At 68.9% G+C, this 57235-nt stretch carries 50 protein-coding genes (1 of these 50 cut by a window edge); 29 read left to right on the forward strand and 21 right to left on the reverse strand.

Going from position 1 to position 57235, the window contains the following annotated elements:
- Positions 1 to 149: 149 nt before the first annotated feature.
- Positions 150 to 2627: a DUF222 domain-containing protein gene (locus tag ABZS29_RS37715; RefSeq protein WP_355469747.1), complete on the forward strand. Its 2478-nt coding sequence runs from the start codon at positions 150 to 152 to the stop codon at positions 2625 to 2627.
- A 1001-nt stretch (positions 2628 to 3628) separates the two neighbouring features.
- On the opposite strand, the gene ABZS29_RS37720 is transcribed toward ABZS29_RS37715, so the two are convergent.
- Positions 3629 to 5440 (reverse strand): DEDD exonuclease domain-containing protein, encoded by a 1812-nt coding sequence (locus ABZS29_RS37720; RefSeq protein WP_355469749.1) that lies wholly within the window; start codon positions 5438 to 5440, stop codon positions 3629 to 3631.
- A gap of 177 nt (positions 5441 to 5617) precedes the next feature.
- Between ABZS29_RS37720 and ABZS29_RS37725 the strand changes: the two genes are divergently transcribed.
- From ABZS29_RS37725 to ABZS29_RS37755, 7 genes are all read left to right on the forward strand, one after another.
- Positions 5618 to 6925, forward strand: a complete 1308-nt coding sequence (locus ABZS29_RS37725) for an NYN domain-containing protein (protein WP_355469751.1) — start codon at positions 5618 to 5620, stop codon at positions 6923 to 6925.
- A gap of 171 nt (positions 6926 to 7096) precedes the next feature.
- On the forward strand, positions 7097 to 7294 hold the full coding sequence (locus ABZS29_RS37730; protein ID WP_355469753.1) for a hypothetical protein: 198 nt from the start codon (positions 7097 to 7099) through the stop codon (positions 7292 to 7294).
- A 218-nt stretch (positions 7295 to 7512) separates the two neighbouring features.
- Positions 7513 to 8565 carry an NlpC/P60 family protein gene (locus tag ABZS29_RS37735; protein WP_355469755.1) on the forward strand — a complete coding sequence of 351 codons (1053 nt, stop codon included), beginning with the start codon at positions 7513 to 7515 and terminating at the stop codon, positions 8563 to 8565.
- A gap of 98 nt (positions 8566 to 8663) precedes the next feature.
- A complete protein-coding gene (locus tag ABZS29_RS37740; protein ID WP_355469757.1) occupies positions 8664 to 10091 on the forward strand; it encodes a hypothetical protein in 1428 nt (475 codons plus the stop codon).
- Entirely contained in the window at positions 10084 to 11286 is a 1203-nt protein-coding gene (locus ABZS29_RS37745) for a M48 family metallopeptidase (protein ID WP_355469759.1), read from the forward strand. The genes ABZS29_RS37740 and ABZS29_RS37745 overlap by 8 nt, the downstream gene beginning before the upstream one ends.
- Entirely contained in the window at positions 11283 to 12452 is a 1170-nt protein-coding gene (locus tag ABZS29_RS37750) for a glycosyltransferase family 4 protein (RefSeq protein ID WP_355469761.1), read from the forward strand. Before ABZS29_RS37745 ends, ABZS29_RS37750 begins: the two co-directional genes overlap by 4 nt.
- A gap of 194 nt (positions 12453 to 12646) precedes the next feature.
- Entirely contained in the window at positions 12647 to 13816 is a 1170-nt protein-coding gene (locus ABZS29_RS37755) for an alanine--tRNA ligase-related protein (RefSeq protein WP_355469763.1), read from the forward strand.
- On the opposite strand, the gene ABZS29_RS37760 is transcribed toward ABZS29_RS37755, so the two are convergent.
- From ABZS29_RS37760 to ABZS29_RS37770, 3 genes are read right to left on the reverse strand one after another with little or no spacing between them, the layout of a single operon-like run.
- A complete protein-coding gene (locus ABZS29_RS37760) occupies positions 13809 to 14771 on the reverse strand; it encodes an EamA family transporter (protein WP_355469765.1) in 963 nt (320 codons plus the stop codon). The genes ABZS29_RS37755 and ABZS29_RS37760 overlap by 8 nt on opposite strands.
- A gap of 45 nt (positions 14772 to 14816) precedes the next feature.
- Positions 14817 to 15461 (reverse strand): hypothetical protein, encoded by a 645-nt coding sequence (locus tag ABZS29_RS37765; RefSeq protein WP_355469767.1) that lies wholly within the window; start codon positions 15459 to 15461, stop codon positions 14817 to 14819.
- Positions 15458 to 16441: a DUF5937 family protein gene (locus ABZS29_RS37770; protein ID WP_355469769.1), complete on the reverse strand. Its 984-nt coding sequence runs from the start codon at positions 16439 to 16441 to the stop codon at positions 15458 to 15460. The genes ABZS29_RS37765 and ABZS29_RS37770 overlap by 4 nt, the downstream gene beginning before the upstream one ends.
- Before the next feature lie 54 nt (positions 16442 to 16495).
- Between ABZS29_RS37770 and ABZS29_RS37775 the strand changes: the two genes are divergently transcribed.
- On the forward strand, positions 16496 to 17656 hold the full coding sequence (locus ABZS29_RS37775; protein ID WP_355469771.1) for an MFS transporter: 1161 nt from the start codon (positions 16496 to 16498) through the stop codon (positions 17654 to 17656).
- Here ABZS29_RS37775 and ABZS29_RS37780 read toward each other — a convergent pair.
- The 3 genes from ABZS29_RS37780 to ABZS29_RS37790 form a co-directional block, all read right to left on the reverse strand.
- Complete coding sequence (locus ABZS29_RS37780; protein ID WP_355469773.1) at positions 17611 to 18063, reverse strand: ricin-type beta-trefoil lectin domain protein; 453 nt, start codon at positions 18061 to 18063, stop codon at positions 17611 to 17613. The two genes, ABZS29_RS37775 and ABZS29_RS37780, sit on opposite strands and share 46 nt — an antisense overlap.
- A 67-nt stretch (positions 18064 to 18130) precedes the next feature.
- Positions 18131 to 19120 (reverse strand): LacI family DNA-binding transcriptional regulator, encoded by a 990-nt coding sequence (locus tag ABZS29_RS37785; RefSeq protein ID WP_355469775.1) that lies wholly within the window; start codon positions 19118 to 19120, stop codon positions 18131 to 18133.
- An 8-nt stretch (positions 19121 to 19128) separates the two neighbouring features.
- Positions 19129 to 20856 carry a glycoside hydrolase family 36 protein gene (locus ABZS29_RS37790; protein WP_355469777.1) on the reverse strand — a complete coding sequence of 576 codons (1728 nt, stop codon included), beginning with the start codon at positions 20854 to 20856 and terminating at the stop codon, positions 19129 to 19131.
- 124 nt (positions 20857 to 20980) lie between these two features.
- On the opposite strand from ABZS29_RS37790, the gene ABZS29_RS37795 reads away from it, so the two are divergent.
- Genes ABZS29_RS37795 through ABZS29_RS37810 form a run of 4 tightly spaced genes read left to right on the forward strand, consistent with a single transcriptional unit; the run spans position 20981 to position 25291 of the window.
- Positions 20981 to 22192 (forward strand): hypothetical protein, encoded by a 1212-nt coding sequence (locus ABZS29_RS37795; RefSeq protein WP_355469779.1) that lies wholly within the window; start codon positions 20981 to 20983, stop codon positions 22190 to 22192.
- The gene (locus ABZS29_RS37800; RefSeq protein WP_355469781.1) at positions 22189 to 23433 is read left to right on the forward strand and encodes an extracellular solute-binding protein; all 1245 of its coding nucleotides are present in this window, start codon (positions 22189 to 22191) and stop codon (positions 23431 to 23433) included. Before ABZS29_RS37795 ends, ABZS29_RS37800 begins: the two co-directional genes overlap by 4 nt.
- Positions 23430 to 24467: a sugar ABC transporter permease gene (locus ABZS29_RS37805; RefSeq protein ID WP_355469783.1), complete on the forward strand. Its 1038-nt coding sequence runs from the start codon at positions 23430 to 23432 to the stop codon at positions 24465 to 24467. Before ABZS29_RS37800 ends, ABZS29_RS37805 begins: the two co-directional genes overlap by 4 nt.
- Positions 24464 to 25291 carry a carbohydrate ABC transporter permease gene (locus ABZS29_RS37810; protein ID WP_355469785.1) on the forward strand — a complete coding sequence of 276 codons (828 nt, stop codon included), beginning with the start codon at positions 24464 to 24466 and terminating at the stop codon, positions 25289 to 25291. The genes ABZS29_RS37805 and ABZS29_RS37810 overlap by 4 nt, the downstream gene beginning before the upstream one ends.
- A 1-nt stretch (position 25292) precedes the next feature.
- Here the strand turns inward: ABZS29_RS37810 and ABZS29_RS37815 are convergent, their stop codons facing one another.
- From ABZS29_RS37815 to ABZS29_RS37835, 5 genes are read right to left on the reverse strand one after another with little or no spacing between them, the layout of a single operon-like run.
- Positions 25293 to 25916 (reverse strand): response regulator transcription factor, encoded by a 624-nt coding sequence (locus ABZS29_RS37815; RefSeq protein ID WP_355469787.1) that lies wholly within the window; start codon positions 25914 to 25916, stop codon positions 25293 to 25295.
- Positions 25917 to 25927: 11 nt separating this feature from the next.
- The gene (locus ABZS29_RS37820; RefSeq protein ID WP_355469789.1) at positions 25928 to 27181 is read right to left on the reverse strand and encodes a sensor histidine kinase; all 1254 of its coding nucleotides are present in this window, start codon (positions 27179 to 27181) and stop codon (positions 25928 to 25930) included.
- A 10-nt stretch (positions 27182 to 27191) separates the two neighbouring features.
- A complete protein-coding gene (locus ABZS29_RS37825; RefSeq protein ID WP_355469791.1) occupies positions 27192 to 27938 on the reverse strand; it encodes an ABC transporter permease in 747 nt (248 codons plus the stop codon).
- Positions 27935 to 28840, reverse strand: coding sequence for an ABC transporter ATP-binding protein (locus ABZS29_RS37830; RefSeq protein WP_355469793.1), 906 nt, complete (start codon positions 28838 to 28840; stop codon positions 27935 to 27937). The genes ABZS29_RS37825 and ABZS29_RS37830 overlap by 4 nt, the downstream gene beginning before the upstream one ends.
- Positions 28841 to 28897: 57 nt before the next feature.
- Entirely contained in the window at positions 28898 to 29872 is a 975-nt protein-coding gene (locus tag ABZS29_RS37835) for a saccharopine dehydrogenase (RefSeq protein ID WP_355469795.1), read from the reverse strand.
- A gap of 71 nt (positions 29873 to 29943) precedes the next feature.
- Here ABZS29_RS37835 and ABZS29_RS37840 point away from each other — a divergent pair, with 71 nt between their 5' ends.
- Positions 29944 to 30486 carry a TetR family transcriptional regulator gene (locus tag ABZS29_RS37840; RefSeq protein WP_355469797.1) on the forward strand — a complete coding sequence of 181 codons (543 nt, stop codon included), beginning with the start codon at positions 29944 to 29946 and terminating at the stop codon, positions 30484 to 30486.
- A 1-nt stretch (position 30487) separates the two neighbouring features.
- On the opposite strand, the gene ABZS29_RS37845 is transcribed toward ABZS29_RS37840, so the two are convergent.
- Positions 30488 to 32281: an AMP-dependent synthetase/ligase gene (locus ABZS29_RS37845; protein ID WP_355469799.1), complete on the reverse strand. Its 1794-nt coding sequence runs from the start codon at positions 32279 to 32281 to the stop codon at positions 30488 to 30490.
- Between the two features lie 106 nt (positions 32282 to 32387).
- Between ABZS29_RS37845 and ABZS29_RS37850 the strand changes: the two genes are divergently transcribed.
- The 8 genes from ABZS29_RS37850 to ABZS29_RS37885 all read left to right on the forward strand — a co-directional run bounded on the left by ABZS29_RS37850 (position 32388) and on the right by ABZS29_RS37885 (position 41232).
- Complete coding sequence (locus ABZS29_RS37850) at positions 32388 to 33296, forward strand: SRPBCC family protein (protein WP_355469800.1); 909 nt, start codon at positions 32388 to 32390, stop codon at positions 33294 to 33296.
- Positions 33297 to 33302: 6 nt separating this feature from the next.
- Positions 33303 to 34589, forward strand: coding sequence for an ArsA family ATPase (locus ABZS29_RS37855; protein WP_355469802.1), 1287 nt, complete (start codon positions 33303 to 33305; stop codon positions 34587 to 34589).
- A complete protein-coding gene (locus ABZS29_RS37860; RefSeq protein WP_355469804.1) occupies positions 34586 to 34984 on the forward strand; it encodes a hypothetical protein in 399 nt (132 codons plus the stop codon). The genes ABZS29_RS37855 and ABZS29_RS37860 overlap by 4 nt, the downstream gene beginning before the upstream one ends.
- Entirely contained in the window at positions 34975 to 35934 is a 960-nt protein-coding gene (locus tag ABZS29_RS37865; protein ID WP_355469806.1) for an ROK family glucokinase, read from the forward strand. Before ABZS29_RS37860 ends, ABZS29_RS37865 begins: the two co-directional genes overlap by 10 nt.
- Before the next feature lie 70 nt (positions 35935 to 36004).
- Complete coding sequence (locus ABZS29_RS37870) at positions 36005 to 37135, forward strand: ROK family glucokinase (RefSeq protein WP_355469808.1); 1131 nt, start codon at positions 36005 to 36007, stop codon at positions 37133 to 37135.
- Entirely contained in the window at positions 37132 to 37827 is a 696-nt protein-coding gene (locus ABZS29_RS37875) for an endonuclease/exonuclease/phosphatase family protein (RefSeq protein WP_355469810.1), read from the forward strand. The genes ABZS29_RS37870 and ABZS29_RS37875 overlap by 4 nt, the downstream gene beginning before the upstream one ends.
- 17 nt (positions 37828 to 37844) lie before the next feature.
- Positions 37845 to 40139 (forward strand): glycoside hydrolase family 95 protein, encoded by a 2295-nt coding sequence (locus ABZS29_RS37880; protein ID WP_355469811.1) that lies wholly within the window; start codon positions 37845 to 37847, stop codon positions 40137 to 40139.
- A 28-nt stretch (positions 40140 to 40167) separates the two neighbouring features.
- Positions 40168 to 41232 carry a hypothetical protein gene (locus ABZS29_RS37885; protein WP_355469813.1) on the forward strand — a complete coding sequence of 355 codons (1065 nt, stop codon included), beginning with the start codon at positions 40168 to 40170 and terminating at the stop codon, positions 41230 to 41232.
- Here ABZS29_RS37885 and ABZS29_RS37890 read toward each other — a convergent pair.
- Genes ABZS29_RS37890 through ABZS29_RS37905 form a run of 4 tightly spaced genes read right to left on the reverse strand, consistent with a single transcriptional unit; the run spans position 41229 to position 44727 of the window.
- Entirely contained in the window at positions 41229 to 41981 is a 753-nt protein-coding gene (locus tag ABZS29_RS37890) for an enoyl-CoA hydratase-related protein (RefSeq protein ID WP_355469815.1), read from the reverse strand. The genes ABZS29_RS37885 and ABZS29_RS37890 overlap by 4 nt on opposite strands.
- On the reverse strand, positions 41978 to 43231 hold the full coding sequence (locus tag ABZS29_RS37895; RefSeq protein ID WP_355469817.1) for a TIGR00300 family protein: 1254 nt from the start codon (positions 43229 to 43231) through the stop codon (positions 41978 to 41980). Before ABZS29_RS37895 ends, ABZS29_RS37890 begins: the two co-directional genes overlap by 4 nt.
- Positions 43232 to 43289: 58 nt before the next feature.
- Positions 43290 to 43946, reverse strand: coding sequence for a hypothetical protein (locus tag ABZS29_RS37900; protein WP_355469819.1), 657 nt, complete (start codon positions 43944 to 43946; stop codon positions 43290 to 43292).
- Complete coding sequence (locus ABZS29_RS37905) at positions 43939 to 44727, reverse strand: alpha/beta fold hydrolase (RefSeq protein WP_355469821.1); 789 nt, start codon at positions 44725 to 44727, stop codon at positions 43939 to 43941. Before ABZS29_RS37905 ends, ABZS29_RS37900 begins: the two co-directional genes overlap by 8 nt.
- A 267-nt stretch (positions 44728 to 44994) precedes the next feature.
- On the opposite strand from ABZS29_RS37905, the gene ABZS29_RS37910 reads away from it, so the two are divergent.
- Positions 44995 to 45759 carry a lysophospholipid acyltransferase family protein gene (locus tag ABZS29_RS37910; protein ID WP_355469823.1) on the forward strand — a complete coding sequence of 255 codons (765 nt, stop codon included), beginning with the start codon at positions 44995 to 44997 and terminating at the stop codon, positions 45757 to 45759.
- Here the strand turns inward: ABZS29_RS37910 and ABZS29_RS37915 are convergent.
- Positions 45726 to 46649, reverse strand: a complete 924-nt coding sequence (locus ABZS29_RS37915; RefSeq protein ID WP_355469825.1) for a LysR family transcriptional regulator — start codon at positions 46647 to 46649, stop codon at positions 45726 to 45728. The genes ABZS29_RS37910 and ABZS29_RS37915 overlap by 34 nt on opposite strands.
- Positions 46650 to 46716: 67 nt before the next feature.
- On the opposite strand from ABZS29_RS37915, the gene ABZS29_RS37920 reads away from it, so the two are divergent.
- From ABZS29_RS37920 to ABZS29_RS37935, 4 genes are read left to right on the forward strand one after another with little or no spacing between them, the layout of a single operon-like run.
- On the forward strand, positions 46717 to 47496 hold the full coding sequence (locus ABZS29_RS37920; RefSeq protein ID WP_355469826.1) for an inositol monophosphatase family protein: 780 nt from the start codon (positions 46717 to 46719) through the stop codon (positions 47494 to 47496).
- Positions 47493 to 48089, forward strand: a complete 597-nt coding sequence (locus tag ABZS29_RS37925) for an NAD(P)-binding oxidoreductase (RefSeq protein ID WP_355469828.1) — start codon at positions 47493 to 47495, stop codon at positions 48087 to 48089. The genes ABZS29_RS37920 and ABZS29_RS37925 overlap by 4 nt, the downstream gene beginning before the upstream one ends.
- Positions 48090 to 48131: 42 nt before the next feature.
- The gene (locus ABZS29_RS37930; protein ID WP_355469830.1) at positions 48132 to 49505 is read left to right on the forward strand and encodes a class II 3-deoxy-7-phosphoheptulonate synthase; all 1374 of its coding nucleotides are present in this window, start codon (positions 48132 to 48134) and stop codon (positions 49503 to 49505) included.
- Positions 49502 to 50527: a GntG family PLP-dependent aldolase gene (locus ABZS29_RS37935; protein ID WP_355469832.1), complete on the forward strand. Its 1026-nt coding sequence runs from the start codon at positions 49502 to 49504 to the stop codon at positions 50525 to 50527. Before ABZS29_RS37930 ends, ABZS29_RS37935 begins: the two co-directional genes overlap by 4 nt.
- On the opposite strand, the gene ABZS29_RS37940 is transcribed toward ABZS29_RS37935, so the two are convergent.
- Positions 50471 to 51049 (reverse strand): hypothetical protein, encoded by a 579-nt coding sequence (locus ABZS29_RS37940; protein ID WP_355469834.1) that lies wholly within the window; start codon positions 51047 to 51049, stop codon positions 50471 to 50473. The genes ABZS29_RS37935 and ABZS29_RS37940 overlap by 57 nt on opposite strands.
- Before the next feature lie 85 nt (positions 51050 to 51134).
- Between ABZS29_RS37940 and ABZS29_RS37945 the strand changes: the two genes are divergently transcribed.
- Together ABZS29_RS37945 and ABZS29_RS37950 are read left to right on the forward strand one after the other, a co-directional pair.
- Positions 51135 to 51566 carry an NADPH-dependent FMN reductase gene (locus tag ABZS29_RS37945; protein WP_355469985.1) on the forward strand — a complete coding sequence of 144 codons (432 nt, stop codon included), beginning with the start codon at positions 51135 to 51137 and terminating at the stop codon, positions 51564 to 51566.
- A gap of 37 nt (positions 51567 to 51603) precedes the next feature.
- Positions 51604 to 52581, forward strand: a complete 978-nt coding sequence (locus ABZS29_RS37950; RefSeq protein WP_355469836.1) for a ribose-phosphate pyrophosphokinase — start codon at positions 51604 to 51606, stop codon at positions 52579 to 52581.
- On the opposite strand, the gene ABZS29_RS37955 is transcribed toward ABZS29_RS37950, so the two are convergent.
- Both ABZS29_RS37955 and ABZS29_RS37960 read right to left on the reverse strand, forming a co-directional pair.
- Positions 52578 to 55175, reverse strand: coding sequence for a glycoside hydrolase family 97 catalytic domain-containing protein (locus ABZS29_RS37955; protein WP_355469838.1), 2598 nt, complete (start codon positions 55173 to 55175; stop codon positions 52578 to 52580). The two genes, ABZS29_RS37950 and ABZS29_RS37955, sit on opposite strands and share 4 nt — an antisense overlap.
- A gap of 116 nt (positions 55176 to 55291) precedes the next feature.
- A protein-coding gene (locus tag ABZS29_RS37960) for a DPP IV N-terminal domain-containing protein (RefSeq protein ID WP_355469840.1) crosses the window boundary here: on the reverse strand, positions 55292 to 57235 show its 3' portion. The gene runs 1221 nt beyond the window's last position; only the last 1944 of its 3165 coding nucleotides appear in the window; the start codon falls outside the window, past its right edge; it ends in the stop codon at positions 55292 to 55294.

A 57235-nucleotide genomic window follows, 5' to 3' on the forward strand; every position in this document is an offset into this window, starting at 1 on the left:
GCCCAGCCACACCACGAACGTCACCGATGTCCTGAGACATCAACTGTCACCGATGTCCTGATACAGAACTGTCACCCATGTCCTGAGACATGACACCACCGTGAACCCGTCGATTTGGCGCATTCGAACACATGTTCTAATATGTGTCCATGACGATTCACTCGGCCTGCGCCCCCAGCGAGCAGTTGCTCGCCGGGAGTTCCGCGCGCCGAGCGACCGGCCGGTTGGCCCTCGTCGCCCCGCCGGATGACCGGCCACGAGGCACCTTCTTCCCACCTGACGACCCGTTCGAGCCGCCCGACGACGCCTACGACTTACTTGACGTCGGCGATCCTGAGGCGTCGGCGCTGTTCAGCGAGGAGGAGTACTACGACAGGGACCTCCCGCCGATGTCGGCTGTCGACCAGTTGGAGTGGGAGCTCTGGGCGTCGGCCGATCAGGACGAAGCCGAGCTGTTCATGCTGCGCCAGGAGGCGCCCGACTGGGTGTTCCTGCCGCCCGGCGGTGCGCTGGCCGCGGCGTTGGAGCCGGTCCGCCCGCAATGCCTGTCACCAATGGCGGCGATCGAGTTCATCAAGGCGGCGTCGCGACTCGCATCCTGGGCCGAGGCGCTCAAGGCCGGCGCCATGGCTTCGTTCTTCCGCCAGCGCAAAGCGCAGGAGGCCGAGACCCCGCGTCCCGAAGAGATCGATTCGTCCGGCCGCCCCGTCGACCCGGAGCGCTCCTGGGCCGCCGAGATCGGCGCCGCCCTACACCTCTCCACGAACACCGCGGCCCGACACATCGAGACCGCACTCCACCTGTCCGGCCCAGTAGCCGCCACTCTGACCGCGCTGCGCACCGGCGCACTCACCTGGTCGAAGGCCTTGGCCATCTCCGAAGCAACCCGAGGCTTGTCGGACGAAGACGCGAAGTCCGTAGAGGCCCACGTCCTCAAGCGCGCCGCCTCCCAGACCAATGCCAACCTCCGCAAGTCGCTTCGCACCCAAGTCGCCAAGCACCAAGCAGCCACCGAGGCCGACCGCCACCGCGAAGCCGTCCGCGAGCGCACCTGCAAGATCGTCCCCCTGCGCGACGGCATGGCCGGGCTCTGGGTAGTGCACACCGCGGACCGCATCCAGCAGATGTGGGTGGCGATCAGCGCCATCGCCGACCTCGCCAAGCGCCCCACCGCTGCGTCCAAGCCGGCCGCGGCGTCCAAGTCAGCCGCTGGGACGCCCGGGCATGCCGCCGCAGCGTCGCCGGTACGCACTCGCGCCACCAACCGGTCTGCCGCAACTCCTGAGAAGTCCGCGTCAGGTTCTCCGGGCGCGCCTTCGGCCGCTGACGCCTCCATCGCGAGCCCTGAGTCGCCCGTCGCTGCATCTCCCCGCCCTGACTCCGCAGCCCCGGGACCCGACCCCGCAGTGCCGAGCGCCGATTCCGCAGCCCCGGGAACCGACCCCGGAGCGCCGAGCGTCGATTCCGCAGCCCTGGGAACCGACCCCGCAGCGCCGAGCGCCGATTCCGCAGCCCTGGGTGCCGACCCCGCAGCGCCGAACGTCGATTCCGCGGCCCTGGGTGCCGATCCCGCAGCTCCGATCGCCGACCCCGAAGCGTCGGTCGCCGTCTCAGCAGCCCTGGGCGCCGTCGCCGCATGTCCGGGTGCCGGGCCCGGATCTACGATCGCCGACTCGGTAGCTCCTGTGTTCGCCGCGACCAGTCGAGTCGCGCCGGGCCAGTCCGCACCCGCAACGACCATCGAGCCCACCACCCCGGCGGACGTCCACGATCCGAGGTCGGAGCCGTCGGCAAACGCCAGCACCACCTCGCCAGCCGAACCAGACCAGCGGAACGCAGAGCAGCGAAGAGCTGACGTCATGGCCGACCTGTTCGGCCACATCATCCACAACGGACTGGACTGGCTCGGGCGCCGCCTGCCCGACCAACACCGCAGGCGTCCACACATCGAGGTACTGATCCCGGTCGGTACGGCGCTCGGCCTCGACAATGAGCCCTGCGAGCTGACCGGCTACGGCCCGATCCCCGCCGAGCTGGCCCGCCGAATCGCCGAAGACGGCACCTGGCGACGCCTGCTCACCGACCCGACGAACGGTGTCGTACTGGAAGCGTCCACGACCCGACACGACCCGAGCGCACTGGTCACCGAAACACTCCTGGCCAGGCATCCGGTGTGCGCGTGGCCCGGCTGCAACCGTTCGTCCCGCGAATGCGACCGCGACCACGGCACGCCGTTCGCTGTCACCGGCCGAACCAGCCTGGCTGGCCTCGCGCCGTACTGCGAGTACCACCACGTCGTCAAAGACACCCCACGCTGGGGTTGGAAGACGGAGAACCGCCCAGATGGCTCCGTCACCCTGGTAGCCCCCACCGGCCACCGCTACACGACCGTCCCACCGGCGCGCGGGCCCATCACCCGGCAGCCCGCCACACCACCTCGGTACGACGCTCCGCCCGCACGCACCGATGCACGCGCATCGCATCCGCGGTCGCCCGAGGCAGTCCCGGCCAACCCGTCGTTGCCAAGTGACGGTGCACCGCAGAATCGCTTGCAGGGAAGGTCGCTCCGTGGCGACTTGGGATCCTCGTGGTCTGGTCGGCCGGTCGGGGATTTGCCGCCGTTCTAGCGGTGACAGCAGGTCGGTTGCCGGAGTGGTTGCCGATCACGCGGCTGGTGGAGGTGGTGGCGGTCTTCGGTCTACTGCTGTGGGACTGATGGGTTGGATGCTTACTACTTCGGCGGTCCGCTGACCTTCAACTCGGTGGGCCCGGTCGGTTGTTGCCGACGGCATTGGAGTTGGCGTGCTGCGGTTCAGTGCGTACCCGCTATCTGCGTACCGATTCGCCGCCGAGTGAGCCGCACGCTGGCCGCAGCCGCGGCGTACGGGCTGCATGGACCGCACCTGGGGCTGAGCGTGAGTGAGCCCGGTTCATGCGGGATCTGCTCCGGCGTGGATCGATGGCCGACTCCGCAGAACGGTACGGCGCGATGGTGATTAGCTGCGCGCAACCTCGGCTGCGGGGAGCAGGTGCTGCAGATCGAGCCGACCCCTCTCAGCGTGATCTTCGACCAATTGGGCGGGCCGAGATGTGGTGGCTGAACGGTGGATCGTTCGTCGCAAGTCACCGATCGCAGGTGGCAAGGTCGTGTAGTCGCACAGAGCGGTTCATTGCTGGTGGATGGTCGGCTGGGGGTGCCAAGGGGAGTTCTGGCAGGCAAGTTGTGGTGGCAGTGGTCGTGGCGCTGGACGGGGGTGGCAGCAGTCGTGGGGCTGGGAAGATGGTGGCCGAGAGCGCGGGGGCCGGTCGGTGGGGTAGAGCTCCTGCCGGGAACCGTTACCGGTGATCGACGCGTGAGGCGCAGCTGCACACCCTCCTCGCAGACCTGTCCACAGATTCTCGCGTTGGCGGGCAGAGGAGGTGTGCCATCGCCGCGGACTGACCTGGCGGGGTGCCGCAGGTCGCACGAGAAAGTCGTGCGGATCAACCACGGAGTCGGACGAGAGATCGCGCGGGCCGGGCGCTTGGTGCTGTTGGTCGCTGGGCGCGTCCAGCGTGCGGAGGTACTTGACCTGCGGCGGGCAGCTAGCCGTCCGCGCGACTCATCCGGAAATGTGGTGTTACCCGGCTAACTGGCTCGGGCGGGGCCCAGCGGTCGTAGGCGGCGGCGTTCGGTGGGGTGGTGTAGGTCGGCGCTGGCGTTGTCTATGCGGGTGAGGTGGCGGCCGGCGCCGGTGATGGGGCAGGTCCAGGTGCCGTCCATTTCGACCAGGCGGACGCCGGGTTGGTCTAGCCAGCGCAGTACCAGGTCGATCTCTTCGGGGGAGGCGGTGGCTACGGGGCCGATGCCGGGGAGGACGGTTTCGGCGGAGGCTCGAAGCATTTCCAGGTAGCGGCGGGGGTCGGTGCCGCGGGGGCTGATGCCGGCGGCGGCGAGGCGGCCGCGGCGGATGACGTGGAGTTCCCAGCCGCCGTCGTCGGTACGGCGGGCTGCGCAGATCTCGGCGCAGCTGGTGACGGAGGCCATCCGCTGCATGCGGGCCGAGCTGCGGAGGAAGGCGCTCAGGCGGTCGCGGTGTACTGCTGCGTCTTCGAAGCGTTCGTCGGCGGACAGTACGTCGATGCGGCGGTCCAGGGCGTCGATGACGGGAGTGGGGTCGGCGGTCAGGGCGGTGCGGAGGTTGTCGACGAACTCGCCGTACGAGTCGGTGGAGATGCGGCCGTCGCAGGGGGCTACGCAGCGGCCCATTTCGGCCAGGACGCAGGGGGAGAGGCGAGGGGTGCGGGACATGCGGGCGGTGCATTGGCGGATCGGGAACGCTTCGTGGAGGGCGGCCATGGCGCGTTCGGCGGTCTTGCGGGAGCTGAACGGGCCGAGGTAGCCGCCGTCGTCGTCGCGGACTTGTTTGACCAGGGAAAGCCGCGGGAACGGCTCGACGGTGACCTTCAACCAGTGCTGCCGCTCCGGGAACTTGGAGCGTCGGTTGTACCGCGGTTTGTGTTCCGCGATCAGGCGGAGCTCCCGGATCTCGGCTTCGAGCGACGTACCGCACTCGATTCCGCGGACGGCGGTCGCGATGCCGACCATCTCGCCGATTCTGTTGCGGGTCTCGGAGGCGGTGAAGTACGAGCGGACGCGATTGCGGAGATCCTTCGACTTGCCGACGTACAGGACCTCGCCGCGGTCGTCGGTGAACAGGTATACGCCGGGGGCGTGCGGCAACGACTCGGCCAGGTGCCGTTTGGCGCGGACGGCCGGGGCGACGCGTGAGTTGAAGGTTTGCAGGTCCTCGAGCGTCTGTACGCCGAGCGATCCGACGCGCTCGAACAGTCCGTGCAGTACGTCGACCGTGGCGCGGGCGTCGGAGAGGGCGCGGTGGTTCGGGGTTGTGGTGGTACGGAACAGTTTCGCGAGCGTGCCGAGCTTGCAGTTGGGGGCCTCGTCCGGGGTGATCACGCGGCGCGCCAGCAGGGCGGTGTCGACGACGGTGAAGTCGGGCCAGTCGTATCCGTGCACGAGAGTGTCGTGTTTCAGGAAGCCCATGTCGAACGGCGCGTTGTGCGCGACCATGACGCAGCCGCGGGCGAACTCGAGGAAGGCCGGCAGCACCGAGTCGATCCGGGGGGACGCGGCAACCATTGGGTTCGTGATGCCGGTCAGTACGGCGATGAACGGCGGGATCGGCTCGCCCGGATTGACCAGCGTCTGGAACTCGCCGATCACCTCGCCGGCGCGCACCTTGACCGCGCCGATCTCGGTGATGCCCGACTCGCCGGGCGCGCCGCCGGTGGTCTCCAGGTCGACCACGCAGAACGTGATGCTGTGCAGCGGCGTCCCGAGATCGTCGAAACTCGGCTGGACACCACGGATCGGCTGCGACGTCGGCAGCGACGGTGACGTCTCGGCCGGCAGGGATGTCGGCGCGGGCGGGCTGGTCATGGCAACGACGCTAAAAGCCGCCACCGACAATTCCGCAGGTGACACGCGAGCGAGTCGACTACGCTCTCGGTATGCGTACACAGGCGATCACCGCGAAACCGGCCTTCGGGCCGCTTCGTTGTGGTCTGCATCACGGGCCGCGTGCGGTGGCCGTCACCCCAGCCGGACTGCGGACCGGTGACTGAGGCAGGCACCGCCGCGAGCTCCGCCGCTACGACTTTGCCCGAACCCGTCCGGCAACGAGTGCTCACTCTTGCCGCGCAGGCGCTCGGCCAGCTTCCCGCGACCGATGTCCCGGCGCCGTTGCGCCGGTTCGCGAGCTTTGCCCCGGCGAAGCGCGCCAAGCTCTCGGCGTCCGTGCTCGGTCCGATCCTCGAGACCGACGAGCACTTCCGCCGGCTGACGGCGTTCCAGGTACGGCGGGAGCACGCGGAGCTCGGTGACGCGATCGCCGAGGGCATCCCGGTGCCGATGGCGGACCCGGTCGAGGTCGCCGCCTTGGCGTACCTGCTGCGGCCGGAGGACTGGGAGCAGCGGATCGCCGCGGCTGCCCAGCTTCCCGTTGAAAAGCCCAAGACGGATGACGAAGCCATCAGCCGGCTGTCGGACCAGCTCGACCAGGCGCGCACCGAGACTCGCCAGGTCCGCGAACGGCTTCGTGAACAGGTCAACGAGCTCAAGGCCGAGAACGTCACGCTGCGACGCAAGCTCAACGAGGCCCGGCAACGGATCACGGGACTGCAGAGCGATCTCGAGCAGCGCACCACTGAAGCGGAGACCGCTGATGTGCGCGTGGACGCCGTACGGGCTGAGGTGGATCGGGAGGTACGCCGATTGCGTGCGCGGATCACTGAGCTTGAGGCGGTGGAGCACGCAGTACGTCGTACGGCGGGGCAGGAGCGTGAACTCGCATCGACGCGTACTCGGCTGCTGCTGGACACGGTGATCGAGGCGGCGAGTGGGTTGCGCCGGGAGCTGGCTCTGCCTCCGGGCGGGGAGTTCCGTCCGGCCGACACTGTTGCCGGGTTGGAGCCCGCAGCGGCGCCGGTGGGGCGGACTGCGCCGGAGGACGATCCCGCGCTGTTCGACGAGTTGCTGGCGTTGCCGCAGGTGCATCTGATCATCGACGGGTACAACGTCACGAAGACCGCCTGGCCGACATCGCCGTTGCACTCGCAGCGGCAGCGGCTCGTGACGGCGCTCGGTGCTTTGGTGGCGCAGCGGCGGATCGAAGTGACGGTTGTGTTCGACGGAGCTGAGTTGTCCGGGCCGGTGCAGCTGAATCCACCGCGGGGTGTTCGGGTGCGGTTCAGCCCGGCTGGGGTGATCGCCGATGAGGTGATTCGGCAACTGGTGCGAGCCGAGCCGCCTGGACGGCCGATTGTTGTCGTCTCGACCGATCGGGAGGTTGCCGAGAGTGTCGGGAGACTCGGTGCTCGTTCACTGTCCGCGACGAGTCTGATCAGCCGGATCGCCCGCGCCTGATCACGCCTGCCGATCAGCTGCCGTTCGGCTGTCTTCAAAAACTGTCGGCGGGGTTCTCTAGCGTCCTTCTCAGCCGGATGCAAGTCCGGGTGCATCCCCACTTTGGAGGACGTTGTGCTGATCGACTGCGACGCCTGTGTCATGCGTGGTCCGGGCTGCCAGGACTGCGTGGTGACCGTAGTGCTCGGCTTCGCCGCAGAGCGCCAGGACACCCTGCGGATCGACGACGATGAGCGCGCCGCGCTCGACGTACTGGCCGAGTCCGGTTTGGTTCCACCGCTGCGGCTGGTCCATGCCGTCGACAGCGTCCAGCCCGGCACTGTCGGTGACGGTGAAAGCCAGGACAAACGGCCGGCCACCGGGACCTGATCGACGTTAAGTTTGGATCAAACCCGAGGGGCGAATTGCACCGGTCACGAAACGGTCACTACTGTTACGTCCTGTTGCCTCAGGGCGCCGGTTGATCGGACCGGCCGGGCAGCGCGGAAGCCGAGGGAGTGACCTCGCGGGTGGTTCGGGCGTTAAGCCTGAAGAACCGGCGTGGTTGACGGGGACGGCGTCGAGCAGAGGAAGGGACCGACCGGGCTGTGTCCACCGGACGCATCAACCGCACCAAGGGAATCGCCCTCGCCGCCATCACCAGCACCGCTGTCGTAGCGGGTGTGCTGTTCATCCAGTCGGGAGCGGACGCCGATCCGAAGCCGACGATCGATGAGGCGAAGAAGCAGGTCGCCGCGCTGCAGCACAAGGCTGAAGAAGCCGGTGAGTCGGCCAACGACCTCCGTGGGCAGATCACCGCGTCCCAGGCTCGTCTCAAGGCCCTGCAGACCGCCATCGACAAGCAGCAGCGCCAGGTCGACACGGTGAAGCGTCAGATCGGTTCGCTCGCGGTCGCCGGCTACCAGACCTCCGGGATGTCGACGACGGCGCAGTTGCTGCTGTCCTCCAACCCGGACCAGTTCCTCAGCCAGGCCTCCACCGCGCAGGCCTTCGCCGGCCAGCAGAACGCCGTCCTGCGGAAGTTCCAGGACGCGCAGGGCAAGGTCACCGACCTGCAGGGCAGCGCGCAGAGCGAGCTCGCGCAGCTCCAGGCCGTGCAGAACCAGCAGAACAAGCTGATCGCCGAGGCGAAGGCGAACCTGAACGCCGCCGAGAAGGTCCTCTCCAAGCTCAGCGACGCCGAGCGCCGGCGGATCGCGGACGAGAACGCGAAGGAAGCCGAGAAGGCGCGCGACGAGCGTCCCAGCCGGGACAGCGACCGGATGGACGACGACCTGCCGGTGCCGGCCAACGGCCGCGCCGGGCGAGCGGTCCAGGTCGCGCTGGCCCAGATGGGCGACCCCTACATCTGGGGCGACGCCGGACCGAACTCGTTCGACTGCTCCGGCCTGATGATGTACGCCTGGGGCAAGGCCGGCGTCTCGCTGTCGCACTCCTCGAAGGCGCAGGCCAGTGAGGGCCGCCGGGTCAGCAAGAGCCAGCTGATGCCCGGTGACCTGGTGTTCTACTACAGCCCGATCTCGCACGTCGCCATGTACATCGGCAACGGCCGGATCGTGCACGCCTCCCGTCCGGGCAAGCCGGTCAAGACCGACCCGATCGACCTGATGCCGTACAACACGGCTGTTCGCCCGGGCTGACCCGTCAGCTTGCGATACTCACCGGCTCCGGGGTCCCGACCCCGGAGCCGAGTCGTTTCACGACCGTCCAAGTGCTCTACTGTCGGAGGAGGCACGTAGTGTCGCGCCTGACTGGGGCAGGTGAGCAGCGAGGGGCCGAAGTGATCGACGAGCAGAGCGACACCGTGCCGATGCCTGCCGTTCAGCCGTCCGCCACGCCTGGATCGATCGTCAAGAAGGTCGCGATCGGGCTGGCGGTCTGCTTGGTGGCCGGGGCTGGTTATGCCGGTCTCCGGCAGGTGGCGAACGCGCCGGCGGACCCGGGCGGCGCGCCGATCGGCTCGCGCGATCCGCAGACCTCCGCCACGCCTGATGACGAGGCCGCGGCCGGCGTGCAGCGGGCCACCGACGGTGGTGCGGTGCTGCAGGCGATGGCCGACGCGGTGAAGCGTGACAACCGCAGCGAGTTCCTGGACACGGTCGACCCGCGGTCGACGGCGTTCAAGGCCAGCGCGCGGACGATCTTCGCGAACCTCGAGCAGCTGCCGATCGGGACCTTCCAGTTCCGCTACATCAGCGACGACACCGGCGCGCTCACACCCGACCGCACGGCCGAGCTCGGCGGTTCGGCCGCGTGGCTCGCTCAGGTCGAGGTCTCCTGGCAGCTCACCGGGTACGACGTGAAGCCGGCGCGCGCGATCCTGCCGGTGACGTTCGTGACGCGGGACGGCAAGACGTACGCCGCTTCGTTCTCGGAACGCTTCGTCGCGGGGCAGCGGCGTCCGGTCTGGACGCTGGGTGAGCTCGATGTGGCCAAGGGCAACCGCAGCCTGGTGATCAGCCTGAAGTCCGAGGCCCAGGCGGAGGCGTACGTCGCGGTCGCGGATCGGGCGGTCACCTCGGTCAGCAAGGTGTGGGGCAAGGCCTGGCCGCAGAAGGTGGTCGTCTACCTGCCGGCCAAGCAGTCGCAGATGGAGGCCGTGCTCGGCGCCGCGCCGAACACGTACACCCAGATCGCGGCCGTCACGATGGCGGAGCTCGACCAGCCGCAGAGCGGCGCGCCGGTGCGGATCGTGGCCAACCCGAAGCTGTTCGAGGAGCTCGGCAAGCAGGGCCGCCGGATCGTGCTGACCCACGAGACCACGCATGTCGCTTCCACCGCGACCGCTTCGCCGGTGCCGCTGTGGCTGGCCGAGGGGTTCGCCGACTACGTCGCGTTCACCGCCGTACCGGTGCAGGACGAGTCGGCGGCGAAGGAGCTGTTCAAGGGGATCCGGGCCGGCAAGGTCCCGGCCTCGCTGCCGGACACGAACGCGTTCGCCGCGTCGTCGGCGGATCTGTCCCAGGCCTATGAGTCCGCGTGGCTCGCCTGCCGGCTGATCGCCGAGCGCGAGGGGCAGCCGGCGCTGGTGAAGTTCTATCGCGCGGTGCACACGTCGAAGAGCTCGAGCGGGCTCGCCGACGCGTTCAAGTCGACGCTGGGCATGACCGAGCAGGAGTTCGTCGTCGAGTGGCAGAAGTACCTCAAGAGGCTCGCAGGTGCCTGAGCGGGTACCGCGGCTGACAGCGCTCCTGCTCGCGGTCGCACTGGTCGTGGTGATCGTCACCACGACCCCCTGGCACTTGATCGACCTGCCCACGCCGGACCCCACCCTCGACTTCACTCCGGCCGAGATCGCCCGTCAGCAGGCGTTCCGGTCCGAGCTGTTGCCGTGGTCAACAACCTCCTGGGTGCTCTCCGTCGTCGTCCCCCTCGTGATCGGTTTCAGTCCGCTCGGCCGCCGCCTGTACGACGCTCTCCGGATCAGCCGCTGGTACGTCGCCGTACCGGTGCTGATCGCGGCGCTCGGACTGCTCACCAGCATCATCACGTTGCCCACCGACATTTTGGCCGAGCGGGTCAGCCGCGAGTACGGGCTGTCGGTGCAGGGCTGGGGACTGTGGGCCCGCGACCGCGCGGTGAACTGGTTGCTGGTCGCACTCGCGATGGCCGTGATTGCCGTGTGCCTGATCGGGCTGGCGCGGCGCCGCCGGAGCACTTGGTGGTTGCCTGCGGCCATCATTACCGCGCTGCTGGTGCTCGGGGTGTCGTTCGCGTATCCGGTTCTGGTCGAGCCGCGGTTCAACAACTTCGCGTCGATGCCGGCGGGGCCGCAGCGGGACGACTTCCTGCGGCTCGCGGCGGAGGACGGCGTACCGGTCAAGGACGTGCTGGTGGCCGATGCGTCGCGGCGGACGACGGCTCTGAATGCTTATGTGTCGGGTTTCGGGTCGACGCGGCGGCTGGTGGTCTACGACACGCTGCTGAAGGAGACGCCGCCGGCGCAGACCCGGCTGGTCGTCGCGCACGAGCTCGGGCATGCGGCCGAGGACGATGTCCTGCACGGCACGCTGATCGGCGTACTCGGTGCTGCGTTCGGCGTTGTGTTGCTGGGAGCGTTGCTCGGGGCAAGGATGGCGGACCCGCGGCGGACGGCGGCGTTGCTGGCGCTGATCGCGATCGGTACGACGGTCTCCGGGCCGGTGCAGAATCTCGTCAGCCGGCGGATCGAGGCGCGCGCGGACTACCATTCGCTGCGGCTCACGAACGATCCGCAGAACTTCATCGCGATGGAGCACAACCTCGCCGTGACGAACATCTCCGGTCTGACGCCGAGCCGCTGGCGCTACTGGATGTTCGCGTCGCACCCGACCGCGCCGGAGCGGATCGCGATGGGTCGCGCCTGGGCTGCTCAGAAATGACAGTTCTCGTTGTCACCAACGACTTTCCGCCGCGGCAAGGGGGGATCGAGACCTTCGTCCGGCAGCTCTGCGATGAGCTGCCGGACGTGGTCGTTTACACGTCGCAAGAGCCTGGCCACACCGAGTACGACGCGGCGCTGCCGTTCCCGGTGATCCGCGATCGAACGTCGATGCTGCTACCGACGCTGCGGGTGACGCGCCGCGCGGTCGAGCTGATGCGCGAGTACGGCGCGGATCGGGTGCTGTTCGGCGCGGCCGCGCCACTGGGGTTGATGGGTACGGCGTTGCGCCGGGCAGGCGCACGTCGGATCGTTGCCATCAGCCACGGTCATGAGACGTGGTGGGCGGGTGTGCCCGGAACGAGGCAGGCGCTCCACAAGATCGGCGACGCGGCGGACACGCTGACGACGGTCTCGTCGTGGTGTGCCGAGCGGATCGCGCCGGCCCTGTCACCCGACGCGGTACGGCGGATGCGCCGCCTGGCGCCGGGGGTCGACACGCAGCGCTTCTTCCCAGGGTGTGGGGGAGGGGAGCTCCGCAAGCAGCTCGGCCTCAGCCACAGCACCGTCGGCCCCGCTCACCCCGCAGCCGGTCGCGCGAGTGCCCCATCATCTCCCTTTGTGGTGTGTGTTTCCCGGTTGGTGGCGCGGAAGGGCCAGGACACGCTGATCCGGGCTTGGCCCCGGGTGCTTGCCGCGGTGCCTTCTGCCACGCTGCTGCTGGTTGGCGGTGGGCCGGATCGGCAGCGGCTCGAGGCGCTGACGGCCGCGACCGGCGTCCAGGAGTCGGTGGTGTTCACCGGGCCAGTGCCTTGGACCGACATCCCGCCGTACCTGGATGCGGCGGACGTGTTCGCGATGCCGACGCGGACGCGGCGGTTCGGCTTTGAGCCGGAGGCGCTGGGGATTGTCACCCTGGAGGCATCGGCCACCGGGAAGCCGGTGGTGATCGGGGACGCGGGCGGGACTCCGGACACGGTCCGGCATGGCGAGACCGGCTACCTGGTGGATCCGTACAACCCGGTCGCGGTCGCCGTACGGATCGTGGAGCTGCTGACCGATCCGGCCAAGGCGCGACGGATGGGCGCGGCCGGTCGGGCCTGGGTCGAGGATCAGTGGACCTGGCAACGGTCCGGGGCCACGCTGAGAGAACTACTGGACATCTAGCTGGGCCTGTCGTGTACTCTCGCACCATGCATCAGATGTTCAGCCTTGTAGCAGCCGTACGAGCTTCGTGCTCTCCGGCTGCCGCTGCCTGACATCTTCTTCCACCACCGGCGACCGGAAACGGTTCGCCGGTTTTGTTGTTTCTGACGCCAGGTGACTCGGTTCCGGTCTTCTCTCAGACAAGGACCAGAACCATGACCACCACGCTCGACCGGACCCTCACCCGCACGTTCGTCGACTTCTTCCAGCAGAACGGGCACATCCCGACCACCGGGTCCACGCTCATCCCGCGGCTCGGCGATCCGGTGCTGTTCACGACCTCGGGGATGCATCCACTGACGCCGTACCTGGAAGGCGAACCGCATCCGATGGGTCGCCGGCTCGTGGGCATCCAGCGTTGCCTGCGCACCACGGATCTCGACGAGGTCGGCGACCCGACGCACCTGACCGTGTTCGAGATGCTCGGCTCCTGGTCGCTCGGCGACTACGGCAGCAGCCAGACGCTGCGCTGGGGTTACGAGCTGCTGACCGAGGGCTTCGGCATCGATCCACGCCGGCTGTACGTGACCGTGTTCGGCGGGGACAGTCAGGTCCCGCTCGACCAGGAATCGTTGCAGACCTGGCAAAAGCTGAGGCTGCCGGTCGAGCTCACCACCGAGGACAACTGGTGGTCGAACGGCCCGACCGGTCCCTGCGGACCTGACTCGGAGATGTTCGTGTGGACCGGCGACGGTGACCCGGAGGGTACGCCGACCACCGACGACCGCTGGGTCGAGGTGTGGAACCACGTGATGATGCGCTACCGACGTCACGACGACGGTTCGCTGGAACCGCTGCAGCAGCAGAACATCGACACCGGTCTCGGGCTGGAGCGGCTGACGATGCTGCTCGAAGGCAAGGACTCCGTGTACGAGACGTCGTTGTTCGAGCCGTGGATGCGGGAGATTCCGAAGCTGTGGCAGCTGGACACGCGCGACCAGCGGATCGTGATCGACCACCTGCGATCGAGCATCGTGATCGTTGGGGACGGCGTGCACCCGTCGAACACCGGGCGCGGCTACGTGCTGCGCCGGCTGATCCGTCGCGTGCTCACGCTGCTGTGGAGCGGTGACGAGTCCAGGTCGTTGTCCGACCTGCCGCTCGAGCTGTTCGAGCACACGCTGAACCACTTCCACCAGGGCGAGACGGTGACGCTGGTCCGGCGGATCCTGATCGACGAGGAGATCCGGTTCAGCAATCTGCTCGAGCGTGGCCGCAAGGTGCTCAGCCACGAGCGGTTCCACAAGTCGCTGGACGAGACCGACTACGAGTACCTGCACGAGACCCACGGGCTGCCTCGCGAGCTAGTGGACTCGCTTAGGTGAGGCTGGCATCCAGTACGTCGGTGGGCGCGGGAGCCTCCGGGGGATTGACCTTCCCCACCGACGACTGGGCCACGAAAGCGCCGATCAGCACGATGATGCCGCCGATGATCTGGTTCGTGGTCAGGTGCTCGTTCAGCAGGATCAGGGCGAACAGGCTGGCCGCGACAACCTCGACGTACGCGACCGCACCCGCGATGGCCGCGGACAGACGCTGTACGGCGGCCGCGCCGGCGAGGTAGGCGATCACCGTGCTGACGACGATCAGCCAGCCTGCCATCATCCAGCCGGGCGCGTGCCGGTCCCCGATCGCGATTGTGTCGGTGAGCACGTGCCACGGCGTCTGCCATGGCAGCGCGATCAGAGTCAGTACGACGGCGCCGACCACACTGCCGGCCGCGGTCATCACGAGAGGATCGGCGACGCCGGTCAGCTTGTCGATCAGGATGAAGTACGTCGCCTGGCACGCGGCCGCGGCGAGTCCGGCCAGCAGACCGATGAGGTCGATAGTCAGTCCGGACCAGATCTCGGCGACCGTCGCCAGGCCGATCAGGGCGATGCCGACGCCGATCGCGGCCGACCGCGGTACGGCGACCTTCTGGCCGAACTTCAGCCACAGCACGACCAGCACCGGACCGGAGAACTCGAGCATCAGCGCGACCCCGACCGGCAGCCGGCTGGCCGCGACGAAGAACAGCGTCTGGCAACCGGCGATCCCGGTCAGGCCGTACAGCGCCAAGGGCTTCCAGGAGGCTCGCGCGGCGCGCAGGCCGGCGCTGCCGCGGAGTACGAGGACGAGCGGAACGAGCAGCAGTGCCGCACCCAGGATGCGCACCCAGGCAGCCTGCTGCGGCGAGAAGCCGGCACCGATCAGCGCCTTCGCGAACGGTCCGGAACCGCCGAACGTGACGGCCGAGAAGATCGCGAAACCGAGCCCTACCGACTTCGTGCTGTACATGAGCATAACGTTCTCATGCTCATTACATGACTGTCGAGAGCTGTCTCAGAGGACGTTCACGGCCCGGGCCGCGACCACTGCGATCGTGAGCAGAGCGATCGCGGACTGGAACGCCATCAGCACCTTGACCCGCGCGGTCAGCGGCATCGTGTCGGTCGGGCTGAACGCGGTCGCCGCGGTGAACGCGACGAACAGATAGTCGGTGAAGCCGGGGATCCACTTGTTCCACCCCGGCAGGTCGACGGTCATCTGCGGGAACAGCAGATCGGCGCGCTCCTCGGCGCGCTCGTGCTCGGGCGCGCGGGCGAACGGACCACCGCGGTCGACCTCCCAATACCAGACGCCGAACGCGACGACGTTCGTCACCCAGATCAGGGCCGCCGACTTCACCAGCACCAGTCCGTTGTTCGCGTCGCCGGAGTTGAGGTAGACGATCAGCTCGGCCAGGTAGACCGCGTTCGCCAGCACCAGAACCGCCAGCAGCGCCAGCTCGACCCAGCGCAGCCAGGGCTCGTCACGACGCAGATGGAACGGATTCATCCAGATCAGCGGCAGCAGGAGCAACGCGCCGAGCGCCGGCATTACCCAGCGCGGGAATGCCGCGATCTGCGTCGGAACCAGCAGTTGCAGGATCAGTACGGCGACCACCGCCAGCGAGGCCGGCCAGCGCCGGATGTGCCGCATGTTCATGGAGTCAGTATGGATGCGTCGACTACCGCTTGCCCCACTTCGGTACGCCGGTAGTGCACCCGATGACCCGTACGGCGCCGAGTCGCGAGACCGGCGTCGTGGAGCGCGGAGAGGTGTTCGGCGACCGTAGCCAGCGCCAGCCCGTGTTCGGCGGCGAGTGCACTGGTCGTGGCGGGCGGGTCGAGGGCGACGAGCAGCGTGGCCCGGGTGCGACCGAGCAAACGAGCCAGTGGGTCCGGGGGAGTCGGGGCGTCGGACCAGAGGCGGGCCGCGCCGCGGGCCGGATAGATCAGCGCGGGCTGGTAGTTGGGGTCGACGATCATCACCAGGTGCGGCCAGGCGAAGACGCCAGGGACCAGGAGCAGTCCCTGGCCGGTCAGTTTGTGCGAGGGCTCGCGGTACTGGCTGGCGATCAGCCGGTCGTCCTCCCAGGTCAGCGTCGGGTGGAGGTCGTCGAAGAGTGCCGCCAGTCCGTCGTCGGTCAGCTGACTGCCGCGATAGGCGATGTCGTCTTCGAGCACCCGGCTGATCATCGGCCAGTCAAACTTGATCAGGGCCTCCCACGCGCTCTCGATCTCGTCGGCGAGGCGGTCCCGGGCCCTGGCCGGGTTGGCGAGCATGCGGTCGATCTCGGGTGCGCCGGGGTTGCTGAACTCGTCGCGGGACCGGGTGAGTTCGCGGCGGACCCGGTCGACCGGCGTACTGCGGACGCGGGCGAGTTCGGTGCTGAGCTTGGCCCGGGACGCTTTGGGTGGTGGGGTGATGAAGTCCGGAGTGAAGCCGGTGCGCGGCTGCAGGGCGTTGAGTCCGCTGAGGTCCAGACCGGCCGCGGCCTCGATCTTGGCGGCCACCCAGGGGGCGTACATCGGTCGGTGCCGGAATCCGTTCAGCACCCGGACGGCGGAGACCGTCTCCCACAACGGTGACGCCCCGAAACGGCAGCGCAACGCGTCGCTCTGGGTGAACTGCAGGACGGTCATCCGCCGGAACTTTCGGTCACAACCAAAAGTCTAGGTCGCAGGGGTAATCGATGCTTGGGCACGGTCGCTGCCAAAATTGCGTTGTCGATTCTGATCTTCGAGCGCACCGGATCACCGTTGCTCTCGGCCCTGGTTCTGGTCTGCTCGTTTCTACCGTATGCGCTGGGCGGAATCCTGCTGTCGTCCGTCGCGGATAGGTTCCCGGCGCGGCGGGTGCTGGTCGGGTGCGACGTGCTGAGCGCGGTCTGCATCGCGTTGATGCTGATTCCGGGGTTGCCGGTCGGCGCACTGCTGGGCTTGTTGCTGGTGACGGGAGTAATCGCGCCGATCTTCGCCGGAGCGCGCGCGGCGAGTCTCGCGCAGCTGCTGCCGGCCGAGCTCTTCCCGGTCGGTCGGTCGTTGCTACGGGCAATCAGTCAAGTGACTGTGCTGACCGGATTCGCCGTGGGCGCGGCGGCTGTGGCAGCGGTTGGTGCACCGTGGCTGCTTGCGGTCGACGTGGTGACGTTTCTGGTCTCCGCGCTCGTGATCGGATTCGGTACGCCGTACTCTCCGGCAGGCGAGCGAAATCGCGGTACGGTGCGCGACTCGTGGATCGGGCTGCGGTACGTGTTCGGGCATCCGCGGCTGCGGCCGCTGATCCTGCTGACCTGGGTGGCGCCGGCGTTCTCATCGGTTCCGGACGGGCTTGCGGTTGCGTACTCGGCCCAGACGGGCGCTGCGCCGGCTGCGGCTGGGGCGCTGTTCACCGGGTACGCGGCCGGCACTGTGCTCGGCGAGCTCGTCGTCGCAAGGTTCAACTCTTCCTTGCGGCGACGGCTCGTCGTTCCGCTGCTGCTGGCCAGTCAGCTACCCGCGATCGCCTTCCTGGCCAAGCCGTCCGTACCGGTCGCAGCTCTCGTGCTCGCAGTGTCGGGAGCTGGGTATGCGTTCAACCAGGCTGTCGATCCGATGATTCTCGAGGCGGCCGATCCGGCGTACCGGGGTCGGTTGTTCACCGTGCAGACCAGCGGGCTGATGGCGATCCAAGGCGTGAGCATCGCGCTGGCCGGTGTGGTCGGAAGCTTTGTCGCTCCCAACCTCACCATCGCCGTCGCCGGCGTCTGCGGAACCATCGTTACGCTGCTGATCGCGTACCGCGCCGTCGTGCGCCCAGCTGAGCTAGCTGCTCACGACCAGCGCTGGTTGGCGCCGCCGTTGCGACCGAGGGTGTAGACGTCGCCGCCGCCGTTGCTGTCGAGATAGCGGCCGGTGGCGCCATGCCTGATGTCACGCTCGGGCTGCCGTGCCCACCACTGGTAGGTGTTGCCGGTATTGCACGGGTTGCTATAGACGGCCCCGCTCGCGTTGGCGTCGAGACAGAGTCCCGTCGCGACGCTCCTGAGCATGCCGAACTCCGGCCGGTCCGATCGCACCCACTCCCACTTGTGCTCGGTGAATCCCGAGCAGCCGGTCGTTCTGATCAGTTGGGAGTCGTGGGTGTTCGCCGTGAGGCAGAGGCCGGTGCCTTCATTCCGGAGGGTCACCGACGCGGTCACCGAGGCCGGAGCCGCAGCGGCCGGAACGGCCACGGCGACCGATCCCGCGACGACGATTGCGCTGAGAACTGCACGAATTCGCATTCGAGGAACTGTAGACAGCGGGAATAGACCACTCAACGGTTTCGAGCAGGCTGGAAACCCGTCCGGATCAGGCGCTGGAGCGGACGATCAGCGGGGCAGTGACCAGCTTGCCGGGCTGGTCCTCGTCGCCGTTGATCTCCAGCAGGGCGCGATCGAACAGGCTGGATGCGATGTCCCGCAACGGGATCCTGGCCGTCGTCAGCGGGGTGTCGAGCATGCTGGCGAAGGGGAAGTCGTTGAAACCGGTGACGGCGACGTCTTCGCCGACGTGGACGCCGCGACGTTGCAGGGCGCGCATGGCGACCACCGCGAACGCGTCGTTGTCGGCGACCAGAGCAGCCGGGGGAGTGGTCGCCGAGATGTAGCTGTCGACCTCTTCCAGCGTTCGGAAGGAGTGGACCACTGTGCCGGGGAACTCGCGGACGAACCCGTCCTCGCGCTGGTGGATCCAGGGCAGCGAGCCGTCGGTGCGCAGGTAGAGGGCGCTTTCCCGGCCGGTCTCGCGCAGGTGCCGGGCGATCCCGGCCATCGAGGTCTCGTTGTCCACGTCGACCCAGCACTGCCGATGCTGCGGACCCGTGCGGCCGAACGCGACGAACGGGAACCGCCGCTGGCTGAGGAACTCGATCCGTTCGTCGTTCGGCATCGTCTCCAGCACCACGATCGCATCGACCTGGCGGGCCGCGATCAGCTTCTCGTAGAGCGCGATCTCGGTCGCTCCCGCGGTCGGCGTCGTGACATGAACGCCGTACCCGGAGACGGCCGCAGCGCGGACCAAACCGTCGAGCAGACCGTGCAGGAAGCCGCCGAGACCGGGGTTCTCGTCGCTGAACTCGTCGTACAGCGGCAGGCCGATCACCTGGCTGCGTCCGGATGACAGTGCCCGGGCGGCGTGGTTCGGGGTATAGCCGAGCTCGTCGATCGCTGCCTGCACGGTCTGAACGGTCGAGGCGCTGACCCGGTGCGGCGCGTTCAGGACGTTCGACACCGTCATCGCGGACACCCCGGCGAGCCGGGCGACATCGGCAACCGTCGTACGGCGTGGTCGTGACACCATCCAGCCCCTCAGTTCCGTTCGATCCTGGCGACTCCGGCGGTCGGTACGTCGATCGCCCACAGTCCTGACGGCGGAGTCGTCGTACGGCGGTACACCTCGGTGCCCGAACAGTCAGACACTACGAGGTCGACAGGTCCGGAACCGGCACCTTCGACCAGAAGTCGCGGTTCGTTGCCGCCGTTCACCAGGATGACGGAGCGATCGCTGTCCTCGAGCCGCACCACCGGATTGGTGAACGCCGCGATCACGGTCTTCGCTCCGACCGCTTTGATCTGCGAATACCGTGCGTCCGACCGCGACGGCAGCAGGACACCGTGCTGCAGCACCTCAAGGTGCTCGCGCATGAACGCCAGCCAGAACCTGGCGACCTTGTCGTGCGACGTGGGCAAGGCTTCGAGCTCCATCGAAACCTGCACCGTGCTGAACAGCGCGCCGATGAACTGCTGCGCCACCGTCTCCGGCGTGGCCGACGCATGCCACATCAGCATGTCCGAGTGCACCGCGCGATCTCCGGCGAGCAGCCGGCTGTCGATCGTGCGGACGCGGTTCTCGACCGGATCCATCGCGCAGTCGCCGGCGCGCAGGAACGTCCCGAACTGCCACAGGCGCGGGTTCACGTAGTCCTGCCGGAACTCGATCAGTACGTCGTCCCGCAGCCGCTGCACCTCGTCCCGGACCGCCTGCAGCAGCCGCTCGACGCCTTCGTCGATCGACGCGCAGTCGGCACCCGGCGCATCCGGCACCGGACCGTCCCACGCCCACGAGTCGATGAAGTCGATCTTCAGCCCGTCGACACCCCAGTCACGCACTGGCCGGACGCAGCACTCGACCAGGTGCTCGCGCACCTCAGGGTAGCGCGGGTCGAGCACCGCGACGACCTCGCCGTCGGCGAACCCGAGCACCCGATCCTTCAACCGCTCCCACGCCTTCGACCGGACGCCGATCAGCGGCGGCGCGATCCACAGCACGTACCGCAGTCCAAGCTCGTGCACCCGGCGTACGTGCTCGGTCATGTCGGGGAACTTGCCGCTCGTCGGCTCCCAGTCACCGCAGAACGCGTAGCCGCGCGCAGTGCTGTCCGTCTGCCAGCCGTCGTCGACGATGATCGCCTCACACCCGTACGCCGCGCTCGCGCGGGCGTGGTGCTCGACTGCTTCGGCCGTGACGTGCTGATGATCGCTGTACCAGGTCGAGTACATCGGCCGCCGCGCAATCTCCGGTACGGCGGCGATCCGGTCACCGAGCTCGGCCGTCCAGTCGGCGGTGACGCCGCGCAGCGCCTCGGCGAAGTGCACGTCGCGCAGATCGATACGGAGGACGAAGCGGGTCGTTTCGATGTCGTCGGCAACCAGTTCGATCAGCTGCTCGGCGGTCTCCTCGTTGACGCCGATCGCGAACTCGCACCCGCGCACGCCCGCGGAGAGCGCCACGGTGAGCAGGTTGCGGTCCTGATCGTCGACGAGACTGCCCACCGGCGCGGATCGGACCGAACGGATCCGGCGCCGCGAGCCCCAGTCGGTCGGGAGCTCCCGGCGCGCGCCCTGGGAGGCCCGCCACAGCGTTACGGCGGACCCGGTCGGCCAGGTCCACTGCAACGTCACCGGGCCGTCGGCCACCACCTCGAAGCGCAGGACACCGGGCTCGCCCGGCGACAACCCGGTGATCGACCGGGCGCCAATCGCGGTGCCGGTGCGGCTCATGGTCCCGTCGGGCGAGCGGATCTCGAAAGTCGTCACGGCGGCGACTATAGCGCTAAAACACGCCCGGCTGAAGTATTGACGAAAGTGGTCTAAGTCTTTACTTTTGCAGAGAAATTTTACCGCTAATATCCGATCGCGGTCACGAACCGAGGAGGCGCCGGTGCTCACTGTGAGCTCCGATTCCGGCTACGTCGAGCAGGCTTTCGTCTGGGCGTCGCGGCGAGCCCTGGACTGGGTCCAGACCGGCGCGGCGCCGGGCAATCTGCCGTCGTACTGGGCGGGCTACCCGTCGCGGGACATGTTCTACTCGCGCGACATCTGCCACCAGGCGGCCGGCGCGCACCTGCTCGGCCTGGACGCCGAGAACTTCGCCATGTTCCGGCACTTCGCCCGGTCGGCGACGCCGGCCCGCAAGTGGTTCCCGATCTGGGCGTTCCATTTCGACGGCCGGATCGCGGCCCTCGACTATCACTCCGACGAGCACTTCGTCCGGGAGATCCCCGCGGTGTTCGACCTCTGCTACCGGGCGCTGGAACAGTACGACTGGACTGGCGACCGCCGATGGCTCGACGACCCTGACCTTTCCACCTACTACCGGACCAGCGTCGGCGAGTTCGTCACCGCGCACGACACCGACGGCGACGGCATCCCCGAGGCCGGCGGCACCGCCGACATCTTCCTCGGCACCGCGACGTACAACGAGCGTGAGGCGCCGCTGCTGATCGCCGGCGACGGCCTCGCCACCCAGTACGCCGTACTGCGGAAGCTGGGCCGGGACGCCGAGGCGGACCGGATCCAGGCGACGTACGAGACCTGGTGGAACGGCGATCACTACGCGCGTGGCGTGACGAAGGACGGCCTCGACTTCGGCTGGGGGCTGGAGTCGCACACGCTGCCGCCGCTGTTCGGGCTGGGCGGTACCGAGCGATCGCTCGACTGGCTCGAGGCGCAGATGAGCTCTGATCCGCCGAAGAACATCGAGTCGAAGAGCTACTACCCGGAGCTGTTGTTCAAGTACCGGCGTGACGAGTCCGCGTGGCGCTGGACGAAGCACCTGATCGACAGCCGGGACGACTATCCGGAGATCTCGTTCACGGTTGTCGAGCACCTGGTCGCCGGTCTGCTCGGGCTGCGGCCGGAGGCCGGCGCCGCGCTCACCATCACCTCGCATCTGCCGGCCGAGATCGGCTGGCTCACTGCCGACCAGGTGCGCGTCGGCGAATGGGACCTGCGAATCACGCAGGAGGCCCGGCGCGCGACCGAAGTCACTGTGCACAGCGGACCGGGGCCGCTGCCGGTGACGGTCGGTACCGAAACACACCACATCCACCCGGGCGACACCGTCCGCGTCGACACCAAGGACCCCTCATGAAGACGTTCCGCTTGATCCCCGCCGCCGTCGCGCTGCTGCTGGCCGCGGGATGCGCCACCACCAGCCAGCCGGCCGGCAACACGGCGCAGGATTCCGCCGACATCACGTTCTCGTTCTGGGGCACGAACTCGGAGGCCGCCTCGCTGAAGGCGATCGCGGCCGCGTTCGAGCAGGCCAACCCCGGGACCAAGGTGACCACGAACTGGATCCAGGCCGACTACGAGCAGAAGATCCAGACCTCGATCGCCGGTGGCACGCAGTCGACGGTGATGGAGATCAGCAACACCAGCCTGGCCGGGTTCGCGCCGAGTTTCGCCGAGCAGCAGGTCGACCCGGCGCAGTACGTGCAGCCGAACATCTCGTCGGCGCTGCAGTTCGAGGGCAAGTACTACGCGATGCCGTTCGCCGCCAAGCCCAAGGTGATGGCGGTCAACGTGGACGCGTTCAAGGCCGCGGGGCTTCCGTTGCCGAGTGCAACGACACCACTGACGCTGGACGAGTTCAAGACCCTGGCCGCGAAGCTGTCGCACGGCGACGGCAAGGCGCGCGTCTTCGGTTCCAGCAACCTCTGGTACCGCGGCTGGCTCACCGCGGCCGGTGGCGGCTACTACAACGCGGACGCGACCGCGTGCACCTTCGGCGACGAGACGGGGGTCAAGGCAGCGCAGTACGTCGTGGATCTGCAGAAGGAGCGTTCGGCGCCGACCGCGGCCGACGTCCAGGGGCAGGATCAGGCGCAGTGGTTCGCGGCCGGCCGGTTGGCGACGTTCAGCGACTTCGGGCCGTGGACGGGCGCGGACTTCGCGAAGATCAGCAAGCCGAACTGGACGCTGGTCCCGGTGCCGGGCAAGGGATTCCCGATGGAGGTCGACGGTCTCGCGATCAGCAAGAAGGCGACCGGTAAGCAGCTCGAGACCGCGAAGAAGTTCGTCGAGTTCGCCGGGACCCAGCAGGCCGCGCAGGACCTGCTCATCCAGGGCAACACGGCGCTCGGCGTACCGGTGATCGCAGCGTCGACGGCGACGCTGGAGAAGGTGCTGCCGGCCGACCGGAACCTGGCCGCGTTCACGACCGCGCTGAAGTCCGGCATTGTCGGGCCTTCGGTGGCGCGCGAGGCACAGATCTCCGGTGACGCGGAGAAGGGCATGACGAGCTACACGCCGCTCGGCAGCGGGAAGGACGACGTCGCCAAGGTCCTGCCCGAGCTGGCCGCGAAGTGCACTGAGGCCCTGAAGAAGTGAATCCCACCATCGGCTGGATCCGGGACCTGGCGGCGTCGTGGGGTGTTCCCGCCGTCCTCGTACCGCTGGTCCCGTTCCTGCTCCTGCTGATCGTCCTGTACGCCGTGCTCGGGCTGGCGGCGTACGGGGCGCGGCGGCGGTGGCCACGGGCCGACAAGACGATCGCGTTCTGGATGTTCATCTCGCCCTGGCTGATCGGGTTCGCGATCTTCACCGTCGGGCCGATGATCTCGTCGATCTACGTGAGCCTGACCTCGTGGGACCTGATCACGCCGCCGCGGTTCGTCGGGTTCGCCAACTACACCGAGGCGTTCCAGGATCCGCGGGTCGGGCAGGCCCTGAAGGTGACCCTCCTGTACGGCGTGATCAGCGTGCCGCTGCAGACCGCGCTCGCCTTCGTGGTCGCGCTGCTGCTGAACGCCGAACTCCCAGGGATGCGGTTCTTCCGGACCGTCTGGTACCTGCCGAGCCTGGTGTCCGGCGTGGCTCAGATGGTCTTGTTCCTCTGGGTTTTCAACCCGCAGTACGGCCTCGCGAACGACGTTCTCGCCCACATCGGGATCGAGGGACCGGGCTGGTTCAACGACGCGTCCTGGGCGCTGCCGACGGTGATCCTGATGAGCTTGTGGACCGTCGGTGGCGCGATGGTGATCTACCTGGCCGGGCTCAAGGACGTCCCCTCGAACCTGTATGAGGCGGCCGCGATCGACGGCGCCGGGCCATTGCGGATGTTCTGGCACGTGACCATGCCGCAGATGTCGCCGATCATCCTGTTCAACGCGCTGACCGGGATCATCGGCGCGCTGCAGATCTTCACCCAGGGCTTCGTCGCGAACGGCGGACCGAAGGACTCGCTGCTGTTCTTCGTCTACTACCTCTACGACAACGCGTTCCAGAACTTCCGGATGGGCTACGCGTCCGCGCTCGCCTGGATCCTGTTCGCCGTCATCCTCGCGCTGACCACGGTGACGCTGCGCGGGAGTGCGTTCGCCGTGTACTACGAGACCGAGCTGACCCGAAGGAAGAGGCGATGAGACGCCGCAGTGTGCTCACCACAGCCGCCCTGTACGTCGTCCTGGTCGTCGGCTCGGTGGTGTTCGTGTACCCGTTCCTGTGGATGATCGCCACGTCACTGCGGTCGCTGGCCGGCGTGGGCAGTTCCGGGGCGAGCGTCGTACCGCACGAGTTCTTGTGGGACAACTACGTGCGGGCGGTGACGTCGTTCCCGTTCTGGCGCTACACGCTGAACTCGGTGCTGACCACGCTGATCCCGATCGTCGGGACGGTCTTCTCCTGCACGCTGGCCGGGTTCGCGTTCGCGCGGTTGCGGGTGCGGTTCTCGGGTGCCGTGTTCGGCGTGGTGCTGGCGACGATGCTGCTGCCGGGGGAGGTGACGATGGTTCCGCAGTTCATGCTCTTCAACAACCTCGGCATGATCGACACGCTCTACCCGCTGATCCTGCCGGCCTTCTTCGGGTCGCCGTTCTACATCTTCCTGTTCCGGCAGTTCTTCGCGCGGATGCCGTCGGAGCTGGCCGATGCCGCGGTGGTCGACGGGTGCGGCTGGTTCCGGACCTTCTGGCTGGTCTACCTGCCGCTGGCCCGGCCGGCCGTCGTGGCGGTCTCGATCCTGATGTTCATGGGCTACTGGAACAACTTCCTCGGACCGGCGATCTACATCAACTCCGACCAGTGGAAGACGTTGCCGCTGGCGCTGGCCGGGTTCCAGTCGGTGAACGGGACGGACACACCGTTGCTGATGGCAACCTCGCTGCTGATCACGCTGCCCTGCCTGGTGCTGTTCTTCGCGGCGCAGAAGCACATCACGCAAGGGATCACCTTCACCGGCGGCAAATGAGCTAGCCGCCCAGAATCCCTTGCTGGTAACCCTTTGCGACGGCGGCCGCGCGGTCGTTGACGTCGAGTTTGGTGAAGATGTGACTGAGGTGCGTCTTCACCGTGGCTTCGCTGATGAACAGCTCGCGGGCGATCTCGCGGTTCGAGGTTCCCTTCGCGACCAGCGCCAGCACTTCGCGTTCGCGGGCGGCCAGCGGACTCGTCGCCGGGGCCTGGACGGCCGAGACGAGCCGGGAGGCGACAGCGGGGGAGAGGACCGCGCGGCCGGCCGCGGCCTCGCGAACGCCGAGGAACAGTTCCTCGGGGGGAGCGTCCTTCAGCAGGTAGCCGGTCGCGCCGGCCTCGATGGCGGGCACCGTGTCGGTGTCGGTGTCCCAAGTGGTCAGGACCAGCACCTTCGCGCGGGCGCGGCGGCGCTGCAGCTCGGCGATCGCCTCGAGGCCGCTGCCGCCGGGCATCCGCAGGTCCATCAGGATGACGTCCGGATCGAGCTCGGCGGCCAGGGCCACCGCCTCGACGCCGTTCGAGGCCTCGGCCAGCACCGTGAAGCCGGGAACCGACTCGAACATGCCGCGCAGCCCGTTGCGGACGACCGGGTGGTCGTCGACCAGTAAGAGCGAGATCACCGGTTCCCCCTTCATCGTTCGTCGACCACCAACGGTACGCGGGCGGAGACCGCCGTACCGGCTCCTGGTTCGGCTTCGACGATCAGCGAGCCGGCGATCCGCTCGGCGCGGGCGCGCATGCCGTCGAGGCCGAAGCCGCCGGTGCCCGAGCGGACCGGCAGCAGCAACGGGTCGAAGCCGGCGCCGTCGTCGCGGACGTCCAGCGTCACCTCGGTGTCCATGAAACTCAGCGTCACGCCGACGCGCGACGCGGCCGCGTGCTTGGCGACATTCGCGAGTGCCTCCTGGGTGATCCGGAGCAGCGTCGCGGAGATCTCGCCGTGCAGTCGCTGGACGGTGCCGGTCACCGTCAACTCCGTCCGTACGCCGGTCCGCTCGGCCCACTGGTCGACCGTCCTGCGCAGGGTTGTCGGCAGACCGTCGTCCGAAAGCCCATCCGGGGCGAGGTTCTGGACCGACCGGCGGGCCTCGCCGAGGCTGTGCCGGGCCAGGTCGGTCGCGCGCGTGAGGTGTTCCTCGGCGATCTTCGGATCCGGCGTGGTCGAGACCACTTGCAGCTGGGCGATGATGCCGGTCAGACCTTGGGCGAGCGTGTCGTGGATCTCTGCGGCCAGCCGCCGGCGTTCGTCGGCGACCCCGGCTTCGCGGGCCTGGATCAGCAGCTGGGCGTGCAGGGCGGCGTTCTCCTCCTGCGCCTGCTGGAGCTCGGCGATGGTGACGGCCCGCGCCTCGGAGCGCTGCTCCTCTTGCTCGGCGAGGCGGCCGACGAAGGTCAGCAACGCGTTGTTGGCGGCCAGCAGACAGGCGAACACGATCCACCCGACCGCCCCGTCGGTCGGGATACCGCCGACCTGTGCGAACGAGATCGGTACCGAGTGCGCGAACAGCGCGAACCGCCGCCGGCGCTGCCCGGGGATCAGACTGGCGCTGTCGAAGTAGCCGGCGGCCATGAAGAACGCGAAGAACCCGTTGAGCAGCGCGAGGACGGCGCCGATCGTCCAGCGCAGCACGAAGTAGGTCACCGAGACCGCGTCCGGGCGGGTACGGCGCGGGCCGGCCCACAGCCAGACGAGCTGGAGCACCGCGAGCGCGGCCACCAGCCAGACAGCAAGCTGCCGCTTCCAGGGCTCCGGCGTGATCGCGTCCGCGGTGACGGCCGCCATCACCGTGGAGATGACGAGCAGCGCGGGCGGCGCCACCCGATTGAACAGCGCCCGGCGCCGATCGATGGTGTCGCCCGCCGCCGTCATGGCCTCAGTCTGCATGAGGAGAGCGTCACTCCCAGCGGAACCAGCGGATGGCGCCGGCCGACAGAACAACCACCCAAGCAGCCAGTACGCCGAGATGCGACCACGCGGGCCAATGGCCGGTCGCCGTCTCGCCGAGCGCCTCAGCCGCTGCACCGAACGGCGTCAGCGTGACGATGCGGGCCATCACGTCGGGCATCGCCTGAACCGGCACCCACACGCCCGCGGTGAACAGCGCCGGGAAGTACGCCGCCGTACCGATCGCCGAGGCCATCTTGGCCGTCCGGGCGATCGCCGTGATCAGTGCGCCGAGGGACAGTGCCGCGGTCGCGGTCAGGATCAGCGTGAGTGCGTAGCCGATCGGCTGGCTCGGCAGTTGGACGCCGAAGGCGATCCGGCCGATCGCCAGACAGAGGACGACCGACGCGAGGGCGGCGCCGCCGGCCAGGATCACCTGCGCGGACAGCAGCGCGGACGGCCGGACCGGAGTCGCCGACATCCGGCGCAGGATCCCGCGCTCGCGGTAGCCGGTGAGCACCGGCGGCAGCATCTGCAGGCTGGTGGTGATCACCGAGACCAGGACCAGCACGGGGACGTAGACGTCGATCAGCCGCAGGCCGCCGAGCCCCGGGTCCGCCTTGCGGAACGAGGTGATCGAGCCGAGGATCACGAGCAGGATCGACGGAAACGCGAGTCCCCAGAACAGGATGCCGGGTTCGCGTCGGAACAGGCGGGTCTCGGTGCGCAGGACGGCGACGTACGGCGAGGTGCTCATGAAGTAGCTCCGGTCAGGTTCAAGAAGGCGTCGTCCAGGGTTGCGTCGGTGACCCGCAGTTGGTGGGCGGTGATCTGGTGCCGCGCGAGCAGCGAGATGACCGCGTTCACGGTCTCGTCGGTTCCGCTCAGGGTGATCCGGCCGAGCTTGTGCTCGATCGACGCGAGCCCGGGGAGTGCTGCCAGCTCTTCCTCGTCGACCGGCGCGGACGGCGTGAACGAGATGACGGTCGCGCCCGCCGACCGCGCGATCAGGCCGTGCGGAGTGTCGAGCGCGGTGATCCGGCCCTGGTCGATCAGGGCGATCCGGTCGCACAACCGCTGCGCTTCCTCCATGAAGTGAGTCACCAGGAGCACGGTGACGCCACGCGCCCGGACGTCCTCGACCACCTCCCACGTATCGCGGCGAGCCCTCGGGTCGAGGCCGGTCGTCAACTCGTCCAGTACGACGATCCGCGGGTTGCCGATCAGCGCGAGCGCGATGAACAGCCGCTGCTTCTGGCCGCCGCTGAGGACCCCGAACCGCTTCTTCAGCAGGCTGGTGAGTCCCAGCCGCTCCGCGAGTGAACGCCACTCCGCCGGGTGCGGGTAGAAGGCGGCGTACAGCTCGAGGGCTTCCTGCACGGTGAGCTTCGCCTGCAGCTCGCTCTCCTGCAGCTGCGACCCGAGAACCTGCGTCACCGCCACCCGATCCTCGGCCGGGTTCAGCCCGGTGACCCGGACCTGACCGCTGTCCGGGACCCGGAGGCCGGAGATGCACTCGACGGTGGTGGTCTTCCCGGCGCCGTTCGGTCCGAGGATCCCGAAGATCTCGCCCTCACCGACGCTGAACGACACCCCGTCGACCACGGCGCGACCGCCGTACGACTTGCGCAGACCGCTGACTTCCACCACTGAGCTCATACCCTCGAGCCTCCTCCGAGCACAGCCCGGGCCACATCATCCGTTGAGGTCGACCTGTCAGCCGATCGGTTGATAGGTCTCGATCACGCCGCCGGCGGCGCGGAGGCGGGCGACGGCGTACTCGGGGTCGATCAGGGCCTCGGGGGAGTGGATGCCGGGGGCAACGGGGTCGCCGCGGAGCGCGAGCAGCCGCTCGACGCCGAGTGCGATCCCGACCGCGGTGACCGGCCGCTGACCGCCGGGGTGCCGCAACACGGAGGTGCTGCTGCGATCGCCGGCCGCCAATCGGATGCGTACGTCGTGCGACGGACTGCCACCCCGGCGGCGGCCGGCCGACTCACCCATCGCGAACGCGAACCGAACGTTGGCAGCGCCGGCCGCCAGCGCCAGACTCGGTACGTCGAGAATCCCGACGAGCTGACCGGGAAGCAGTTCGTCGTCGAGGCTCTGGATGTCGACCGCGGTATCGGTGACCCAGCCGAAGACGCTGTCCTGCCGCACGTAGGCAGCGGGCGACGCCTTCGCGATCCGCTCCGTGTCGGCCGCCGCGGCGGGCCCGCCGACGTCCTGGTCGTCGAGAATCGCCGTGATCTCGATCGTCTCGACCGGACCGAACTCACGCACGGCCTGCAGAGTCGCCAGCGTGATCACACCGGCCGCCCAATGACTGGCCAGGAGAATCGGCGCCCGTCGGCCGCCGGCGATGATCTCCGGCGCGATATCCGTCAGGCCACTGGAGATGCTCAGGTACGGGATGGCTCGGTCCTGGGCGTAGCGCAGACCATGCAGGTGCTGGTCCCACACGGTGGCGACGACCGCCGAGTACGACGAGTGGTCCGGAAGGCCGAGGTCGGTCCGGGACAAGTCGACGGTGGCGGCGGACGCCGTACCGAGGGTGTCGGCGAGCTGCTGGGCGCGGCCGAGATCGCGGCCGGCGATCGTCAGGGGCAGGTCGGGATGCCAGTCGCGCAGCATCGCAGCGGTGCTGGAGCCGGCGTAGCCCGAGCCGCCGAGCATCAGAACGGGGTGCATGAAGCCTCCTAAGCTACATTTTGTAGGCTACAAGTTGTAGCTTAGAATCCGAGGGGAGACAAGGGAGGGCCATGGCGGCACGGATGTCCAAGCAGGCAAGGCGGGACCAGCTGCTCGAGGTTGCCCTCGCGGTGGTCCGGGATCGCGGGACCGACGGGCTCACCCTGGTCACGCTCGCCGAAGCGGCCCAGGTCAGCCGGCCGATCGTCTATGACCACTTCGGCAGTCGGTCCGGGCTGCTGCTGGCGCTCTACCGGATGCTCGACGAGCAGCACCGGGCCGCCGTCACGCAGGCGCTCGAGGGTGCCGCCGATACCGCACAGGTTCTGAGCGCGGCCTACTTCGCGTGCGCAACGGAGCTACCCGAGTTTGCTGCGGTTTCCGCTGCGTTGAAGGGCGATCCGGAGACCGAGGCCGCTCAGCACGAGCTGCTCGGCGACTACGTGAAGCTGATGATGACGGCGCTCAAGCCGCACTTGCCGCTCCCGCCCAAGGCGCTGCGGCTGCGGTGCCTCGCCCTGCTCGGTGCGGCCGAAGCGTTGGCCGTCGAGCTCGACCACGGACGCATCACGACCGGCGAGGCAGTCGCTGCCTTCGCCGGCCTGATGCGATGACTCACTTGGCGTAGAGAGCCTCGACGTCCGCCTCGTGGTTGGCCATCACGATGTGGCGGCGCAGCGAGAGCTTCAGCGACAGTTCGCCGGACTCCTGCGTCCAGTCGATCGGCAGGATCTGGAACTTGCGGATCGCCTCGGCCTTGGAGACCGTCGCGTTCGCGTCGTCGACCGCATGCTGGATCTCGGCGATCAGGTCGGCGTCGCCGGTGAGCGACGCGACGTCGGTGGGCTTGCCGCGCTCGGTGGCCCAGCCGACGATCGTCTCGGGGTCGATCGTGATCAGCGCCGCGATGAACGGCTTGGCGTCGCCGACCACCATGCACTGGCTGACCAGCGGGTGCAGCCGGATCTGGTCCTCGAGCACGGTCGGGGCGACGTTCTTGCCGCCGGCCGTGACCAGGATCTCCTTCTTCCGGCCGGTGATCTTGATGAACCCGTCGACGTCGAACTCACCGAGGTCGCCGGTGTGGAACCAGCCCTCGTCGTCGATCGCGGCGGCGGTGGCCTCGTCGTTCTTCCAGTAGCCCCGCATCACCTGGCCGCCCTTGAAGAGCAGCTCGCCGTCGTCCGCGACACCGACCGTCACACCAGGAAGCGGCCGGCCGACAGTGCCGATGCGGATGTCGTCGGGCAGGTTCACCGCGACCGCGGCGGTGGTCTCGGTCAGGCCGTAGCCCTCCAGCACCGGTACGCCGATGCCACGGAAGAAGTGGCCGAGTTTGTCGCCGAGCGGGGCGCCGCCGGAGACGGCGTACTGGACCTGGCCGCCGAGGACCGCGCGCAGCTTGCCGAAGACGAGGCGGTCGAACAGGGCGTGCTTGGCCTTCAGGACGAACGACGCGCCGCCCTTGTCCTGCGCCTGCGAGTAGGCGATCGCGGTCTCCGCGGCGGCGTCGAAGATCTTGCCCTTGCCGTCGGCGTGCGCCTTCTGGCTGGCGCTGTTGTAGACCTTCTCGAAGACCCGCGGCACGCTCAGGATGAAGGTGGGCCGGAAGGACCCGAGGTCGGGAACCAGGTTCTTCACGTCCGGGCTGTGGCCGACCTTGACCCGCTTCATCACGCAGCCGACCTGGATGATCCGGGCGAAGACGTGGGCCAGCGGCAGGAACAGCAGCGTGCTCGCGCCGTTGGTGTCGAAGAGCTCGTCGAGGATCTTGACCGCCGGGTCGAGCTCGGCGAGGAAGTTGCCGTGGCTGATCCGGCAGCCCTTCGGCCGGCCGGTCGTCCCGGAGGTGTAGATCAGCGTGGCCAGGTCGTCGGGCGTGACCGCCGTACGGCGCTTGTCGTACTCGGCGTCGCTGATCTGGCGGCCGAGCTCGGTGAGCTGGTCGACCGCGCCGGCCTCGATCTGCCAGACCTCCTGCAGCGCCGGGGCCTCGCCGCGCGCGGACTCGACGACCGCGCCGTGGGTCGCGTTCTCGACGACGGCCGCGACCGCCTCGGAGTCGGTCAGGATCCACTGGATCTGGGAGGCCGACGACGTTTCGTAGATCGGCACGGTGACCGCGCCGATGCTCCAGATCGCGTAGTCGATCAGCGTCCACTCGTAGCGCGTCGGGCTGAGCAGCGCGACCCGCTCACCGTGCCGCACGCCGGCGGCGATCAGGCCCTTGGCGACACCGATCACCTCTGCGGCGAACTCGGCCGCCGTCACGTCCTGCCACTCGCCGGCCGTGCCACCCCGCCGGCTGAACACCGCGGTGTCAGGATGGGAGGACGCGTTCGCCCACACCGGATCGGCCAGGCTGCCGGTGGGCGGCTCGGTCACAGCAGGAACGGTGTACTCACGCATCCGCGTCTCCTCAGTCGGTCACGAATTGTCGACTTCCGGCGCACGCTACAGTCACCTACCCGGAAGTAGCCAGGTTAATGTGACTCACGGAACTAGGTTCACAGCCATGCCCACGCTCGACATCAGTTGCGACGACTTGGTCGTTGCGGAGCCAGCCTACGTCGCCCAGCGACTCGGTTCGGACACCCTGTGGCGCGAGTGGTGGCCGGAGCTCACGCTGACCCCGTCCGAGCGGCGCGGCGCCGAGGGCGTGCGCTGGGCGGTCACCGGCGCCGCGATCGGTACGGCGGAGTGGTGGCTCGAGCAGGTCCGCGACGGAGTCGTCGTGCACTGGTACCTGCGGGTGGATCCGGTCCGGCCGGTCCGGGGCCGGGCCCTGACCAGGCTGCGGGAACGGTACGTGACGCGGTACCGGGAGCGGCTGTGGGCGTTCAAGGACGAAGCCGAAGCGGGCCGCGCCGCAGGCGAGCGACGTACTGGGGACCAAGCCGCGATAGTCTCTCGCTCTGAGCTACTCCCGGCGGTGCAATCTCCGTCTGGACAGTACCCGTTGAACCAGGCCCGGCTGCAAAGAGGTGAATCGATGGCGGAACAGACCACCTCGACCATCGTGGTGAACGCGAGCCCCAAAGAGATCATGGCGGTGATCGCGGACTTCGCGGCGTACCCGGAGTGGGCCGACTCGATGCGGGAGACCCAGGTGCTGTCCACCGACGAGGCCGGCCGGCCCAAGCAGGTGCGGTTCAAGGTCGACGCCGGCGCGATCTCCGACGAGTACACGCTGGACTACGTCTGGTCCCGCAACGAGGTCACCTGGACGCTGGTCGAGGCCAAGATGGTCAAGGGCATGGACGGCGCGTACGTGCTGCGTGACCTGGGCGCGGAAGGAACCGAAGTGACGTACCGGCTGGCGGTGGACGTGGCGATCCCGATGATCGGCATGCTGAAGCGCAAGGCCGAAAAAGTCATCATCGACACAGCCCTGAAGGGGCTCAAGAAGCGCGTCGAGTCCTGATCAGACGTGACTCGGGTACTGCTGTACACAGGTAAAGGCGGCGTCGGCAAGACCACGTCGGCCGCGGGCACCGCCACGCTCGCCGCGCTGCGCGGGCTGCGCACGCTGGTGCTGTCGACGGACGCCTCGCACTCGTTGTCGGACGCCTTCGACTCCGAGGTCGGCCAGGAGCCGACCGAGATCGACGACCTGCTGTTCGTCCAGCAGATCGACGCGCAGCGCCGGTTCGAGCGGTCGTGGGGTGACATCCAGGCCTATCTACGCTCGGTGCTGCACATGGTCGGTGTCGATCCGATCGAGGCCGAGGAACTGACCGTGCTGCCGGGCGCCGAGGAGGTGCTCGCGCTGCTCGAGGTGCGCGACCACGTCCGGTCCGGGCGCTGGGACGTGATCGTGGTCGACTGCGCGCCGACCGCCGAGACGCTGCGGCTGCTCGCACTGCCCGATGCGCTGAACTGGTACATGGAGCGGATCTTCAACGCCGAGCGCAAGGTGATGCGCACGTTCCGGCCGTTCCTGAGCCGGTCGTCGAGTATCCCGATGCCGGACGACACCGTCTTCGACGCGCTCCGCCGGTTGCAGAGCGACCTGGCCGACATCCGCGCGCTGCTGGCCGGCCCGGACGCTTCGGTGCGGCTGGTGCTGACTCCGGAGGCCGTCGTGGTCGCGGAGGCCCGGCGTTCGCTGACCCGCTTGTCCTTGTACGGCTACCGGGTCGACGGCGTGGTGGCGAACCGGGTGTTCCCGGCGGCCGGCGCCGACACCTGGCGTCGGCAGTGGGTCGCGGCTCAGCGCGGCATCCTGGAGGAGGTCGCCGACTCGTTCCGGCCGCTGCCGATCTGGGAGTCGCCGTACCGGGTGTGCGAGCCGGTCGGCGTCGAGGAGCTGGCGGCGTTCGCCGTCGAGATGTACGGCGGGGACGACCCGTTCGCGCGGGCCACCGAGGAGACGTCGCTGTGGGTGGACCGGCACATCGACACGGACGGCCGCACGTACACGCTGACCATGCCGTTGCCGCTGGCATCGGCTAGTGAGCTCGAGCTGGCGCGGCACGGTGACGAGCTGATCATCACGGTCGGTTCGTACCGGCGCGTGCTGCCGCTGCCGGCCGCGCTCGCGCGTGGTGTGGTGGCCGGCGCGCGGTTGGACGACGGGCGGCTGCAGGTGCGTTTCTCGCCGCGTGAGGTCGTGCGGCCGCTGCCGCTGGACGCGCAGGAGCTGGCACAAGGGCTGACCGCGGAGTACACGGCCCAGCAGGAAGCGCGTGAGGCTGCGATCGGGGAGGGCCGATGAGCCCCAAGGAACCGGTCGGCACGGTTGCCGAGGAGGCGGCGAAGCTGTTCGCCGTGCTGCAGGCGGCCGCGGACACGCACGGCGGTGAGCACGCTGCTCCTACTGAAGAGCCCGCGGAACCGCACGAGCACAAGTCGGGCCCGGACTGCGTCTGGTGCCCGGTGTGTCAGTTGATCAACAAGGTTCGCAACACCAGCCCCGAAACGATCGAGCAGCTGTCGACGGCCGCCGCCCACGTGCTCGGTTCGGTGCGGACGTTGCTGGAGTCGGCCGCCGAGGTCGCCCGGCAGAAGCAGGAGGACGCAGCGTCGCGTTCCTCACACGCCCAGGAGGAACCGGTCGCGCCGAAGGTCGACCGGATCGACGTGAGTGAGGACCCCGAACCATGGGACTGACCATCGGTATCGATGTCGGCGGGACGAAGATCGCCGCCGGTGTCGTGGACGCGGACGGCACGATCGTCGCCCGCACCCATCGTGACACCCCGGCCGACTCGGTCGACGCGACCGCCGGGGCGATCATCGCCGCCGCCGCCGAGCTGATCGCCGAGCACGAGGTGACGGGCGTCGGGATCGGCGCGGCCGGCTTCGTGTCCTCGGACCGCTCGACCGTACTGTTCGCGCCGAACCTGGCCTGGCGGGACGAGCCGCTCGGGGCCCGGGTCGCGGAGCAGCTGAAGATCCCGGTCGTGGTGGAGAACGACGCCAACGCCGCGGCCTGGGGCGAGTTCGCCTTCGGTGCGGCGCGGGACGTCGAGCACATGGTCTGCATCACGGTCGGCACCGGCATCGGCGGTGGCGTGGTCATCGACGGCGAGCTGCTGCGGGGTGCCCATGGCGTTGCCGCCGAGCTCGGCCACATGCGCGTCGTACCGGGTGGTCATCGGTGTGGCTGTGGAGCGCGGGGCTGCTGGGAGCAGTACGCATCCGGTCGTGCGTTGGTGCGCGAGGCTCGTGCGCAGGCGGAGTCCGGCTCGCTGGCGGCAGCGCAGATGCTGAGCGTCTGCGGGATCACCGACCCGGCGGAGCTGACCGGTCCGATGATCACCGACGCCGCGTCCGCGGGCGACCCGTGCGCGATGGAACTGCTGGATGATCTCGGTCGCTGGCTGGGGGAGGGTCTGGCGAGTATCGCCACGCTGTTCGACCCGACCACGATCGTCATCGGCGGTGGGGTGAGCGCGGCCAAGCAGCTGCTGATGAAGTCGGCCCAGGTCGCCTTCGAGCGGCACCTGCCGGCCAAGGCCAACCGGCCGCACCCGTCGTTCGGGCTGGCCGAACTGGGCAACGACGCCGGCCTGATCGGCGCCGCCGACCTGGCCCGCCGGCCCATTCCGGCCAAGTGAGGCCCCGCGGGGTGCTTGGCGCACTGCGGGATACTGGATCTGTTCCGGGGGACACGACGAGGAGGCTCGTGTGGCTCTGACACAGGCTTTGACGATCGGCATCGACATCGGCGGCACCAAGGTCGCCGCCGGTGTGGTCGACCCCGAAGGCAACATTTTGGACCGGTTGCGGCGGGACACGCCGACGAAGGATCCGAAGGAGACCGAGGACGCGATCGCCGAGATCGTGCACGACCTCGAGTCGCGGCACGACGTGATCGCGGTCGGGATCGGCGCGGCCGGGTTCGTCGACGGGACGCGCTCCTCGGTGCTGTTCGCACCGCACCTCGCCTGGCGGCACGAGCCGCTGCGGGACGCGGTCGAGCGGCGCCTCGGTCTGCCGGTCGTCGTCGAGAACGACGCGAACGCGGCGGCGTGGTCGGAGTGGCGTTTCGGTGGCGGTCAGGGCGAGAGTCACCTGGTCTGCGTCACGCTCGGCACCGGTATCGGCGGCGCCATCCTGAACGACGGCGCCTTGCAGCGCGGGAAGTTCGGCATCGCGGGCGAGTTCGGGCACATGCAGGTCGTGCCGGGCGGACATCGCTGCGAGTGCGGCAACCGCGGGTGCTGGGAGCAGTACGCCTCCGGCAACGCGCTGACCCGCGAGGCGCGGGAGCTGGCCTTGTCGGGGTCGCCGGTTGCGCACAACCTGCTGCGGGCGGCCGGTGGTGATCCGCGCAAGATCAACGGGCCGATGGTGACCGAGCTGGCGAAGGACGGCGATCCGGTCGCGGTCGAGCTGCTCGAGGATGTCGGTCGCTGGCTCGGCATCGGCCTGGCCAACCTGGCCGCTGCGCTCGACCCAGGGACGTTCGTGATCGGCGGCGGTGTCTCGGACGCCGGCGAGTTGTTGCTGGCGCCGGCGCGGGAGGCATTCAAGCGCACGCTGACTGGTCGTGGTTTCCGGCCGGAGGCACGGATCGTGCGCGCGGTGCTCGGTCCTGAGGCGGGCATGGTCGGTGCGGCTGATCTGGCGCGTGAAGAGGCGACGTGGTTGCGTCGGGTGCGGGTGAAGACGACTGCGGTGACGGCCAAGACGGCCGCTGCCCGGGGGCGGTCCACCCGCGTTGAGCGGGCTGCGCGGAAGTCGGCGGCGCGTCGTACGGGGTTGCGGGCGGCTTCTGCTGAGACCGTCGTCGAGCTGGACGACTCGGAGGCATGACCGACTCTCTGCGGGTGCTCTCCTACAACGTTCATCGCTGGGGTGATGATCGGGAGGCGCTGGCTCGGGTGGTGAAGGCTTGCGCGCCGGACGTGATGCTGGTGCAGGAAGCGCCCACTTGGTGGGGGACGCGGCGGAAGCGGCGGGCGATGGCGGCGAGCTTCGGCCTGCGGTACGTCGCCGCGTCCGCGCGGAACGCGATCTTGGTTGCCGACAGCATCGATCTGGTCGAGGCGCTGCACTGGCGGATCTGGCGGCCGTTCGTCCGCCGCCGGCTGCGGCTGATCGCGACCCAACTGCCCGGCGGTGCGGTCGGCGGCCGGGTGGCGGTGGGTCCGGCCGAGCTGGCGCTGGTGGTGTGCCACCTCGGGCTGCACATCCTCGGACGGCAGCACGAGTTGGAACAGGTGCTGCGCGGCTGCCGCTCGTTCGGTACGCCGTACCTGCTGGTCGGTGATCTCAACGAGACGCCCGACGGGCCGGTGTGGGCGCGGCTGGCCGAAGAGGGGCTGATCGACCTCGGCGCGGAGGCCGGACCGACGTTCAGCTCTCGTGATCCGCACAAGCGGATCGACGGCGTCCATGTCACGCCAGGGCTCAGCGGCCGAGTGCTGCCGATCCCGGCCGAGGTCGCGGGGGATCTTCCGCCGGCCTCCGATCACCTTCCCCTCTTGATCGAGCTGCACCCCTGAGACATAGGATCTCTGCTATGGCGAACCCTGTGAGCAGCTTGCGCTACGACCGTCCGGCAGGGGAGTGGGTGGAGGCGTTGCCGCTGGGCAACGGCCGGATCGGGGTGATGTGTTTCGGCCGGCCCGGGACCGAGCGGCTGGCACTGAACGACGAGACGCTGTGGTCCGGCAGTCCGGAGACCCAGCGGCTGCTGTCGGTTCCGCAGGGTGCCGTCGGATCGGAGGCTGTGCAGGCGGTTCGGGAGGCTGTCGCGGCCGGTGACGTACGACGGGCCGAGGAGCTGGCTACCGGGTTCCAGGCCGGGCATTCGCAGGCGTATCTGCCGTTGGGGGACCTGCTGCTGGACTACACGGTCGCTGGCGAACCGACGACGTACCGGCGGGAGCTCGACCTGGATTCGGCGACGGCCGTGGTCGAGTACGAGATCGGAGGTCTTCAGCTGCGGCAGGAGGCGTTCGTCAGCCATCCGGCCGGAGTGACCGTCGTGCGGGTGACTGCTTCGGCTCCGATCGGCGTGACGGCGCGGTTGACCTCGCAGCTCCAGTCGTCGTCGGTTGAGAACGGGTTGCTGGTTCAGGCTCCGGCGGACGTCGCGCCGCCGCATCGCGACGTACCGGAGCCGGTGCGGTACTCCGACGGTCCGGATCGCGGCATGGCTGCGGCTGTTGCGGTCCGCCTTGCGAGCAACGGTTCTGGCAGCGGGCTGACCGTTGCGGACGCGACCGAGATCACCATCGTCTTGTCGACAGCGACCGGGTACGTCGATCCCGCGACCGCGCCGACCCGGACCGGTGCGGAGTGCTTCGCCGAGGCTGACGAGCGGGTGCAGGCCGCCCTCACTCGTGGGTACGACGAGCTGCTGGCTGAGCATGTCGCCGACCATCAGTCGCTCTACCGCCGTTCGGTGCTGGAGCTCCCGGCGACCGAGGCCGCCGAGCTGTCCACCGACGAGCGGTTGGCGCACAGCGACGATCCGGCACTCGCCGCGCTGATCTTCAACTACGGCCGCTACTTGATGATCGCGAGCTCGCGGCCGGGTGGTCTGCCGACCAACCTGCAGGGCATCTGGAACGACATCCTGCAGCCGCCGTGGAGCTCCAACTACACGGTCAACATCAACACCGAGATGAACTACTGGCCGACCGAGACGACGAACCTCTCCGAGTGCCACGAACCGCTGCTCTCGTACGTCGGCCACCTCGCCGCGGCGGGTCGCCGTACGGCCGAGGAGCGGTACGGCGCCGCCGGCTGGGTCGCGCACCACAACGCCGACGCGTGGTGCTGGTCGGTCCCCGTCGACGGCAATCCGAAGTGGTCGAACTGGCCGATGGCCGGCACCTGGCTGGTTCGGCACTTGTGGGACCACTACGCGTTCACCGGTGACCGGGAGTTCCTCGAGCGTGCGTGGCCGGTGCTGCGCGGAGCCGCGGAGTTCTGCCATGACTGGTTGACCGAGCTTCCCGACGGCACCCTCGGTACGTCGCCCTCGACCTCGCCGGAGAACGAATACGTCGCTGCCGACGGCGGACCCGCGTCCGTCACGGTGTCGGCGACCATGGATCTGGCGTTGATCGCCGACCTGTTCGACCGGTGTGTCGAGACCGCCGCGGTGCTCGGGCTGACCGACGTACTGGTGGATGAGTTCGCGGCGGCCCGGAAGCGGATCCCGGAGCCGTCGATCGGCAGCAGGGGACAGCTGCAGGAGTGGGCGGCCGATCTGCCCGAGCAGGAGCCGCACCACCGGCACATGTCGCATCTGATCGGTCTGCATCCCGCTGACCTGATCACCCCGGACAGCACGCCGGAGCTCGCGGCCGCGGCGACGCGGACGATGGACCTGCGCGGGGACGAGGCCACCGGCTGGTCGCTGGCCTGGAAGATCAACCTGCGGGCGCGGCTGCGCGATGCCGCCGGCGCACACCGGCTGGTCGGGGCGTTGCTGACCCTGGCCGGCGGCAACAAGACCGACTACGTCGGTAGCGGGGCGGGTGTCTATCCGAACCTGCTGTGCGCGCATCCGCCGTTCCAGATCGACGGCAACTTCGGCGCCACCGCCGGGATCGCGGAGATGCTGCTCCAAAGCCACACCGGTGAACTCGAAATCTTCCCGGCCCTTCCCGCCGACTGGCCGACCGGATCGATCACCGGCCTGCGCGCCCGCGGCGGCGTCACGGTCGACCTCACCTGGTCGGCGGACAGCCGCGAGGTAACGCTCACGGCCGACCACGATCAGACCCGCATCATCCGGTACGGCGACGCCCGCACACCGGTCGAGCTGGCCGCCGGAACGCCACACCGACTCCGCTTGTGAGGCCCTGCTCGCTGCCATAATCGCCGGAATGGCGAAACGTTCGAACCGCGCCTGGCGTGCGTATCGGGCCGACTACCTCAGCCGGCCCGACCAGGCATCCGAAAGCGCCCGGATCCTGACCGGCGCCAAGGTGTGTTCCCGCCTGCTGGCGATCGGCGCCGTACTGTGCCTGGCCACGATCGTCGGGCGGCTGTTCGCCGGCAGCGCGGACGTGTCGGTCGGTGGCGTCACCCTTCCGCTCGACTTCGCCTGGGTGGGCCTGCTGGCCCTGACGGCGGCGCATGCGTTCACAGGAGCGTTCCTGGCTCACCGCATCACTGCCTACCTGCCGTACCTGCACCTGCCGGAGCAGGCCGTGCAGGTGTTCCGCGAGGTCACGAGCAGCGGCAATCCGTTCGTGTTCGGGATGCGCTCGCGGGCGCTGCCCCGGCGGCGCGGCGGCCGCTACCACCCGATGAGCGTGCGTGATCCGTCGGCCTGGGTCGCGTACGGCGCGGCTGTGGTCCTGCTGCTCGCGGCCACGCCCTGGCGTCTGGAGGCCGGCCGGATCGTCGTCGGCGGCTGGATCCAGGTAGTGCTGGCGGTCGTCCTCCTCGCCGTGAACTGGTGGGCCGGTTCGGTCTGGATGGTTTCGCTGTCCCGGCTGCACTACCTGGGGAGTGAGCTCCGCGACCTGCCGAGCGGACCGCTTCGCCGCGACGAGCTCCTTCGCCTGCTCGAACCGCTCGAGTTCGCGTACGTCGAGGCCTTGTCCGAGGTCGACCTCTACCGGCTCGCGAACCTCCTGCAGCGCTTCATCGAGTTTCCGGTGCCGCGCTCCGATGTCCGTTTGTGCATCGGCCCGCACGCCGAGACCCGCCGCCAGTTCCGGGTGCAGCCGCGAGGGCTGTGCGTGGGGCACTACCAGCGGATCGAAGCCACCTATCTGCAGGTCGCTGCGGTCGGGCAACCGGTGGTGCTGTCGGAGCTGACCCGCGGTGCCGGGTCGCCCGAACGCTTCGACCTGTCGTCGCCCGAAGACATCGAGCGCTGGATCGCCCAAGGCAAGTTTCGTCGCCCCAAGCGCGACCGGTGGTGGAGGTTCGTCTCCTAGCTCTTCTTCTTGCGATTCAAGAAGGCGAGCATCGCCTCCTGCGCGGCCGGCGAGCCGAACAGGCTCGCGGACAGCTCGGCCAGCTCGGTGCCGCGGGCATCGATATCGGCGAGGAGCTCGCGGTTGAGCAGCTGCTTGGTCTCGCGCAGGCCCTGCGGCACGCCCTTGAGCACCGACTCCACGAGCGAGTCGAGCGCGGTGTCCAGTTCGTCGTCGGTGACGGTCAGCGTAACGAGCCCGAGGCGCGCGGCCTCCAGACCGTCGAAGGTGTTGCCGGTCAGGAACGTGTACGCCGCCGCGCGGTCGCTCATGCGCGCGAGCACGGTCAACGAGATCGTCGCCGCCGCCAGTCCCAGTCGAACCTCGGTCAGGGCGAACGTCGCGCCGGCGCCGGCGACGCTGATGTCGGCCGCGGCCACGATGCCGATACCGCCGGCCCGCACCGGGCCCGCGACGCGCGCGACGACCGGCTTCGGGTTCGCCACGATTGCACGCTGGACGTCGACCATCCGCTGCGCGCCGACACCCATGCCGACACTCGTCGCCTCGGACATGTCCGCGCCCGAGCAGAACACGTCGAGCGCGGACCGGATCACGATCACCCGGACCGCGTCGTCCGCAGCCGCGCTCTCGAGGTGCTCCAGCAGCTCACCCGTGAGCTGCTGCGAGAGCGCGTTCTTGTTGTGCGGCGAGTTCAGGATGATGGACGCGACGCCGTCGGTGGTGGCCAGGTGCACAAGCTCAGTCATGGACGCACTATTTCACCGGATGCGTATGTCGGCGACAGTTCGCGGGCGAGGTGCTCGATGAACAGGCCGACGTCGGTGACGATCCCGCGGGCCTGGCTCGAGCCGCGGTCGGCGAGTTTCGTCACAGTGGCCGGGTTGATGTCGACGCAGGTCAGCGGGATCGAGGCCGGCAGGATGTTGCCGGTGGCAACGGAGTGCAGCATGGTGGCGGCCATCAGGCAGTAGCCGACGTCGGTCAGCTCGGCGCGCATCGCACGCTGGCCCTCGAGGACGTCCGTGTAGACGTCGGGCAGCGGGCCGTCGTCGCGCACCGAGCCGACCAGCACGAACTTCTTGCCCTGCTTGACCAGGGCGTGCATCACGCCGGAGGTCAGGACGCCCTGCTCGACGGCGGCCGCGATCGAGCCGGCCTTGCGGATCGTGTTGATCGCGCGGATGTGGTGCTCGTGGCCGTGCTCGACGCCGCGACCGCGGGCCAGGTCGACACCGAGCGACGTACCGTAGAGGGAGGACTCGATGTCGTGCGTGGCCAGCGCGTTCCCGGCGAACAGGACGTCCACGAAACCGGCCTCGACCAGCGCGACCATGGCCGGCGCGGCGCCGGTGTGGACGATGCCGGGACCGCCGACCCAGAGCACCTTCTGGCCGTTCGCCTTCGCCTCGCGCATACCGTCGGCGACCTGCTGCACCAGCACCCGCTGCGGCTTCTCGCTGGAGACGTCGGACTCCATGAAACCGAAGCCGTCCTCGGTGCTCGCGACGATCGGCGGGGTCACCTTGACGCCTTGCGCGCTGGAGATGATCCGCATCCCGGCCTTGACCTCGGACATCGGGATCGTCCGGACGGTGCTCGCTTCAGACTCGCCCTCGACCAGCAGACCGCAGTCCATCTCCGGGTTCTGCACCGCCACCCAGTGGCCGTTCAGCCGGACGCTGGTCGGCAGGTTCGTTGTCGAGTAGAAGCCGTCCGGGAAGACGCCGTCCTGGGCCACTTCGGTGATCTCCGGCTCCCCGGGGTCGACCAGGTTCGCGCCCTTGGTCTGGATCCGCATCAGCAGTCGCTGCAGCGTCTCCTCGTCGTCGGCGCCGACCGTCATCCGGACCGTCGACGGGTCGTCCTTGTCGTAGCCGAGGTCGAACTTGTCCAGGGTGTACTCACCGCCGTACCCGCGGATGTCGTCGAGCACCCGGGACAGCAGCCCGGAGTCCATCAGGTGGCCGGTGATCTCGACCGTCTCGCTGACCTGCACGGGTGACCCTTCCCTCAACAAGAACGTCAGATTGTCCGACGATTCTGTTGATGCTAACTCACACGACCGCTCCGTCGTCCGGGGTGTCGTCCTGCGGCAGCCGGTCCTTCATCCGGATCACCAGCGTCAGGAACCCGCCGATGAAGCCGACCACGGCCAGCGCGGTGATCCGCCGGTCGCCGAAGTCGAACAGGGCGGCCAGGATCAGCAGGATCGGTCCGCCGAACAGGCCGAGCCAGGCGAGCCGGCTGACCCAGTCCAGCTTCGGGCCGCGTGGCGGCTCCGGCGGGACGAAGTGGTCATGGGGGTCGTCGGCCGCCCGCTTGCGGCGCGGCTCGGGCTCGTCCTTGGGCTCATCCTCGACGGCGAGACCGGCCGGTACGTCGATCAACGGCTCGTACTTCTCGTCGACGTCCTCGCTGACCGGCCACCGCGGTACCGGAGTGTCACCGCCGTCGTGCCCGGGCGCCGACGGTGCGTTGAACTGCTCGACCAGCGACTTCCACTCCGCGTCCTCGGTGCTGCGCGCGATCACCGGGCGGGCCTGCTCGATCTGGCCGGCGTCGACGAACAACTCGTCCGGCACCTCGTCCGAGCTCTCGCAGTACGCCGCGATCCCGGCCGTGGCCAGCGCGGCCAGGACCGGCTCGGCGACGGCTGCGTCGATCCGGCCGAGGGAGGTGTACTCCGCGGCGGTCAGGCCGTTGTCACGCATCGGCGGGACCGGTCACGCGGGCAATACCAGTCACTCTGGTGATGAAGGCTGCGGTGTCCGCGAAGATCCGCGGCGCGTCGTTGTCCAGTGTCGCGACGTGATAGCTGTCCTCGAGCAAAGTCTCGGTCACGTCGCGCGACGAGATCGACGTGAGCACCCGGCGGGCAGAGCTGGCTTCGACCACGTGATCGACAGTACTGCGGAACAGCAGCACCGGCTGGGTGACCTTCGGCAGATCCGCCTGGACCACCTTCCACAGCTTCGACAGCGACAGCGTCGCCTTGAGCGGCATCCGGGTGTAGGCGCCCTCGTCGACACCCGGCTTCTTGATGTCGTTCGAGATGCCGGGGAACGAGGGGATCACCTTCGACAGGACCGGGAGCAGTCCGAGCCGCTTGTCCTCGGTGCTCACCGACGGGTTGATCAGGACCACGCCGGAGATGTCGGCGCCGTGCTCCTCGGCCAGCCGCAGCACCAGCGCTCCACCCATCGACAGGCCGACCACGACCACCTGGTCGTGCTCCTTGCGGAGCCGGGCCAGCTCGTTGTCGAGTACGGCGTACCAGTCGGGCCAGCCGGTGGTGTTCATCTCCTGCCAGGTGGTGCCGTGGCCGGGCAGCCGCGGCACGGCGACGCCGTACCCGAGCTCGGCCAGGTGCTCGCCGAACGGGCGCATCGAGCGCGGTGAACCGGTGAATCCGTGGCTCAGCAGCACGCCGACGGCGGCGTTCTCCCCGGTCCCGGAGCTGCGGAACTCCTCCGCGTGGACTTGCACTGGCACGCTCGACTCCTCGTCCGGTCGGGGTTCCTCACAGCGTTCATCAAATGGTCGCATCTGGACTTCATCCAGTCTGCATCCAGGTGACAACACAGTGAGCAACATCAACATTCCTGGCGGTGACATTGCCTGAGGGGGAAGCTGGAACGTAGTCTCCGCACCGGCGGGCACTGGTGCCGGAGCCGGTAGGGACGGACCATGGACAGGTAACGAGTCGGTGGTGCGGAGTCGGTGGTCAACGTGTCGGGCGAGTGACGGAGGTCGAGTGGGATGCTGTACCTGCTGATCAGACAGTTCATCGTTGCACCATTCGTGAAGCTGTTCTTCCGGCCCAAGGTGACCGGGCTGCACCACATCCCGAGCACGGGTCCGGCGCTGCTGGTCAGCAACCACCTCGCGTTCTCGGACTCGATCTTCCTGCCGGTCGCCGTGCCGCGGCAGATCGTCTTCCCGGCCAAGTCGGAGTACTTCACCGCTCCCGGGATCAAGGGCAAGCTGATGGCGACCTTCTTCCGGTCCATCGGCCAGATCCCGATCGACCGCTCCGGCGGCCGCGCCTCGCTGGCCGCGCTCAACACCGGCCTGGACATCCTGAAGAAGGGTGAGCTGTTCGGGATCTACCCCGAGGGCACCCGCTCGCCCGACGGCCGGCTGTACAAGGGCAAGACCGGCGTGGCCCGGATGGCGATCGTCGCCGGTGTCCCGGTGATCCCGGTCGCGATGATCGACACCCACAAGCTGCAGCCCCCGGGCTCGGTGCTGCCGAAGATCTGGCGCCGCGAGCCGGGCAAGCTGTTCCCCCGGATGAACCGGCCGGGGGTCGCGGTCGGCGAGCCGCTGGACTTCTCGCGGTACGAGGGCATGGAGCGCGACCGGTTCGTGCTGCGCTCGGTCACCGACGAGATCATGTACGCGCTGATGGACCTGTCCGGCCAGGAGTACGTCGACATGTACGCCGACAAGGCCAAGGAGCTGATCAAGGCCGGCGAGTCGGTCGACGATCACCTGCGGCTGGGCGACACCAAGGCTTCCTGAGCGTTTTGCAGGACTGCGCGGGCCTGGTCGCGGAGCCAGGAGTGTGCCGGATCGCCGTCGTACCGCTGATGCCAGGCTAGCCGGATCTCGACCGGCGGCAGCTCGAACGGTAGCGGGAGCGATTCCAGGCCGAAGTCGACGAGCAGGCTCTGGCTGGCGACGTCGGGGACCGTCACGACGAGGTCGCTGAGCCGCGCGAGTTGGAGCGCGACGGCAATGGTTGGCGCTGCGACGGCGACCTCTCTGCGGAGATCTCGTTTCGCCAGTAGGTCGTCGATCGGGTCGACCAGCCGGCCGCGCCGCGAGACGGTGATGTGCTCGGCGGCGGCGTACCGGGCTGGTGTGAGTTCGCCCTCGGTCAGGGCGTGGCCCGGTCGGAGGGCGATGACGAGGCGGCCCTCGCCGACGAGTTCGTGGCGTACCTCGGGCAGCTGCGGTACGGCGGCGCCCGCCTCGAGGTCCACCTCGCCGCGCCGGAGCTCGTTGGTGTCGGCGCTCGCCTCCGGAAGAAACCGCAGCCGTACGCCGGGCGCCTGGGCGCGGACCGCGGTCAGCAGTGCCGGGCCGTACGCCATCGTGAGCGCGTCGTGCCAGCGCAGCGTGAAGGTGCGTTCGAGCGTGCTCAGCTCGACGTCCCGCTCGGGGGACAGCAGGGCCTGCGCCTGCTGGACGAGCTCGTGCACGCGGGCATGCAGCGCGACCGCGTGTGGTGTCGGAGTCATCGAGCGGCCGGTCCGGACCAGGATCTGGTCGCCGGTCGCGCGCCGGATCCGGCCGAGGGTTCGGCTCATCGCCGGGGCCGTCACATGCAGCCGCTCGGCGGCGCCGGCAACGCTGCCTTCTTCGAGCAGCGCGTCGAGGGCGGTGAGCAGGTTCAGATCCAAGTGCATATGAGTAAGGTTAGACCTACCAAGGTTGCACTTGATGTTATGTATTGGCGCTTCTAGCGTCGAAGACATGAACCTCATCGCTGACATCACTCGGATTGTGCAGACGGCCGGGCCGCTGCTGCGCTCCCGCTTCACCGCCACCGCCCGGCCGACCGATCTGGACGGAGTGCTGACCGCGCTGCGCGCCAACGACGACGCCGTACTGGACCTGATCAAGGAGCCGCTGCTCGCGGCTCGTCCCGGTTCGGGGTGGGTCGAGGACGAGCTCGAGGGCGGCGAGCTGCCGCTCGGCGAGTGGTGGATCGTCGACCCCGTCGAGGGCAACATCAACCACATCCACGGCATGACCGACTGGGCCGTCACCGCCACGCTGGTCCGCGACAACGAGCCAATCCTGACCGTCATCCACCTGCCGCTGACCGAGGAGACCTACACCGCGGCCGCCGGCGCGGGCGCGTTCCTGAACGGCGAGCGGCTGACCGTGTCCACGAAGACTTCGTTGCCCGCCGCAATGGTCGCGACCGGGCAGGCCAAGCCGGGGGAGAGCGCCGAAACCTTCGAGCGGATCGGCCGCAGCATGACCTCGATGCTCACCGCCTCGCTGGTCGTCCAGGCCGCCGTACCGGCGACTTTGCGCCTGATCCAGGTCGCAGCCGGACGGATGGAGGCGTTCTGGCAGTACTCCGACGTCCGCTCCGGACTGCTCGCCGGAGCACTCCTGGTCCGCGAGGCCGGCGGCACGGTGACCGACCTCGCCGGCAAGCCGTGGACCCTCACCAGCCCCGACTTCCTCGCCGCGACTCCCGGCATCCACCAGGCAGCGCTCGACGTACTGGCTGTCGCATGAAGATCGCCGTCCTCGGTGCCACCGGCCAAACCGGCCGCCACCTCGTAGCCCAAGCCGTCGACCGCGGCCACGAGGTGACCGCCCTCGCCCGCACCCCTTCGCCCTGGCCGGGCGTCCGAGTGGTCCAGGCGGATGTGTCGCTACCCGAGACGATTCTCGCCGCCGTGGCCGACGCCGACGTCGTACTCAGCGCTCTGGGTGTCGTCAAAGGCCAGGACCCCCGCATCCTCAGTGAAGGTGCCGCCCTCGTCGCGTCCTCAGGCCGCCGTCTGATCTGGCTGGGCGCCCTCGGCGCAGGCGCCACCACCGGCGCCCTGGGCCCCGTCAACAACGCGCTCCTGCGCAAAGTCCTCCACGACTGGCAAGCCAAACAAGACGCCGAACAATCCGTCCTCACCACCGGCGGCACAGTCATAGCCGCCGGCATCCTCACCAACCGCCCCTACCAATCCAACGGCCACCTGGTCCCCGCCCCCGGCCTCCGCCGCCACTTCCCACCCCTGGCCCCCCGAGCCGGCATCGCCACCCTCATGCTCACCGAAGCCGAACACCCCACCTTCCCCGGCGGAACGGCGGTAGCGCTCTTCGGCTGAGACGGAAGTGCGGGGGTGGTTCGGCTCGAATAGGCTGGCGGCATGCAATTCGCGACGTTGAGTGCCGGTGAAGTGCCTGGGGTTCCGAGTTTGGACGAGTTGCGGGGGCTGAAGCCGCTGCAGCAGCCGGAGTGGCCGGACCCGGTGGCGCTGGAGCAGGTGATCGGGGAGTTGCGGACGCTGCCGCCGCTGGTGTTCGCGGGTGAGTGTGACGACCTGACGACGAAGATCGGGGCGGTGGCGCGGGGCGAGGCGTTCCTGCTGCAGGGTGGGGACTGTGCGGAGACGTTCGACGGGGTGACCGCGGAGAACATCCGGGCCAAGCTGCGGGTGTTGCTGCAGATGTCGGTGGTGCTTCAGTACGCCGCGAGTGTGCCGGTGGTGAAGGTCGGGCGGATCGCGGGGCAGTACGCGAAGCCGCGGAGCTCCGGTGAGGAGACTCGCGACGGGGTGACGCTGCCGTCGTACCGGGGGGATGCGGTCAACGGGCTGGAGTTCACGCCGGAGGCGCGGATTCCGGATCCGCGGCGGTTGCGCGGGGTGTACAACGCGGCGGCCGCGACGCTGAACCTGACGCGCGCGTTCACCACGGGTGGGTACGCCGACCTGCACCAGGTGCACGCGTGGAACACCGACTTCGTGAAGTCATCGCCGGTCGGGCGGCGGTATGAGCAGCTGGCGACCGAGATCGAGCGGGCGCTCGCGTTCATGCGGGCCTGTGGTGCGACGGCGGACGAGTTCAAGACCGTCGACTTCTACGCCTCGCACGAGGCGCTGATTCTCGAGTACGAACACGCGCTGACCCGGATCGACTCACGCACCGAGCAGCCGTACGACGTCGGCGGCCACCTGCTGTGGGTGGGGGAGCGGACGCGGCAGCTGGACGGCGCGCACATCGAGTTCCTGGCCTCGCTGTCGAACCCGCTCGGCGTGAAGATCGGACCGACCACGACCCCGGAGTACATCCGGGCGCTGATCGACAAGCTGAACCCGAAGGGCATCGAGGGTCGCCTGACCTTCATCACCCGGATGGGTGCGGGCAAGATCCGCGACGGACTACCGCCGCTGCTGGAGGCGGTGCGCGATCACGGTTCGCCGATCGCCTGGGTCTGCGACCCGATGCACGGCAACACCTTCGAGACTCCGAACGGGTACAAGACCCGCAGCTTCGATGCCGTCATGGACGAGGTTCAGGGCTTCTTCGACGCGCACGAGCAGGTCGGCACCTGGCCGGGCGGGATGCACATCGAGCTGACCGGTGACGACGTCACGGAGTGCGTCGGCGGCGGTGAGGCGCTGGTCGCCGAGGACCTCGCGAACCGGTACGAGACGGCCTGCGACCCGCGGCTGAACCGGCACCAGTCCCTCGAGCTCGCCTTCCTGGTCGCCGAGCGGCTGCGGGCTGCACGGGCATGATCGATCTGCGGTCGGACACCGTCACCCGGCCGTCGGCGGGGATGCTGGCGGCGATGACGAGTGCCCCGGTCGGCGACGACGTGTACGGCGAGGACCCGACGGTCAACCGGCTCGAGGAGACCGTCGCCGGGTTGCTCGGGCACGAGGCCGGTCTGTTCACCACCACGGGATCGCTGGCGAACCTGCTCGGCGTACAGGCGTTGGTGCCGCGCGGTGGCGAGCTGCTGTGTGAGGCGAGTGCGCACGTGGTTCGCGCCGAGCTCGGCGGGCACGCGGCCGTCAGCGGCGTCACGACGCGCACGTGGAGTGCGCCGGCCGGGCAGATCGACCTCGAGCAGATCCGGTCGCTGATCACGCCCGACCTCGGCCCCTACTTCGTCACCACCTCGGCCGTCTCGGTCGAGAACACGCACAACTTCGGCGGCGGCGCGATCCAGCACGGGTACGACGCTCTCGCCGACGAGCTCGAATCCCGCGGCATCCCGCTGCACCTGGACGGCGCCCGGCTCTGGAACGCGGCCGTCGCCACCGGCCGCACCCCCGCCTCGTACGCCGCTCGCGCAGCCGCCGTCAGCGTCTGCCTTTCGAAGGGCCTGGGTGCGCCGGTCGGCTCAGTTCTGGTCGGCTCCACCGAGCTGATCCGCGAAGCCCGGGTTTGGCGCAAGCGCCTCGGAGCGGGGTGGCGCCAGGCCGGCATCCTGGCCGCGGCCGGCCTCTACGCGCTCGACCATCACATCGAGCGCCTCGCCGAGGACCACGCGAACGCCCGCCTCATCGCCGAGACCCTCGCCGACGCCGCGCCCGGCTCGGTCAAGCCCGACCAGGTCGACACGAACATCGTCATCGCCGACCTGTCCGTCACCGGCAAGACCGTCGCCGAGGTCGTGGCCGCGGCACGCGCCGAAGGGCTCCTCGTCGGCGGGGTGGGCGCGACGCAGCTCCGCGTCGTCACCCACCTCGATGCCTCAGCCGCCGACTGCCGCACCGCCGCCGAGACCCTCGCCAGGATCGTCGCCGCCTGACCGGCGGGCTACGAAGCGCTGGCGGACCATAGTTGTGCCGTCGGCGTCTTCGTCCTCGTTGCGCCAGCGGAAGCCGTCCGGCGTGATCTCAGTGAAGATCCAGCGGGTCATGGCCGCCTTCGGCTCCCGCGCCTCGAGCGTGATGCTGTCCGGGCCGGGACGACCGATGAACGTCATCACGACGCCGTGCTTCGGGCCCATCCAGGTGGACCGGAAGGCGCCCAGTTCGGGATCGTGCAGCCGGATCGTCAGCCCCCATTCGCCGTCACCGTCGGCCGCCCGGGCCGCCCGGCTCGGCGTGATCCAGATGTCGGCGACCGCGCGCCCGTCGAGCGCCCACGCGAAATGCCACTCGCCCTTGGTCTCCCGCGTCGGCCGGCCCTCGTCGTCGTACCAGGTGACGTCGAGGTCCCAGCTGCCGATCAACGGCGCGAACGGCTGCAACGCCTGCGCGAACTCCGGCCGCGGAGCGTCCGAGACCATCAACCCGGCCAGTACCGTAGCTGCTTTTGCACCTGTCATGACCGCACTCTAATACGGTCGAGGGGCGGCGCAGAAGCATGCTCCCGCCGGCGTAACCATCGACCTGTACGACGGCCTGGCGGAGCTGCCGCACTACAACGGCGACCTGGACACGGACGAGAAGCTGCCGGCTCAGGTCCGTGACCTGCGGGACCGGATTCGTGCGGCGGACGGCCTGCTGATCGCGACGCCGGAGTACAACTACTCGATCCCGGGTGGGCTGAAGAACGCGATCGACTGGGCGTCGCGGCCGTCGGCGACGTCGTCGTTGCTGCACAAGCCGGTGGCGATCATAGGCGCGGCGCCGACCAACTTCGGGACCGTCCGGGCGCAGCTGGCGTTGCGGCAGGTGTTCGTCTGGACGCACTCCGACGTCGTGGTGAAGCCCGAGGTGATGGTGTTCCGGGCGCACGAGCGGTTCGACGAGGCCGGGAACCTGATCGACGAGGGAACCATCACTTTGGTCACCGATCTCGTGGATGCCCTCGCCGGAAAAATCCGGCAGGCCGCCGAGTAAGCTGCGATTGTCGAATCGGCACCATGCGGGGAGAGCCGTGCGAGAGATCGTCGTGTTCAGCGGAAGTGCCCATACGGATCTTGCGGAGCGGATCTGTGCCGATCTCGGCGTTGAGCTCTCGCCGGTCGAGATCCATCGGTTCAGCAACGACTGTCTGCAGGCGCAACTGCAGGCCAACTGCCGGCAGCGTGACGTCTACATCGTGCAGCCGCTGGTGCCGCCGACGCAGGAGCACCTGATGGAGCTGCTGCTGATGATCGACGCGGCCCGCGGTGCGTCGGCGCAGCAGATCACCGCGGTGATGCCGCACTACGCGTACGCGCGGTCGGACAAGAAGGACGCGTCCCGGATCTCGATCGGCGGCCGCCTGGTCGCCGACCTGCTGGTGGCGGCCGGCGTCGACCGCGTGCTGACGATGGCGCTGCACGCGCCTCAGGTGCACGGCTTCTTCTCCGTACCGGTCGACCACCTGACCGCGATCGGCGTACTGGCAGACCACTTCCGCGGCCGGGACCTGAGCAACACGGTCGTGGTCAGCCCGGACCTCGGCAACGCGAAGACGGCGACCCAGTTCGCGCGCCTGCTCGGTCTGCCGGTCGCGGCCGGCAGCAAGCAGCGGCTGGCCGACGACCGGGTCGTGATCGACGCGATCGTCGGTGACGTGACCGGCAAGCGGGCGATCGTGCTCGACGACGAGATCGCCACCGGCGGTTCGATCATCGAGTTGCTCGACCGGCTGAAGGAGTTCGGCTGCACCGAGGCCGCCGTCGCGTGTACGCACGGTCTGTTCGCCGGAAAGGCGGTCGAGCGGCTCCGCTCGCACCCGTCGATCACCGAGGTGATCAGCACCGACACCGTCCCGCGGCCCGACGGTTTCCCCGAGCTCCAGGTGAGCTCGGTGGCCGGCCTGTTCGCCGAGGCGATCAAGCGGATCCACGGTGGTGAGTCCGTCAGCAGTCTCTTCGACGGTGTCGACCCGACGCACGCACCACCGCAGCCCAAGCTCCCGTTCTAGGGCGCGCAGGTCAGGGCGGCAGATCCCCAGTCGGCGTGGTCGGAGTTTCGTCCGTCGCCACCGTCGGTGGTCGCCAGGGTGAGCCGCTTGACCCCGGTGACGTCGAGGTCCAGCACGGTCGCCGCCGCGCCGCTGCGGATCACCGGCGTGCTGGCGAGGATGCGGCCGTCACCGACCACCACGAAGGTGACCGAGGCTTCGCCGGTCGTCACGTCGTCGTCCACGCCGACCTCCGCGACGAACCGGGTACAGGCCGAGCCGAGCCAGGTCGTCAGCGAACTCGGCGCGTGCGAGCCGACACCCTTGGCGTAGGTCTTCCCCGCGATGGTCAAGGTGCCGGGCGGCTTGTCACCGCCGTGACTGTGGTCGCGCTGCTGCGGCCGCCCGTACCCGTTGGTCTCGTCGGTCCAGGGTTGATCGCTGACGTACGTCGCGCCGCGCGGCGGCTGCGGTTCGGCGAAGATCCGGGCCGCGTCCGCGGAGTAGATCCGCCGTCCGTCCGGAGCCAGGTAGTTGCCGCCGACAACGAGATCCAGATCGCCCCGGACGCCGGTGGCGCCCAGTGTCAGCGTCCACGACCCGCTGACGCTCTCGCCGTCGCGGAGCAGCTTCTTCCGGACTGGCGGACCCGACAGTGACCAGCCGGCCGGTACTTCGGGCGCCAGGACGAGATCGCGGATCGGGCCACCCGTTCGCGCGACGAAGATGCCTTGCACCTTCACCGTCCCGCCGGTGCTGACCGTCGCCGGTGTCGCGTCGACCAGGACCGTCGTACTGGGTGCGAGGCTGTGCGGCTGGTCGCAGGTTGTGCGACCGCGCTGGTAAGGGCAGGCCTGCAGGACGAATCCACCGTGCTCGGCCGCGCCGATCGACAGTTGGTCCGACCTGACGTGGATGCTGCTGGACCGGCGTAGGACAGGCCCGTCGTCGGTGATCGTCTCGACCAGCCAGCGGCCGTCGCCCAGGAAGCCGAGCGGGACGTCGAAGGCTCCCGACGCGCCGGACCGGATTCCGCCGGCGAACCACGTGGTCCCGTTGCGGCGCGCGAATACCGCCTGCTCGCCGGGCGCTCCCGCAAGCAGCCGGGTCTCGTCCCAGACCGTCGACAGTTGGCCGAGGAACCGGGCGCCTTCGGGTTGTGAGTCGAGCTCCTCGGGCGTGCTGACGATGTGGGTCCAGCCGGACTCGTAGACGACCGGCAGGGCGAGCTCGTGGGCGTTCGTGGTCTGCGGTTTCGGGTTCGGCGGGGTCGCGAACCGGGTCGGGGTGTAGTCCATCGAGCCGACCACGTTCCGGGTGAACGGCAGGATCGTGTTCCGGGTCGCGTTCGGGCCGTTCTCCTCGCCGCGGACACCTTCCATCGCCATCAGGTGCGGCCAGGTCCGGGCCAGCCCGTGCGGCACGGTCGATCCGTGGAAGTTCACCATCAGGTGCAGGCGCGCGGTGTCGGCCAGCAGCGCGTCGTACCACTGGTAGCGAGCTTGGCTGTCCGACTCCATGAAGTCGACCTTGACGCCTTTGATGCCCCAGGCAACCAGTTTCGGCAGCCAGTCGTCCCGCTGCTGCTGGGTCTCGAGGTTCGTCCAGTGGAACCAGACGAGTACCTCGACTCCGCGCGCCCGGGCGTACCGGGTGAGCGCGGGCAGCCAGGCCGGGCTCCAGCCCTCGTCGACCAGCACGTACCGGAAGTTGTTCCTCGCGGCGGCGTCGACGTAGTCCTTCTGGCGCTCGAAGTCCCCGGGGCTGGAGTGCTCGGCCAGCCAGGACCACGACGACAGGCCGGGCTGGATCCAGCTGGTGTCGGTGAACTTGGCGGGTTCGGCGAGATCGTCCACCAACGTCGACCCGGTCACGGTGGCGAGGTCGCCGACGATCATCGTGCGCCATGATGTGGTGCTCGTGACGACCTGCGCGTCGGCCAGCTGGACGTCGTACCGGCTCGAGCCCTGGGTGTGCAGGAGGCGCCCGCCGGAGTACCGGCCGTCGAGCCCGGACTCCGCGAGCAGGGTGTAGGTGCCCCCGGTCCGGAAGAGCGCGGGATGGCCGAACTGCCCGCTCGGAGCCGTAGCTGCCGTGGCCTGGGCGTGCTCGTTCTCGTGCTGCGGGCTGTACGGCTGCAGCCAACTCGTTGCGTCCGGCGCCAATTCGTAGCCGCCGGTCTCACGCTGCACGGTGACCGGACCCGGAAGCTCGTAGCGGAACCCGACCCCGTCGTCCGAGACCCGGACGACCAGCGTGAAGGACCCACTGGCATTGCCGAACGTCAGGCGGCTGTCCTCCTGCAGCACGCTCCGCTGCCGCTGCTTACCGGTGGTCATCCGGTACGCCGCCCGGACTGTCTGGTGGCTCTGGACACGCAGGTCCAGGTCCTTCGACAGATCACCGGCAGCGGTGATCAGGCCGAGATCCGCGACGCTGACCGCTTCGGTCGAACCAGCGGTGACTCGCAGGCGCAGCTTGCCGGCGGTGGACTCCACAGAGGCGCCGACCGCCCCGACTCCGGGCAGCCGCCAGGTGGTGTCCCCGGCCCCGACGGCAGGCAGGGGAATGGCGAGCAACGCCGTACTGACGAGGAGAGCGAGCAGGCGGCGCATGGGTCGTCCTCACGATCGGTGAACAGGCGGGAACACCAGGTCGCGAATCACCGTAAGGGCTCGGATGGGATCCGGCAAGACGCCGTTGGAAACGATCCCAACCCGGGCCCCGGTGCTCAGCCTTCGCAGCAGAGGCGGTGCAACCACTCGGGTTCGTGCCACCAGTACTCGGAGTCGTGCGCGTGCGCCTGCGCACGGCTCAGTGGCGCCGGGCCGGCAGTGGCTTCCGGCTTCCCGGCGTACGGCGCGAGTAGTTGGTCGACGGTGTGCAGTTTGCCTGCGACCATCACGCGGTCGACGGCGGCCGCGGCGCGGATGTCGGTGAGCGGATCGCCGGTGACGAACGAGAGATCGGCTTGGGCACCGGGCTTGATGACGCCGAGCTTGTCCTCGAGATTGAGCCAGCGCGCCGGGTTCCGGGTCGCGGTCGTGAGGGCCTCGTACGGCGTGAAGCCGCCGGCCACCATCGATCGCAGGTTGGCGTGCAGCGAGACCGCGATGTTGTCCAGCGGGCTGTCGGTGCCGGCGATCACCAGCCCGCCGCCGCGGTGGATCCGCAGCACCATGTCGACGTTTCCCCGCAGCAGCTCGCGGGTCGTGACCCCGGCCGGGCCCGAGGCCGTGTCCACCTCGGTGCGCAGGCTGGTGTACTCCCACGACGGATAGAGCGTCGTCGTACGCCGATCCGTGAGTAGCGACGGGTCGTCGACATGCGCCATGGTCGAGTTGAACAGCGTAGGTGTGACGGACAGCCCGGCCTTGGTGAACAGCGTGATGACATCCGCGTACGCGCGGCCGAGCCGACTGACCGTATGTGAGTAGCCGAGGCGGTTGGTCGCGCCGGTGTGCTCCATGCCGTCCATGCCGAGGTGTTCGGCCGGATAGAGGTAGTGCGAGGACAGCTGCAGCCCGAGCCGGTGAACGGCGGCGATCGCGCGCCGCTGGTAGTCGATCGGCAATCGGACATAGGTCTTCACCAGGTCATAGGCGAGCCCTTCAACCCGGTTGAGCTCAAGACCCAGCTGGCGCAGGGAAAGCGTCGGTCGCATGAAGTTGTAGAACACCCGCGACCCGTCGATCGCCTCGCCGGTCGCGAAGTACCGCGGACCGGTCAGTGAACCGTGAGCGAGCGCTTCCCGGGTTTCCTGCATCTGGTACGCCGGGTCGCCGGGAGAGCGCGTACTCGTGATCCCGTAGGCCAGCCACAGGTTTCCTTGCCGCGCGCCCCACGCACGGCCGCGCAGATGCCAGTGGTTGTGCGCGTCGATCAGCCCAGGCATCACGGTGAGGTCGGCCGCGTCGATATCCGCCCGCCCCCGATGCGCCCGTACGGCGGCGATCCGCGAACCGTCGAGCACGATGTCGACGTTCCGCCGGAGAGCGGCCTCGCGGCCGTCCCAGAGCGCACCGGCGTGGATCGTGACGTGCTGGTTGATCGTCGCTCGCCGCCAGTGCAGGTCGACGGGAACCGTACGCGGACGCGATCCATCCAGGTCGACGCGGCGGAGTCGGCCGTTGTTCAGGTAGAGCAAGGTCCGGCTGTCCTGCCAGACCGGTGAGTCGGTGACCTCGGACGTGATCGCCCGCGGTTCGCCGGTGAAGCGGCCACGCTGGTCGACCGGGGCGACGTACAAGAGGCTCTCGACGACGAACGCGAGCCAACGGCCGTCGGGGGAGAAGACCGGGCCGTCATCACCGCGGGTGGCGAGCGAGCGGAACGGCATCGGCTCGACGTACTCGAGAGCGCCGGTGGCGACGTCGACGTACAGGAGTTGGCTGGTGCCTTCGCGGAAGCGTTTGGAGAACGGCTTCACCGCGGCGAGGACCAGCGTCTTGCCGTCGCGGGACCAGCTGATACGACCGGGCTGGAACAGGGTCGGCGTCACTTGGCGGACGTTGCCGGTGGCGAGATCGAGGATCCAGGCGATGCCGTCCTGGTCCTGGTAGGCGACCTGCTGGCCGTCGGGTGCGAAGCGGGGTGCGGTCTGGGCGCCGGGACGTGCGGAGAGCTTGCGGTCGGTGCCGGACTTGAGGTCGTGCAGCCAGAGGTCGGCGGTGCC

The organism is Kribbella sp. NPDC005582, from assembly GCF_040605415.1.
Classification (GTDB): Bacteria; Actinomycetota; Actinomycetes; order Propionibacteriales; family Kribbellaceae; genus Kribbella.

What these genes read in the sequence shown, in the direction of transcription:
- ABZS29_RS37715 (WP_355469747.1), top strand. Translation starts at nt 150, where the DNA reads ATGACGATTCACTCGGCCTGCGCCCCCAGCGAGCAGTTGCTCGCCGGG.
- ABZS29_RS37720 (WP_355469749.1), bottom strand. Translation starts at nt 5,440, where the DNA reads ATGACCAGCCCGCCCGCGCCGACATCCCTGCCGGCCGAGACGTCACCG.
- ABZS29_RS37750 (WP_355469761.1), top strand. Translation starts at nt 11,283, where the DNA reads ATGACAGTTCTCGTTGTCACCAACGACTTTCCGCCGCGGCAAGGGGGG.
- ABZS29_RS37755 (WP_355469763.1), top strand. Translation starts at nt 12,647, where the DNA reads ATGACCACCACGCTCGACCGGACCCTCACCCGCACGTTCGTCGACTTC.
- ABZS29_RS37760 (WP_355469765.1), bottom strand. Translation starts at nt 14,771, where the DNA reads ATGTACAGCACGAAGTCGGTAGGGCTCGGTTTCGCGATCTTCTCGGCC.
- ABZS29_RS37765 (WP_355469767.1), bottom strand. Translation starts at nt 15,461, where the DNA reads ATGAACATGCGGCACATCCGGCGCTGGCCGGCCTCGCTGGCGGTGGTC.
- ABZS29_RS37770 (WP_355469769.1), bottom strand. Translation starts at nt 16,441, where the DNA reads ATGACCGTCCTGCAGTTCACCCAGAGCGACGCGTTGCGCTGCCGTTTC.
- ABZS29_RS37780 (WP_355469773.1), bottom strand. Translation starts at nt 18,063, where the DNA reads ATGCGAATTCGTGCAGTTCTCAGCGCAATCGTCGTCGCGGGATCGGTC.
- ABZS29_RS37785 (WP_355469775.1), bottom strand. Translation starts at nt 19,120, where the DNA reads ATGGTGTCACGACCACGCCGTACGACGGTTGCCGATGTCGCCCGGCTC.
- ABZS29_RS37800 (WP_355469781.1), top strand. Translation starts at nt 22,189, where the DNA reads ATGAAGACGTTCCGCTTGATCCCCGCCGCCGTCGCGCTGCTGCTGGCC.
- ABZS29_RS37810 (WP_355469785.1), top strand. Translation starts at nt 24,464, where the DNA reads ATGAGACGCCGCAGTGTGCTCACCACAGCCGCCCTGTACGTCGTCCTG.
- ABZS29_RS37820 (WP_355469789.1), bottom strand. Translation starts at nt 27,181, where the DNA reads ATGCAGACTGAGGCCATGACGGCGGCGGGCGACACCATCGATCGGCGC.
- ABZS29_RS37825 (WP_355469791.1), bottom strand. Translation starts at nt 27,938, where the DNA reads ATGAGCACCTCGCCGTACGTCGCCGTCCTGCGCACCGAGACCCGCCTG.
- ABZS29_RS37830 (WP_355469793.1), bottom strand. Translation starts at nt 28,840, where the DNA reads ATGAGCTCAGTGGTGGAAGTCAGCGGTCTGCGCAAGTCGTACGGCGGT.
- ABZS29_RS37835 (WP_355469795.1), bottom strand. Translation starts at nt 29,872, where the DNA reads ATGCACCCCGTTCTGATGCTCGGCGGCTCGGGCTACGCCGGCTCCAGC.
- ABZS29_RS37840 (WP_355469797.1), top strand. Translation starts at nt 29,944, where the DNA reads ATGGCGGCACGGATGTCCAAGCAGGCAAGGCGGGACCAGCTGCTCGAG.
- ABZS29_RS37845 (WP_355469799.1), bottom strand. Translation starts at nt 32,281, where the DNA reads ATGCGTGAGTACACCGTTCCTGCTGTGACCGAGCCGCCCACCGGCAGC.
- ABZS29_RS37850 (WP_355469800.1), top strand. Translation starts at nt 32,388, where the DNA reads ATGCCCACGCTCGACATCAGTTGCGACGACTTGGTCGTTGCGGAGCCA.
- ABZS29_RS37860 (WP_355469804.1), top strand. Translation starts at nt 34,586, where the DNA reads ATGAGCCCCAAGGAACCGGTCGGCACGGTTGCCGAGGAGGCGGCGAAG.
- ABZS29_RS37865 (WP_355469806.1), top strand. Translation starts at nt 34,975, where the DNA reads ATGGGACTGACCATCGGTATCGATGTCGGCGGGACGAAGATCGCCGCC.
- ABZS29_RS37875 (WP_355469810.1), top strand. Translation starts at nt 37,132, where the DNA reads ATGACCGACTCTCTGCGGGTGCTCTCCTACAACGTTCATCGCTGGGGT.
- ABZS29_RS37880 (WP_355469811.1), top strand. Translation starts at nt 37,845, where the DNA reads ATGGCGAACCCTGTGAGCAGCTTGCGCTACGACCGTCCGGCAGGGGAG.
- ABZS29_RS37885 (WP_355469813.1), top strand. Translation starts at nt 40,168, where the DNA reads ATGGCGAAACGTTCGAACCGCGCCTGGCGTGCGTATCGGGCCGACTAC.
- ABZS29_RS37890 (WP_355469815.1), bottom strand. Translation starts at nt 41,981, where the DNA reads ATGACTGAGCTTGTGCACCTGGCCACCACCGACGGCGTCGCGTCCATC.
- ABZS29_RS37900 (WP_355469819.1), bottom strand. Translation starts at nt 43,946, where the DNA reads ATGCGTGACAACGGCCTGACCGCCGCGGAGTACACCTCCCTCGGCCGG.
- ABZS29_RS37910 (WP_355469823.1), top strand. Translation starts at nt 44,995, where the DNA reads ATGCTGTACCTGCTGATCAGACAGTTCATCGTTGCACCATTCGTGAAG.
- ABZS29_RS37915 (WP_355469825.1), bottom strand. Translation starts at nt 46,649, where the DNA reads ATGCACTTGGATCTGAACCTGCTCACCGCCCTCGACGCGCTGCTCGAA.
- ABZS29_RS37920 (WP_355469826.1), top strand. Translation starts at nt 46,717, where the DNA reads ATGAACCTCATCGCTGACATCACTCGGATTGTGCAGACGGCCGGGCCG.
- ABZS29_RS37925 (WP_355469828.1), top strand. Translation starts at nt 47,493, where the DNA reads ATGAAGATCGCCGTCCTCGGTGCCACCGGCCAAACCGGCCGCCACCTC.
- ABZS29_RS37930 (WP_355469830.1), top strand. Translation starts at nt 48,132, where the DNA reads ATGCAATTCGCGACGTTGAGTGCCGGTGAAGTGCCTGGGGTTCCGAGT.
- ABZS29_RS37935 (WP_355469832.1), top strand. Translation starts at nt 49,502, where the DNA reads ATGATCGATCTGCGGTCGGACACCGTCACCCGGCCGTCGGCGGGGATG.
- ABZS29_RS37940 (WP_355469834.1), bottom strand. Translation starts at nt 51,049, where the DNA reads ATGACAGGTGCAAAAGCAGCTACGGTACTGGCCGGGTTGATGGTCTCG.
- ABZS29_RS37955 (WP_355469838.1), bottom strand. Translation starts at nt 55,175, where the DNA reads ATGCGCCGCCTGCTCGCTCTCCTCGTCAGTACGGCGTTGCTCGCCATT.